General features: G+C 62.0%; 57 protein-coding genes and 1 pseudogene (1 of these 58 cut by a window edge). 29 read left to right on the forward strand and 29 right to left on the reverse strand.

The window, feature by feature from the left end:
* Together FH061_RS00005 and FH061_RS00010 are read right to left on the reverse strand one after the other, a co-directional pair.
* Positions 1-178: pseudogene (locus tag FH061_RS00005) on the reverse strand (branched-chain amino acid ABC transporter substrate-binding protein); the annotation flags it as partial.
* Between the two features lie 76 nt (positions 179-254).
* Positions 255-770 (reverse strand): hypothetical protein, encoded by a 516-nt coding sequence (locus FH061_RS00010; RefSeq protein ID WP_151631744.1) that lies wholly within the window; start codon positions 768-770, stop codon positions 255-257.
* Between the two features lie 274 nt (positions 771-1,044).
* Here FH061_RS00010 and FH061_RS00015 point away from each other — a divergent pair, with 274 nt between their 5' ends.
* From FH061_RS00015 to FH061_RS00030, 4 genes are all read left to right on the forward strand, one after another.
* Positions 1,045-1,902: a helix-turn-helix domain-containing protein gene (locus FH061_RS00015; protein ID WP_225984418.1), complete on the forward strand. Its 858-nt coding sequence runs from the start codon at positions 1,045-1,047 to the stop codon at positions 1,900-1,902.
* Positions 1,899-2,558 carry a lipoyl(octanoyl) transferase LipB gene (lipB, locus tag FH061_RS00020; RefSeq protein WP_151631746.1) on the forward strand — a complete coding sequence of 220 codons (660 nt, stop codon included), beginning with the start codon at positions 1,899-1,901 and terminating at the stop codon, positions 2,556-2,558. The genes FH061_RS00015 and lipB overlap by 4 nt, the downstream gene beginning before the upstream one ends.
* Positions 2,559-2,628: 70 nt before the next feature.
* Positions 2,629-3,609: a lipoyl synthase gene (gene lipA, locus FH061_RS00025; RefSeq protein ID WP_151631748.1), complete on the forward strand. Its 981-nt coding sequence runs from the start codon at positions 2,629-2,631 to the stop codon at positions 3,607-3,609.
* Positions 3,610-3,951: 342 nt separating this feature from the next.
* Complete coding sequence (locus tag FH061_RS00030; RefSeq protein WP_151631750.1) at positions 3,952-4,629, forward strand: phosphatase PAP2 family protein; 678 nt, start codon at positions 3,952-3,954, stop codon at positions 4,627-4,629.
* Positions 4,630-4,750: 121 nt separating this feature from the next.
* On the opposite strand, the gene FH061_RS00035 is transcribed toward FH061_RS00030, so the two are convergent.
* From FH061_RS00035 to FH061_RS00065, 7 genes are all read right to left on the reverse strand, one after another.
* Positions 4,751-5,278, reverse strand: coding sequence for a TlpA family protein disulfide reductase (locus tag FH061_RS00035; protein ID WP_151632888.1), 528 nt, complete (start codon positions 5,276-5,278; stop codon positions 4,751-4,753).
* A gap of 83 nt (positions 5,279-5,361) precedes the next feature.
* Positions 5,362-5,796: a DsrE family protein gene (locus FH061_RS00040; protein WP_151632890.1), complete on the reverse strand. Its 435-nt coding sequence runs from the start codon at positions 5,794-5,796 to the stop codon at positions 5,362-5,364.
* A 132-nt stretch (positions 5,797-5,928) separates the two neighbouring features.
* The gene (locus FH061_RS00045; protein ID WP_151631752.1) at positions 5,929-6,501 is read right to left on the reverse strand and encodes a LemA family protein; all 573 of its coding nucleotides are present in this window, start codon (positions 6,499-6,501) and stop codon (positions 5,929-5,931) included.
* 100 nt (positions 6,502-6,601) lie between these two features.
* The gene (locus FH061_RS00050) at positions 6,602-7,240 is read right to left on the reverse strand and encodes a BON domain-containing protein (RefSeq protein ID WP_151631754.1); all 639 of its coding nucleotides are present in this window, start codon (positions 7,238-7,240) and stop codon (positions 6,602-6,604) included.
* On the reverse strand, positions 7,233-7,829 hold the full coding sequence (locus FH061_RS00055; RefSeq protein WP_151631756.1) for a phosphoheptose isomerase: 597 nt from the start codon (positions 7,827-7,829) through the stop codon (positions 7,233-7,235). Before FH061_RS00055 ends, FH061_RS00050 begins: the two co-directional genes overlap by 8 nt.
* Positions 7,830-7,939: 110 nt before the next feature.
* On the reverse strand, positions 7,940-8,311 hold the full coding sequence (locus FH061_RS00060) for a YraN family protein (RefSeq protein ID WP_151631758.1): 372 nt from the start codon (positions 8,309-8,311) through the stop codon (positions 7,940-7,942).
* Positions 8,311-9,555: a penicillin-binding protein activator gene (locus FH061_RS00065; protein WP_192804827.1), complete on the reverse strand. Its 1,245-nt coding sequence runs from the start codon at positions 9,553-9,555 to the stop codon at positions 8,311-8,313. The genes FH061_RS00060 and FH061_RS00065 overlap by 1 nt, the downstream gene beginning before the upstream one ends.
* 10 nt (positions 9,556-9,565) lie before the next feature.
* On the opposite strand from FH061_RS00065, the gene rsmI reads away from it, so the two are divergent.
* Positions 9,566-10,474, forward strand: a complete 909-nt coding sequence (gene rsmI, locus FH061_RS00070; protein WP_404822392.1) for a 16S rRNA (cytidine(1402)-2'-O)-methyltransferase — start codon at positions 9,566-9,568, stop codon at positions 10,472-10,474.
* A gap of 39 nt (positions 10,475-10,513) precedes the next feature.
* Here rsmI and FH061_RS00075 read toward each other — a convergent pair whose 3' ends face one another.
* The 6 genes from FH061_RS00075 to FH061_RS00100 all read right to left on the reverse strand — a co-directional run bounded on the left by FH061_RS00075 (position 10,514) and on the right by FH061_RS00100 (position 18,379).
* Positions 10,514-11,677 carry a septal ring lytic transglycosylase RlpA family protein gene (locus FH061_RS00075; RefSeq protein ID WP_151631763.1) on the reverse strand — a complete coding sequence of 388 codons (1,164 nt, stop codon included), beginning with the start codon at positions 11,675-11,677 and terminating at the stop codon, positions 10,514-10,516.
* A gap of 395 nt (positions 11,678-12,072) precedes the next feature.
* A complete protein-coding gene (gene rodA, locus FH061_RS00080) occupies positions 12,073-13,197 on the reverse strand; it encodes a rod shape-determining protein RodA (RefSeq protein WP_225984419.1) in 1,125 nt (374 codons plus the stop codon).
* Entirely contained in the window at positions 13,197-15,203 is a 2,007-nt protein-coding gene (mrdA, locus tag FH061_RS00085) for a penicillin-binding protein 2 (RefSeq protein WP_151631765.1), read from the reverse strand. The genes rodA and mrdA overlap by 1 nt, the downstream gene beginning before the upstream one ends.
* A 157-nt stretch (positions 15,204-15,360) precedes the next feature.
* Positions 15,361-15,873 (reverse strand): rod shape-determining protein MreD, encoded by a 513-nt coding sequence (gene mreD / locus FH061_RS00090; RefSeq protein WP_151631767.1) that lies wholly within the window; start codon positions 15,871-15,873, stop codon positions 15,361-15,363.
* On the reverse strand, positions 15,870-17,237 hold the full coding sequence (gene mreC, locus FH061_RS31715; protein ID WP_151631769.1) for a rod shape-determining protein MreC: 1,368 nt from the start codon (positions 17,235-17,237) through the stop codon (positions 15,870-15,872). Before mreC ends, mreD begins: the two co-directional genes overlap by 4 nt.
* A gap of 98 nt (positions 17,238-17,335) precedes the next feature.
* On the reverse strand, positions 17,336-18,379 hold the full coding sequence (locus FH061_RS00100; protein ID WP_151631771.1) for a rod shape-determining protein: 1,044 nt from the start codon (positions 18,377-18,379) through the stop codon (positions 17,336-17,338).
* Between the two features lie 261 nt (positions 18,380-18,640).
* On the opposite strand from FH061_RS00100, the gene gatC reads away from it, so the two are divergent.
* The 4 genes from gatC to gatB all read left to right on the forward strand — a co-directional run bounded on the left by gatC (position 18,641) and on the right by gatB (position 22,507).
* On the forward strand, positions 18,641-18,943 hold the full coding sequence (gene gatC / locus FH061_RS00105; protein WP_151631773.1) for an Asp-tRNA(Asn)/Glu-tRNA(Gln) amidotransferase subunit GatC: 303 nt from the start codon (positions 18,641-18,643) through the stop codon (positions 18,941-18,943).
* A 48-nt stretch (positions 18,944-18,991) separates the two neighbouring features.
* Positions 18,992-20,452, forward strand: a complete 1,461-nt coding sequence (gatA, locus tag FH061_RS00110; protein ID WP_151631775.1) for an Asp-tRNA(Asn)/Glu-tRNA(Gln) amidotransferase subunit GatA — start codon at positions 18,992-18,994, stop codon at positions 20,450-20,452.
* A complete protein-coding gene (locus FH061_RS00115; protein WP_151631777.1) occupies positions 20,449-20,952 on the forward strand; it encodes a hypothetical protein in 504 nt (167 codons plus the stop codon). The genes gatA and FH061_RS00115 overlap by 4 nt, the downstream gene beginning before the upstream one ends.
* Positions 20,953-21,046: 94 nt before the next feature.
* On the forward strand, positions 21,047-22,507 hold the full coding sequence (gene gatB / locus FH061_RS00120) for an Asp-tRNA(Asn)/Glu-tRNA(Gln) amidotransferase subunit GatB (RefSeq protein ID WP_151631779.1): 1,461 nt from the start codon (positions 21,047-21,049) through the stop codon (positions 22,505-22,507).
* A 648-nt stretch (positions 22,508-23,155) separates the two neighbouring features.
* Here gatB and pyrE read toward each other — a convergent pair.
* Positions 23,156-23,821, reverse strand: a complete 666-nt coding sequence (pyrE, locus tag FH061_RS00130) for an orotate phosphoribosyltransferase (RefSeq protein WP_151631783.1) — start codon at positions 23,819-23,821, stop codon at positions 23,156-23,158.
* Between the two features lie 145 nt (positions 23,822-23,966).
* On the opposite strand from pyrE, the gene FH061_RS00135 reads away from it, so the two are divergent.
* Entirely contained in the window at positions 23,967-24,764 is a 798-nt protein-coding gene (locus FH061_RS00135) for an exodeoxyribonuclease III (protein ID WP_151631785.1), read from the forward strand.
* Between the two features lie 37 nt (positions 24,765-24,801).
* On the opposite strand, the gene FH061_RS00140 is transcribed toward FH061_RS00135, so the two are convergent.
* The 4 genes from FH061_RS00140 to metX are packed head-to-tail and all read right to left on the reverse strand — an operon-like array spanning position 24,802 to position 28,959.
* Complete coding sequence (locus FH061_RS00140) at positions 24,802-25,698, reverse strand: M48 family metallopeptidase (RefSeq protein WP_151631787.1); 897 nt, start codon at positions 25,696-25,698, stop codon at positions 24,802-24,804.
* Positions 25,695-27,209, reverse strand: coding sequence for an MFS transporter (locus FH061_RS00145; protein WP_151631789.1), 1,515 nt, complete (start codon positions 27,207-27,209; stop codon positions 25,695-25,697). Before FH061_RS00145 ends, FH061_RS00140 begins: the two co-directional genes overlap by 4 nt.
* Entirely contained in the window at positions 27,206-27,817 is a 612-nt protein-coding gene (metW, locus tag FH061_RS00150; RefSeq protein ID WP_151631791.1) for a methionine biosynthesis protein MetW, read from the reverse strand. Before metW ends, FH061_RS00145 begins: the two co-directional genes overlap by 4 nt.
* Positions 27,814-28,959, reverse strand: coding sequence for a homoserine O-succinyltransferase MetX (gene metX, locus FH061_RS00155; RefSeq protein ID WP_151631793.1), 1,146 nt, complete (start codon positions 28,957-28,959; stop codon positions 27,814-27,816). Before metX ends, metW begins: the two co-directional genes overlap by 4 nt.
* A 422-nt stretch (positions 28,960-29,381) precedes the next feature.
* Between metX and FH061_RS00160 the strand changes: the two genes are divergently transcribed.
* The 3 genes from FH061_RS00160 (at position 29,382) to FH061_RS00170 (ending at position 32,620) form a co-directional block, all read left to right on the forward strand.
* Positions 29,382-30,359, forward strand: coding sequence for a Bug family tripartite tricarboxylate transporter substrate binding protein (locus FH061_RS00160; protein ID WP_151631795.1), 978 nt, complete (start codon positions 29,382-29,384; stop codon positions 30,357-30,359).
* A gap of 240 nt (positions 30,360-30,599) precedes the next feature.
* Complete coding sequence (locus FH061_RS00165; protein ID WP_151631797.1) at positions 30,600-31,091, forward strand: tripartite tricarboxylate transporter TctB family protein; 492 nt, start codon at positions 30,600-30,602, stop codon at positions 31,089-31,091.
* Between the two features lie 2 nt (positions 31,092-31,093).
* Entirely contained in the window at positions 31,094-32,620 is a 1,527-nt protein-coding gene (locus FH061_RS00170; RefSeq protein ID WP_151631799.1) for a tripartite tricarboxylate transporter permease, read from the forward strand.
* An 800-nt stretch (positions 32,621-33,420) separates the two neighbouring features.
* Here the strand turns inward: FH061_RS00170 and ptsP are convergent.
* From ptsP to FH061_RS00210, 8 genes are all read right to left on the reverse strand, one after another.
* The gene (gene ptsP, locus FH061_RS00175; RefSeq protein WP_151631801.1) at positions 33,421-35,172 is read right to left on the reverse strand and encodes a phosphoenolpyruvate--protein phosphotransferase; all 1,752 of its coding nucleotides are present in this window, start codon (positions 35,170-35,172) and stop codon (positions 33,421-33,423) included.
* A 40-nt stretch (positions 35,173-35,212) separates the two neighbouring features.
* Positions 35,213-35,482, reverse strand: coding sequence for an HPr family phosphocarrier protein (locus FH061_RS00180; protein ID WP_151631802.1), 270 nt, complete (start codon positions 35,480-35,482; stop codon positions 35,213-35,215).
* 31 nt (positions 35,483-35,513) lie between these two features.
* Positions 35,514-35,921, reverse strand: coding sequence for a PTS sugar transporter subunit IIA (locus FH061_RS00185; RefSeq protein ID WP_151631803.1), 408 nt, complete (start codon positions 35,919-35,921; stop codon positions 35,514-35,516).
* A 106-nt stretch (positions 35,922-36,027) separates the two neighbouring features.
* Positions 36,028-36,963: a glutathione synthase gene (gshB, locus tag FH061_RS00190; RefSeq protein WP_151631804.1), complete on the reverse strand. Its 936-nt coding sequence runs from the start codon at positions 36,961-36,963 to the stop codon at positions 36,028-36,030.
* Positions 36,963-38,261, reverse strand: a complete 1,299-nt coding sequence (gene gshA, locus FH061_RS00195; protein ID WP_151631805.1) for a glutamate--cysteine ligase — start codon at positions 38,259-38,261, stop codon at positions 36,963-36,965. Before gshA ends, gshB begins: the two co-directional genes overlap by 1 nt.
* 495 nt (positions 38,262-38,756) lie before the next feature.
* On the reverse strand, positions 38,757-40,292 hold the full coding sequence (locus FH061_RS00200; protein WP_192804828.1) for an ammonium transporter: 1,536 nt from the start codon (positions 40,290-40,292) through the stop codon (positions 38,757-38,759).
* Between the two features lie 10 nt (positions 40,293-40,302).
* Positions 40,303-40,641: a P-II family nitrogen regulator gene (locus tag FH061_RS00205; protein WP_151631806.1), complete on the reverse strand. Its 339-nt coding sequence runs from the start codon at positions 40,639-40,641 to the stop codon at positions 40,303-40,305.
* Between the two features lie 18 nt (positions 40,642-40,659).
* Positions 40,660-41,409, reverse strand: coding sequence for a TorF family putative porin (locus FH061_RS00210; protein ID WP_151631807.1), 750 nt, complete (start codon positions 41,407-41,409; stop codon positions 40,660-40,662).
* Positions 41,410-41,649: 240 nt separating this feature from the next.
* Between FH061_RS00210 and FH061_RS00215 the strand changes: the two genes are divergently transcribed.
* Genes FH061_RS00215 through gloA2 form a run of 3 tightly spaced genes read left to right on the forward strand, consistent with a single transcriptional unit; the run spans position 41,650 to position 43,864 of the window.
* The gene (locus FH061_RS00215; RefSeq protein WP_151632896.1) at positions 41,650-41,895 is read left to right on the forward strand and encodes an accessory factor UbiK family protein; all 246 of its coding nucleotides are present in this window, start codon (positions 41,650-41,652) and stop codon (positions 41,893-41,895) included.
* A gap of 4 nt (positions 41,896-41,899) precedes the next feature.
* The gene (locus FH061_RS00220) at positions 41,900-43,423 is read left to right on the forward strand and encodes a YifB family Mg chelatase-like AAA ATPase (RefSeq protein ID WP_151631809.1); all 1,524 of its coding nucleotides are present in this window, start codon (positions 41,900-41,902) and stop codon (positions 43,421-43,423) included.
* 51 nt (positions 43,424-43,474) lie between these two features.
* Positions 43,475-43,864 carry an SMU1112c/YaeR family gloxylase I-like metalloprotein gene (gloA2, locus tag FH061_RS00225; protein ID WP_151631811.1) on the forward strand — a complete coding sequence of 130 codons (390 nt, stop codon included), beginning with the start codon at positions 43,475-43,477 and terminating at the stop codon, positions 43,862-43,864.
* Positions 43,865-43,882: 18 nt separating this feature from the next.
* Here gloA2 and FH061_RS00230 read toward each other — a convergent pair whose 3' ends face one another.
* The gene (locus FH061_RS00230) at positions 43,883-45,331 is read right to left on the reverse strand and encodes an aminotransferase-like domain-containing protein (protein ID WP_151631813.1); all 1,449 of its coding nucleotides are present in this window, start codon (positions 45,329-45,331) and stop codon (positions 43,883-43,885) included.
* Between the two features lie 178 nt (positions 45,332-45,509).
* On the opposite strand from FH061_RS00230, the gene FH061_RS00235 reads away from it, so the two are divergent.
* The 13 genes from FH061_RS00235 to FH061_RS00295 all read left to right on the forward strand — a co-directional run.
* Entirely contained in the window at positions 45,510-45,845 is a 336-nt protein-coding gene (locus FH061_RS00235) for a hypothetical protein (protein WP_151631815.1), read from the forward strand.
* Between the two features lie 96 nt (positions 45,846-45,941).
* The gene (locus tag FH061_RS00240; RefSeq protein WP_151631817.1) at positions 45,942-46,790 is read left to right on the forward strand and encodes an AraC family transcriptional regulator; all 849 of its coding nucleotides are present in this window, start codon (positions 45,942-45,944) and stop codon (positions 46,788-46,790) included.
* A gap of 32 nt (positions 46,791-46,822) precedes the next feature.
* The gene (locus FH061_RS00245; protein WP_151631819.1) at positions 46,823-47,794 is read left to right on the forward strand and encodes a DMT family transporter; all 972 of its coding nucleotides are present in this window, start codon (positions 46,823-46,825) and stop codon (positions 47,792-47,794) included.
* Between the two features lie 54 nt (positions 47,795-47,848).
* Entirely contained in the window at positions 47,849-48,367 is a 519-nt protein-coding gene (locus FH061_RS00250; protein WP_151631821.1) for a hypothetical protein, read from the forward strand.
* Between the two features lie 205 nt (positions 48,368-48,572).
* Entirely contained in the window at positions 48,573-48,917 is a 345-nt protein-coding gene (locus tag FH061_RS00255) for a DUF1840 domain-containing protein (protein WP_151631823.1), read from the forward strand.
* A 385-nt stretch (positions 48,918-49,302) separates the two neighbouring features.
* On the forward strand, positions 49,303-49,938 hold the full coding sequence (locus tag FH061_RS00260; RefSeq protein ID WP_151632898.1) for a LysE family translocator: 636 nt from the start codon (positions 49,303-49,305) through the stop codon (positions 49,936-49,938).
* Positions 49,939-50,047: 109 nt separating this feature from the next.
* The gene (gene rsmB, locus FH061_RS00265) at positions 50,048-51,370 is read left to right on the forward strand and encodes a 16S rRNA (cytosine(967)-C(5))-methyltransferase RsmB (RefSeq protein ID WP_225984420.1); all 1,323 of its coding nucleotides are present in this window, start codon (positions 50,048-50,050) and stop codon (positions 51,368-51,370) included.
* Between the two features lie 292 nt (positions 51,371-51,662).
* Complete coding sequence (locus FH061_RS00270) at positions 51,663-52,193, forward strand: DUF4390 domain-containing protein (RefSeq protein ID WP_151632902.1); 531 nt, start codon at positions 51,663-51,665, stop codon at positions 52,191-52,193.
* A gap of 2 nt (positions 52,194-52,195) precedes the next feature.
* The gene (locus tag FH061_RS00275) at positions 52,196-54,553 is read left to right on the forward strand and encodes a sensor histidine kinase (protein ID WP_151631825.1); all 2,358 of its coding nucleotides are present in this window, start codon (positions 52,196-52,198) and stop codon (positions 54,551-54,553) included.
* Positions 54,554-54,607: 54 nt separating this feature from the next.
* Positions 54,608-55,330, forward strand: coding sequence for a response regulator (locus FH061_RS00280; RefSeq protein ID WP_151631827.1), 723 nt, complete (start codon positions 54,608-54,610; stop codon positions 55,328-55,330).
* Between the two features lie 3 nt (positions 55,331-55,333).
* Positions 55,334-55,693, forward strand: a complete 360-nt coding sequence (locus FH061_RS00285) for a GTPase (protein ID WP_151631829.1) — start codon at positions 55,334-55,336, stop codon at positions 55,691-55,693.
* Positions 55,694-55,845: 152 nt separating this feature from the next.
* On the forward strand, positions 55,846-56,103 hold the full coding sequence (locus tag FH061_RS00290) for a BTH_I0359 family protein (RefSeq protein ID WP_151631831.1): 258 nt from the start codon (positions 55,846-55,848) through the stop codon (positions 56,101-56,103).
* A 253-nt stretch (positions 56,104-56,356) separates the two neighbouring features.
* A protein-coding gene (locus tag FH061_RS00295) for a LysR family transcriptional regulator (RefSeq protein ID WP_151631833.1) crosses the window boundary here: on the forward strand, positions 56,357-56,692 show its 5' portion. 567 nt of this gene lie beyond the right edge of the window; the window shows 336 of its 903 coding nt (coding positions 1-336); the start codon lies at positions 56,357-56,359; its stop codon lies off the right edge, out of view.

Consider the following 56,692-nt stretch of genomic DNA (forward strand, 5'->3'; position numbering starts at 1 on the left):
TGAGTTCATCGATGGCCATGCGGGCGCCGTATTCGTTGTCTTTACCCAGGTGTGCGATGGCGCCGGAGATCGGGCCGACGTGGCCGATCTTGACGACCTGTTCCTGTGCCGAAGCTGCGCCTGCGAAGGCGAAAGCGATTGCACCGGCCAACGGAATCATTTTTGTAGTGAACTGCATGGTGTTGCCTCCTAAGATTGAACAGGTAATGGTGCTGCAAAGCTCGTCAGGCCGATGAGCCGGCCGGCAGATGGTTCTATGTCAGCGCCACGTCAAACGAACTGCCCGTGAATGCGGGACGGGATGTGCGACGCGGGGCTGGAAACATGCCGGCTGCGCTGATTTTCAGCCGGTCAAGTGAAAACTGGCGCAAATGTTTGAACACGCTTTGATTTATCGCAATCATCGCCTGCATGACCAGCAGGTCGACATCGTTCGGCGTGCGGTCCGCGCCAGCCTTGCCGGGTGCCTTGCGTGTCTGCTGCTCGGCCAGCACGCAGCGGAACACGTCTTCCAGCGTGACCATGCTGGCATCGCAGGTCAGCATCCAGCGCTCGGGCGCGCGCGGATCCGGCATCAGCAGACTGGAACGGACCAGTCCCGCGCACAGCTTGGCGAGCTCGCGGGCCGGGCGGCCGGTTTCTTCTTCGAGCTGGGTGATGCTGACGGAACGGGGGGCGCTCGAAACGAGCTTGGCGAGAATCTCGGTGGTGGCGAAAAAGCGGTCGTGCAATGCGCCGTTGCCGAGAATGTAATCTTCTACGGTAGTCATGGTGTCTCCTTTTTGAGGTCAACCCGCCTCGCGCGCTGCCGGTTCGTGGCCGGTTGTGCATGATGCGGTTGCTTCGTCGGCATGCGTTGGTTGTTTTCCTGCTTTTTTAATTGCCTTCATGGTGAAAAGGCGCATGCAACTTGGATCGCAACTTTAGGGAGAAATTGTCCTAAATGCCATTTCGCTATTTGGCGCGACTTGATGCTGGTTGATGCTAATATAGCGTCAACCAGCGACACGTTGCTTATACACGGCTTTAGAAACAGGAAAATTCTTGGCACCCGGAAACACTTCCCCCTCCATCGTCAGGGCGGCGCACCCCGCGCAGCGGGAATTCTGCGAAAACCTGCGCATGCTGTGCAGCTACTATCGGTCGGTCGCCGACGTCTGCCGCAAGCTCAACCTCAATCGCGCCCAGTTCAACCGCTACCTGAACGGCACCAGCAAGCCTTCGAGCCATACGCTGGAGCGCATCTGCGACTTCTTCGGCGTGGAGCCGGCTGAAATCTATCTTCCGCGCGAGCACTTTCATCAGATCGTGCAGGTCCGCCCCAAGCAGCGCACCGAGCGCACGGTCTTCAGCGACCATATCGCGCTCCTGCAGCATCAGAGCACCGGCAAGTTCGACAAGTACCTCGGCTACTACTACGAGTACTACAAGTCGATGAGCGCGCCGGGCAAGGTGCTGCGCGGACTGGTGCATATCTTCCTGCATGACGGCGCGGTCTATCATGAGCGGCTGGAGCGCTTTCCGCAGCATGCCAATCTCGACCAGACCTACAAGTGCAAGTATGTCGGCGGCACCTTCTATCTCAACGACCGCATTTTCCTGATCGATTACGAGTCGCTGACCGGCAACGAGATCGCCCAGACCATCCTGTTCCCGACCTACAAGAACAAGGTGGCGCGCCTGTCGGGCCTGATGCTGGGCGTCGCCGCCAGCAGCCAGCGCTCGATCGCCTGCGCCCGGGTCGTGTTCGAATTCCTGGGCAAGTCCATCGACGTGCGCAAGGCCATGCGCCTGTGCGGCCTGTTCGATCCGCACCAGGGGGAGATCGATCCCACCATCCTCAAGGCGATCGACAATTCTCCCCACAAGGACCAGAACCACTTCTACACGATTCCCCTATGACCGCCACGCTGCCTTCCCTGCGCCGCCCGCACCTGGTCGAGCGCGGCATCGAATCCTACGAGACCACGTTCGCGGCCATGCGCGCCTTCACCGATGCCCGCCATGCCGATACGCCGGACCAATTGTGGCTGGTCGAGCATCCGCCGGTCTATACCCTCGGTCTCGGCGCCGATCCTTCGCATGTGCTGGACGCCCACGGCATTCCCGTGATCCAGACCGACCGCGGCGGCGAAGTCACCTTTCACGGTCCCGGCCAGGCGATTGTCTATTTGCTCATGGATTTGCGGCGCCGGCCCGGCGCCAGGCTGTTCGCCCGCGAGTTCGTCCAGAAAATCGAGCAGTCGGTCATCGAAACCCTGCAGGCGTATAATCTTTGCGGTGAACGCAAGCCCGGCGCGCCCGGCATCTACATGGCCGACGGGCCCTGGAAAGGCGCCAAGATTGCGGCGCTCGGCCTGAAGGTGCGCGGAAACGGCTGCACCTACCATGGCGTCTCGCTGAATGTATCGATGGACCTTGCTCCCTTTTCCTGGATCAATCCCTGCGGTTATGAAGGCCTGGCCACGGTGGACATGAAGGCCGCCGGAATCGAAGCGCCGCTGACCGAAGTCCGGTCCCGGCTCGCCGGCAAGCTGACCGAATTATTGACTGCCTGAACTCTTACTCTGTCGTCCCGGCGCCGACCGCGCCAGCTGACATACCACAACCGACAAAGCGACCCGCACGATGACTACCGAAAAAGAAGCCCTTGCCACCCCGGCCCCTGCTTACAATCCCAGCGAAAAGCAGAAGGGCGCTGGCAAGACGGCCCGCATTCCGATCAAGATCATTCCGGCAGAAAAGCTCGCCAAGCCGGACTGGATCCGGGTCAAGGCGGCATCGCCGACCACGCGCTTCTACGAAATCAAGGACATCCTGCGCGCCAACAAGCTGGTGACGGTGTGCGAGGAAGCCAGCTGCCCGAACATCGGCGAATGCTTCGGCAAGGGCACGGCGACTTTCATGATCATGGGCGACAAGTGCACCCGCCGCTGCCCGTTCTGCGATGTCGGCCATGGCCGCCCCGACCCGCTCGATCCGAACGAGCCGGAGAATCTTGCGAAGACGATTGCCCAGCTCAAGCTCAGCTATGTGGTGATCACGTCGGTCGACCGCGACGACCTGCGCGATGGCGGCGCCGGCCATTTCGCCGATTGCATCCGCCGCGTGCGCGAGCTGTCGCCGATCACCCGCATCGAAGTGCTGACACCCGACTTCCGCGGCCGCATGGACCGCGCGCTGGAAATCCTCAAGGCCGCGCCGCCGGATGTGATGAACCACAATCTGGAAACCGTGCCGCGCCTTTACAAGGAAGCCCGCCCCGGATCGGATTATGCATATTCCTTGAACTTGCTCAAGCGCTTCAAGGAACTGCATCCGGAAGTTCCCACCAAGTCCGGCATCATGGTCGGCCTCGGCGAGACCGACGAGGAAATCCTGCAAGTGATGCGCGACCTGCGCGCGCACAATGTCGACATGCTTACCATCGGCCAGTACCTGATGCCCTCGGGCGATCACTTGCCGGTTCGCCGCTATGTGCATCCCGACACTTTCAAGATGTTCGAAGAAGAAGCCTACAAGATGGGCTTCGTTCATGCCGCTGTCGGTGCGATGGTGCGCAGTTCCTACCATGCGGACCAGCAGGCGCATGGCGCCGGCGTGGTCTGACTCATTCCTCTTCCCATCTCTTTCGGCACGCCGGCGTTTCGCGAGGCGTGCCGATGTCTCCAAACCACCACGCATTCGCCGCTGCCTGTTGCTGCCTTGAGCAGAATTAATAAGTCCCTGAAGTGAATCGCAGAGAATTTCTTTACCATGCACGGAAGCGCCTCAGCGACCCGAGCATGGCGGCGCTTGCCCGAAGAAGCGTAGCGGCGCTTTCCGATGCGAATGGGAATGGGTATATACCTTTCAGGGAATGCACCAGCCTTCTCGCTCGGCGCCTCGCGTAACAACCCGGTTACAAATGATCATGAACTTCTCTTTGATGCATCTGCCCTATCGGTATCTATGATTGACTGGAATGAAATTACTCGATTTGGCGATGTCACCATCACCTCGTTCGCCGCACTGGCGATTTCGGCATGGCTGCTTGCTGAAAATGAAAACAAGCTAGCCTTGTGCTGGAGCTTGCTGTTCGCCATGGGCATGGCGGTCGTCATTGCCACCAAGATGGCTTTCATCGGCTGGGGCATTGGCATCCGTTCCATCGACTTCGCCGGCTTCAGCGGCCACGCCATGCGCGCGACCGCAGTGCTGCCGGTGCTCTTCTACCTCATGCTGGAAAAAGCGCCCCGGCCCCTGCGCGCATTCGGCGCGATCTTCGGTCTGGGCTTCGGCGCCGTCGTCGGTATCTCCCGCATTGCGGTGCATGCCCACTCCGCATCGGAAGTCATCGCCGGTTGTATGCTGGGCGCGGCCGTCAGCATCAGCTTCATCTGGGTCGCCGGCACGACGCTGCGAAAGCAGGTGTTCAATCCGGTGCGCGTGGTGCTCAGCGCGCTGGCTCTGCTGACCGCACCCTATGTGCATCCCGCTCCGACCCAGCAATGGCTGACCTCGCTGACGCTTTACTTCAGCGGACACGACGAACCCTTTCCGCGCAAGGAATGGCAGCAATTGAAGCCAAGGCTCAGCGCCGCGTCATCTTCGCCGGAAGACAATGCGGATGCTCAAGCGACTCATTGATGGGCTTTGTATCGGCGGCGGTACCAATCCGAAATCAAAGGGGCGAATCGGAGAGAAGAATGACCGACAATAAAAAAGCGCCGTCAGGCGCTTTTTTATTGTGCTTCATCTGTCCGGGAAATCAGGCAGCCAGCGCTTTTTCCAGTAACTGGTGCAGGGCGGCGAAATCCGGTTCGCCTACATAGCGCTTGATGATGTTGCCCTTCTTGTCGATCACGTAAGTCGTCGGCGTCAGCTTGACGTCATCAAACGATTTGGCCACGTCGCCCTTGCTGTCGAGCGCGACATGGAAAGGCAGGTTGCGCGTCTGCGCATAGTTGAGCACGTAGTTTGGCGGGTCATAACTCATGGCCACGGCCACGAAGTCCAGTCCCTTGCCCTTGTATTTTTCATAGGTCTGCACCATGTGCGGCATTTCCTTGACACAGGTCGTGCAGCTGGTTGCCCAGAAATTCACCATGACGACCTTGCCGCGCAGACTCTGCATGGTCAGTTGCTGACCATTGATGGCATTGAAGGTCACATCCGGTGCGGCCTTCGTGCTGGACAGGGAAAAATAACCGGTCACGGCAAGGGCCGCGATGATGACCGCTCCGAGGAGCTTGATCCAGGTGCGGTTGCGCGGCGGGGAAGAGGATGCGGCGTTCATGGCGGGCGTCGATTTTGCGTTGATAAACAAGGACATTATAGTCTCATGCCTTCCCGGCGGCTCCGTGCCTTGCGTTTGTTGTCTCAGGGACGGATATAGACGTAGCCTTCCTTGGCCTGCAATCGCGCCAGTTCCACCACGCCTGCCGTAACGATCTTGGCTTCGGGCAACAACTGCGACACCGGCACATCGTGGGCAGTGAGCGTATTGCCGCAGACGCGGAACTCCACGCCTTGCTCCGCCAGGGCCTTGACCTGTGCGTCGAACGGCTTGCCGCTGCGCTCCTTGGCGTTGGCCAGCAGGAAACGGATGCCGTCGCCGTTGGCAACGACAACGATCCGGGTGGCCGGCTCGGCACGCAGATGATTGCGGATGTTGCCCATCGCTCTGGCCGCCTGGTCGATGCCGTCGGCGAGGTGATAGACCACTTTCGTTTCTTCGGCGGCATGCGCGGGCATGGCGGCAAGCAGCAATGCCGGTGCCATGCCGGCAAGTATTTTGAGTACGTTTCGTCGCATCATGATCGGAGACTGTTGGGCAGGAATCGAATGGGTGCGAACGCGCTTATGCGCGCATGCACAGCGGAAGGCAGATGATAATCCCGTTAGCGAGAATGCGCCGGCAAGGCACGGCTGGCGATCGTCCAGGCATCAGACCTGGTTGCGCCGGACCTGGATCAGGCCCATCGGGGCAGCCGGTGTGAATGCAAAGATGATGGCGATCAGTACGCCGGGAAAGAGTTTGCGGACGGTGTTGTAATGCTGGGTACTGTCGTTATAGGCGTCACGCAGGAAGCCGATCTGCGTGTTCAGCGCCGCCATCTGATCGACCAGACTGGCGAGCGGCGCATTGACGGCGAGATTGCCCTTGCTTCTGCAGGCCGTGAACAGGCTGCCCAGTGCGATATCGAGTTCTCCCTCCGCCTTCGCCAGGTGAAGCACCGCATCCCGGCTGAAGGGCGACACGGCTGGGGCAGCAAGTGCTTCCTGTGCCTGGTTGCGTGCCTTGATCACGCTTTCCATCAAGTCCCTTTCCTCGTTGAGATAGGCGCGCGCAGTCTCGACAAGAACCGGGACATGCTCATGGCGTTGTTTCAAGGGGCTCCCGAGCCTGGTGAAGGCTTCCCGTACCTGCCGCTGCAGGACGAGCAGGCGCTTGTAGGCGCCGACAGCCCAGGAAAGGATGAGGAGCGCCAGCAGTACGCCGGCGATAATGCTTTCCATGTCAGTTCTCCGAATGAAAAAAGCCGCAAACCGGTGAGATTTGCGGCCCGCTGTGGAAACTGCGGCAACTGCCGGAAGTGCGCATTGCCCTGGTCAATGCCTACCTGCTTTGCGCGTCCGAAGTTTTCGTCAGCTGGCGGTAATCCTCTTCGGAGATGTATTCGAACACCTTCACCACCTTTTGCACGCCGCTGATGTTGCTGGCGACTTCGGCGGCGAGCTGGCCTTCGCGCTGCGTGACCCGGCCCATCAGGTAGACGATGCCGCGTTCGGTCACCACCTTGATGGAATTGGCATACAGGTCGCGCGTATCGACGAACGCAGCCTTGACCCTTCCGGTCAGCAGCGAATCGTTGGAGCGCGATGTGAAACTCGAGACGCCGGCGATTTCCAGATCGTTCACAACCGACTGTACGCCTTCGATGGCGCTGACTTCGCGCTCGACGGCAGCCTTCATGGCTTCATCGCGGACTTCGCCGGTCAGCAGCACCTTGCGGTTGAAGCTGGCGACATTGACATGCCCTGCATTGCCGACCAGGCTGGAGACGCGTCCCTCGCCCTTGAAGACGATGGCCTTGTCCTCGGTCTGCGCGCCGAAAGTCCGGCGGTCTGTCGCCGCCAGCGTGCCGACGACGGCGCTGCCGACGGCCATTTCTACACAGCCCTGCAAGCTGGCTGCCACGGTGCCGCACAATACGAGCGCGGCAAGCGGACGTGTGAAGCGCGTCCAGTTATTCATCCGGTTCCTCCCCAAATAAAGCGACGTCAATGCCGTCGCACAAACAATGAATGGTCAGCAAGTGCACTTCCTGGATGCGCGCGGTGCGGTCGTGCGGCACGCAGATGTGCACGTCGGCATCGGTGAGCAGCCGCCCGATGGCGCCGCCGCCCTTGCCGGTCAGGGCAATGACGCGCATGTCGCGTTCAAGCGCCGCTTCCACCGCCGCCAGCACATTGGCCGAATTGCCGGAAGTCGACAGCGCCAGCAGAATGTCGCCCGCCTGGCCGAAAGCCTGCACCTGCTTGCTGAAGATGTCATTAAAGCTATAGTCGTTGCCGACCGCGGTCATGATCGAGGTATCGGTGGTGAGCGCCAGCGCCGGCAGCGGCAGGCGTTCCCGCTCGAAGCGGCCGACCAGTTCGGCGGCGAAATGCTGGCAGTCCGCCGCCGATCCTCCATTCCCGCACGCAAGTATCTTGTTGCCGTTAGACAATGCGGAGAACATGAGTTCCACGGCTTCGGCAATGGGTTGCGAAAGCGCGGCGGCGGCGCGCTGCTTGAGTTCGGCACTTTCCTGGAAGTGCGCCTGGATGCGTTGGTTTGTCATGATGCAGGGGATTATAGTGCAGGCAGGAAGCGGAGTCCTGCCTGTGTTACCCATGGAAAGAATGGAAATGCCTGCTTCAACGCAAGGTGATGGGAAAGTGGAAACGCGGTTCAGGATTCGATGGCATTGCGAATCCAGTTCAAGCGTTCACCATCGATGGCAACTACATCGAACCGGCATGGCGGCACGGTACGCAATGACTGGAGATATACCTGTGCCGCAATGGTGAGCCGTGCCTGTTTCCGATGTCCTACGCTGGCCGCGGCGTCGCCGAAGCGGCCGGGCGCACGTTTCCTGACCTCCACGAACACGAGGACGGAATTGTCCTTCATGATGAGATCGATTTCCCCGCCCTTGCAACGGAAATTGCGCTGCAGCAGCGACAGGCCCTGCTGCTCGAGATAGGCCAGCGCGCGGGTCTCGCCTGCATCGCCTTCCAGCTGCTTGCTGGTGCGTGTTGCAACACGTTTGAACAGCGGCATCAGCGCTGCGCCTCCAGCGGAACGACGCTGCCGCTGCGATAGACGGCGCGCTCCGCGCTGCGCTGAAGCCGCGCCTGCTGCGACGAGACTTGCACCGTCAGCCGGCCGGTCACGCCATCCAGTTCGAATTCACTCTGTTGCGCGGCGACTTCCCGCGCGACGCGGTAGGCGTCGATACCCAGCGCATACAGCCGTTCCATATCCGCCGTGCGCGGCAAATCTGCTGCTGCGGTTGGCCTTGCATAGATCGCAACCGCGGGGTGTTCCGGATCGATCTGCCAAGGAATGTCCAGCAGTCGGATGCCATCCATGTCGCTCATGCGCTCCGCAGTATCGCGACCGGAAAACGGAACGGGGTTGAGCTGCGACGTGCCATACAGCGGCATCTGCGGGCCCATGACGGCGCGTACCTGGCGAGCCTGTTGCGCATCCAGTGCGGCGAAAATGAAGGCCGGCACATCGGCAAGTTCCTTTTTCAGCTGCAGCAGCGTTCTGCCGTTAACAAAGCCGTCACTCGATGCAAGTTCGACTGTCTGCAGCTCACTTTGCTGCTTCTGCTGTTTCTGCTGTTTCAGCCACTGCACTTCAAACGCCTTGACGGCGCGTCGCTGCCATGACGCTCCCGCATGCAGCAGCACCGCCTTCTTGCCGGCATTGTCGCGGCCGGCCCAGTCTGCGATCTGCCGCGCTTCGTCCTCGATGGCCAGTCCCATTACCAGCATCCGGGATGGCAAGGGAGCGGAGGCCTCGGGCTGGGTGTCCGGCGCTGTCAATGCGATTGTCGGCCTGCTGATGTTGCCGGACTGCGCCAGCGCCGCAACAGCGCTGCGCGACAACGGGCCCACCACGAGATCGGCCTGCCCGGCGACGATGCGGTAGCGTTCGACGACTTCCTGTGCGACATCGCCGCTGTCGACGAGTTGAATAGCGACGCCATCCGGTTCATGTTCGTGGGCCGCCTGCATGCCGGCGCGGACGGCATCCGCCGCCTGGCGAAAGATGTCGGAAGAGATGGGCAGGAAGAGTGCGATCTGCAAAGGTTTTGGTGCCGGGAGAGGTGGCGGATCGCGCGGGATGGACAAGTCGGTTTGCGCAATCTGCAGAGGAGCCGGCTGCCGATAAGGCGCATGCGCAGCATCGGCGACAGGAGAGAGAAGGTTGACGGTTGTGTTTGCGGACAGGGGAAGGCAAAATCCACCCAGCATCCATGCCAGCACGCCCGATCCTGCCCAACGGCTCAACATCTTTCCCCCCATGACATCTACCCTGCCAAATTCGCCGCCTTTTCCATCCATCATGCAGGAGGTGTCGCAGCAAGTTTATCCTTTGTCTACATTATATGTGGTCGCCACTCCCATCGGAAACACCGGCGACATCACCTTGCGCGCTCTCAATGTACTGTCGATCGCGGATGCCATTGCCTGTGAAGACACCCGCAATACCGCTCATCTGCTGGGGCGTTACGGCCTGTCCAAGGAACTGATCGCCGCACATGAGCACAATGAGCGGGAGGCGGCCGAGAAGCTGGTCTCCCGCCTCCAGGCGGGGCAGCGCATTGCGCTGGTCTCGGACGCGGGCACGCCCGCGGTCTCGGATCCCGGCGCGCGCATCGTGGATGCCGTGCGCGCGGCAGGATTGCGCGTGATGCCCTTGCCCGGCGCGTCGGCGGCCGTCACCGCGCTGTCGGCGGGCGGTTTGCTGCATGAGCGCTTTTACTTCGTCGGCTTCCTGCCTGCAAAGGCGAAGCAGCGTGAACAGTCGCTGCAGGAACTGCTGGGCGTCACCGCCACGCTGGTCTTCTATGAAGCGCCGCACCGGATTGCGGAAACCGCGGCAGCCCTCGCGAAGGTGCTCGGGCCGGATCGCCAGGTCGTGTTTGCGCGCGAACTGACAAAGCTGTTCGAGGAAATCCACCGCTGTCCGCTGCAGGATGCCAGCGCCTGGGTCACGGCGAATGCGAACCGGGAAAAGGGCGAATACGTATTGCTGGTCGAGGGCGCCGCCGGCGCTTCCTCGGCAGACGATGCCGAAACCGACCGCATCCTCTCCGTCCTGCTTGCCGAACTTCCCGTGAAGCAGGCGGCCGCACTGGCGGCGCAGATCAGCGGCAAGAAAAAGAATGCGCTGTACGAGCGCGCGCTGCAATTGAAGCAGGATGCCTGAAGCCGCCCGGTGTCCGGACATGCAGTTGCAAGGCGGCGGTCAGCGCTGCACGATCATGGCCTTGATGCCGGCGTCTTCCTGGACCTGGGCAGCCACCGCGGCGGCTTCCGATCTGCTGGCGAAAGGACCGCCATACAGACGATGGATATTGCCGCTGACAATGACTTCCATCGGCACTCCGGTGGCGGCCTGCGCCAATTTCATGCGCACCGCTTCGGCATTGGAGGCCTGCGAATAGGCGCCCAGCTGCAGGTAGTACCCGGTAGTGGCGTTTTTGGCGCCAGGCGCGGAGATGGTTTGCACCGCGCCATTGACTGCCATGCTTGCCGGGGCCGGTGCGGCAGTTGCCGGGACGTCGGGCAAGGTGAAGGTGGAAATGTTATTCGATACCAGCACGGGACGTGCCTCCGTTGCTGAAGTAGCCAAGGGAGCCACAGCTGCCGTGGTGGCCGCAGCGGTCACGACGGCACCGGACACGGCCATTGGAGATGCTTGCATTGCCGGTACGCTGCTTGCCTGCGGAACCGGATTATTCCTTGCGGAAGCCATCCGGATAATCTCTTCCGGCAGCAGGCGCTCCACTTCAAGCTCGCTGCTGCCGCTGCCCAGATAACCAAGTTTCAGCGCCGCCGTATACGAAAGATCGATGATGCGGTTGGAATGGAACGGGCCCCGGTCATTGACGCGCACGATCACCTGCCTGCCGTTCGAGACGTTGGTCACCCTGACATACGAGGGAATCGGCAGCGTCGGATGCGCCGCCGTCATCTTGTACATGTCGTACAGCTCGCCGGAGGAGGTTTTCTGCCCGTGAAACTTCTTGCCGTACCAGCTGCCGATACCGCGCTGCCTGAACGGCCTTTCGTCGGAGATGGGCACATAGGTCTTGCCGAAGACGACATAGGGACGCATGTTGCGCGGGTAGTAGGGCTCGATCTTCGGTTCGGCATCCGGCGTGTCGAGCAGGCCTTCCGGCGGCGAGTCGCCGGGACCGTCATCCTTGTAATAACCTCCCCTGCCCGAGCCGGCGGGCGGAAGAGCCGGCAATGGCGTGCCGCTGCGCGCGATGGACTGGGGTTTGGCCGGTGCGGCTTCCGCCGCCGGCTGGGTATTGATGGGTGTACTGCTGCAGGCGATCAGCAGCAGAGGCGGCAAGCAGGCCGCAATGGATTTGGCAATACGCTGGTAACGAGGATGCGGCATTCGCGGGTCCATCGCTTTCTCCCTGAGGCTTTTTATTGAAGGGATGCGACGACCGAAGCCAGCGGATGGAGCGCCGAGGTGTAACGTTGCGCTCGAACTGGCGTTGCGGAAGCGGAGGTCTGTCGCAAGAGCAGTTTCAGCGTGACTGACGAAACAATACCGGAACGGATTGCCTGCCTGACAAGACGCGCCGATGCGCTCCTGCAGGTTCAAGCACACCATCGGCATACAGTCATACTGGAACTGCGCTAGTGCAGTGACATATCTCTATGTCACTGCAAATCGGCAACAGTTTGCCTCGGCAATGGATTTGCTGCAAGGACGGAATATTTTTGTTGCTTTTGAAAGAAAAACCGGCCGTCAGGCGACCGGTTTTTCTTGTGCAGCTGCCGTCGTCAGCTTTGCACCAGCTTGCGATGGCGCTGGATGCTCATCAGGATGCCCATGCCGAGGCCCAGCGTCACGAACGCCGTTCCGCCATAGCTCATGAACGGCAAGGGTACGCCGACCACCGGCAGAATGCCGCTGACCATGCCCATGTTGACGAACGCATAGGTAAAGAAAATCATCGTGATCGCGCCTGCCATCAGGCGGCTGAACACCGTCGGCGCATTGGCGGCGATAAACAGTCCGCGCGCAATCAGCATCAGGTACAGCACCAGCAGCACGCAATTGCCGATCAGTCCGAACTCTTCGGAAAAGACGGCGAACAGGAAGTCGCTGGTACGCTCGGGAATGAATTCGAGGTGGGCTTGCGTACCGCTGCGCCAGCCCTTTCCGGTGATGCCGCCGGAACCGATCGCAATCATCGACTGAATAATGTGGAAGCCCTTGCCCAGCGGGTCCGTGGTGGGATCGATCAGAGTCATGACGCGCTGGCGCTGGTAATCGTGCATCATGGACCACACCACTGGCAGACTCGCCATGCCCGCGATCGCCAGACCGAAAATGACCTTCCACGACAGGCCGGCAAGAAAGATGACATAGAACCCGGCAGCCATCACCAGCGTCGCCGTCCCCAGGTCGGGCTGCTTCATGATCAATGCCGCCGGAATGGCAAGCAGGATTGCGGCGAGCAGGAACTCCTGCCAGCGCAGCGATCCTTCGCGCTTCTGGAAGAACCAGGCCAGCATGAGCGGCACGGCGATCTTCATGATTTCCGACGGCTGGATGACGACGCCGACATTGACCCAGCGGCGCGCGCCCTTCTTGACGATGCCGAACATCGCCACAGCAACCAGCAAGGCAATGCCGACCGTGTACAGCGGCACCGCGAAGCGCATCAGGATTTGTGGCGGTACGCAGGCGGCGATCCACATTACCACGAAGGCAACGATGGTATTGCGCAGGTGGTCTTCGAAACGGCCGGGCGCGTCCATGCCCGCCGAGAACATGGCGGTGCAGCTGACCGAGAGAATCAGGAACAGCGTGAGCGTCAGCGGCACATCGAAGACCATGATGTAGCGCTTGATGATGGGCCAGACCGCTGGCCGTTCGTTACTGAATTGCATGGTAGCCATTAGTGCGCGTGCTCCTTGGCTGTCGCCGAAACGGGAATGACTGCGGCCGGCGCGCCCTGGCGGACCGACTGTTCCGGCCTGGGCTGCGCGCGCGCGGGCTGGGCAGGGGCGTGGCCATCGTTGAGGACCGGCGCGGTCTTGTCCTGCGCCGGGTCGGGGCGCTTGCCCAGCAGATGATAGTCGAGCACGATGCGCGAGATCGGCGCAGCGGCCTGGGCACCGAAGCCGGCATTCTCGACAATCACGGCCAGCGCAATGGTCGGATTGTCGGCCGGCGCGAATGTCATGTACCAGGAATGGTCGCGGTGGTGCTCCGCCATTTTCTTCGCGTCGTACTTTTCATTTTTCTTGATGCCGATCGCCTGCGCCGTTCCGGTCTTGCCGGCCGATACATACTGCGCCCCGGCGAACACGCGCGCGGAGGTACCTTCGCGGGTCACGCCGACCAATGCCTTCTTCACGAAGTCGATGTTTTCCTGCTTCAGCTTGATCCGCGCGCTCTCGCCATTGATGACTGGCGCCTTTTCCTTGGTGATGCTGTTTTCGATGGTCTTGACCAGATGCGGCTTCATCACGATGCCGTTGTTGGCCAGCGTGGCCGTGGCGTGCGCCAGCTGCAGCGGGGTGAAGGCGTTGTAGCCCTGTCCGATGCCGATCGAGATGGTTTCACCGGCGTACCACTTCTGCTGTTCGGGACGCTTGTAGGCCGCCCTCTTCCATGCGGTCGAAGGCAGCGTGCCGGCTCGCTCGTTCTCCAGGTCGATACCCGTAAGACGGCCGAAACCGAAGGGCTTCATGAAGTCATGGATGGTATCGACGCCAAGATCGTTGGCCAGAGTGTAGTAGTAGGTATTGCATGACTGGACGATCGACTTGTACATGTCGACCACGCCATGGCCGTCCACCTTGTCGTCGCGGAACTTGTGATTGCCGAACCAGAAATAGCCGGGGTCGGAAATCGCGTTGGCCGGGGTGCGCTTGCCGGTTTCCAGCGCCGCCAGCGCCATGAAGGGCTTGTAGGTCGAGCCCGGCGGATAGGTGCCGATCAGCGGACGGTTCAGCAGGGGACGGTCGATCGAGGTGTTCAGCTCGTCCCAGCTCAGCTGGTCGATGCCGTCGACGAACAGGTTGGGATCGAAGGTGGGCTTGGAGACATAAGCCAGCACGTCGCCCGTTGCCGGCTCGATCGCCACCAGCGCGCCGCGGCGGTCGCCGAAGGCTTCCTCGACGATCTTCTGCAGCTCGATGTCGATGGACAGGACCAGGTTGCTGCCCGGCGTGGCCGGAGTGCGCGACAGCGTGCGCACCGCGCGTCCGCCGGCCGAGACTTCGACTTCCTCATAGCCGGTAACGCCATGCAGGACGTTTTCATACTTCTTTTCCACGCCTTCCTTGCCGATATAGTCGGTGCCCATGTAGTTGGCGGCATCTTCGGAGTCGGCAATCTTTTCCGCGTCGCGCCGGTTGATGCGGCCGATATAGCCGATCACATGCGAGGCGGTCTCGCCGAGCGGATACTGGCGGAACAGACGCGCCTGGATCTCGACGCCGGGAAAACGGTAGCGCTGGGCGGTGAAGCGGGCCACCTCTTCATCGGTCAGGCGTGTACGGATCGGCACGCTTTCGAAGTTCTTTGCTTCTTCCTGCAGCCGGCGAAAGCGGCGGCGGTCCTTGGGCTGGATGTCGACCAGGGTCGACAGGTTGCCGATCACGACATCGAGCGGTTCGATGAGCTTGGAAGGCGTGATTTCAAGGGTGTATGCGGAGAAGTTGCGCGCCAGGACCACGCCGTTGCGGTCGAGGATCAGTCCCCGGTTGGGCACCACGGGCACGACCGAGATGCGGTTGTCTTCGGCCTGCGCCTGATAGTGATTATGGCGAACGATCTGCAGCCAGACAAAGCGCGAGACCAGCAGGCCGAAACAGATCAGCACGAACACGCCGGCGACCGAGAGCCGCAGGCGAAAGAGGTGCACTTCACGTTCTGTGTTTTTGAATTCGGTCATGTTCCATCTTGTGCCAGCGCCGTCATGGCGCCGGCACCATCACACTTGCCAGTTCCACAGCATTGCAAGCAGCAATGATGCGGGGAGAAAGGCGCCCGCGAGAGCGCTGTTGCATTCAATGTTCGAGGCCGGCAGCCAGGGCGCGCATCTTCCAATCTCAGATCGGACGCGTATCGTCGCGGTCGATCGCCCGTCTCTGGGGTGCCAGCAGAATGGCTGAAACGACAGGCCACAATGCGGCGGCAACCAGGCTTTCGAGGAAGTACATCCATCCCGGAAACTTTCCACTGACCAGCATGCGCACCACAAGTTGCACCGCCTGCATAAATAAAAGCAGGGGGAGCACGTGGGCAGCCTGCGTTCCCATCCTGAACCACAGCACGCGCCGATGGATCATGATCGAAAAATAAGACAGCAAGGTGTAGGACAAGGCATTCTCGCCGAGCAGCGTGGCGTCATGCACATCCATCAGCAGTCCCATCATGAAGGCGATGCCGATACCGACCTTGCGCGGCTGATGGATGCTCCAGAACACCAGCACCAGCGCGACGAAATCCGGCACGCCGACCCAATGCCCCCATGGCAGCAGGTTCAGCAGGAAGGCCAGCGCGATGCTGGCGGCGATAAACAGCGGATTGGCCGGCAACAGGATGTAATGCGGACTGTTCATGGCGTGGCCTTCTGCGCCGGGGCGTCAGTATTGGTCTGTGTATTGGTTTGGGTGTTGGTCGCGGGAGCCGTCCTGTTCGGCGCGGCGGACGAAGGCGCAGGCGCTGCGGCCGTCGCAGCCGGCGTCGTGGCAGCCGGGGTTCCGGCCCGAGCTGCCGGGCTTGCCGCAGCGTTTGCCGGCGCTGCCGGCTTGTTGGCTGGCGTGGCCGGCGAGACCGTACCGGCAGGTGCGGCCTGGTTCGGTGCGGGCCTGTTCGCAGGTGCCGGGACGGCGTTGCTTGCAGGCTTGGCGGGAGCGGTTGTGCTCTGCGGCGCCGGTGCAGCTGCAGCACCCGCTGCGGGCGGCTTTGCCCCCGGCGCGGCAGCGGCAGTTGGCGCTGCCGGCGCTCCTGCCGGAGTTGCAACTGCGGCTGCGGGTTTGGGCGCGTCTTTCGCAGCGTCCGCCGGCGGCTGTTCCTTGCCGGCGTCGCCATGACGCTTGCCGGCCTTGCCCTTCTCTTTTGGATTGTCCGGCTCCGGGCGCGGCGGCAGGTTCTGCTCCGTCAGCAGCACCAGCAGCTGGCGATTGCGGTCGACGCCTGCGATCGGCAGGCAGACAATGCGGGCGAAGGCATCGGACGACTTGCTCTCGACCTGCTCCACTTTCGCCACCGCAAGGCCGGCCGGGTAAATGCCATCGATGCCGGAGGTGACCAGCACGTCGCCATTCTTGATATCGGCATTGACCGGCATGAAGCGCAGGTCCAGCGAACCGGAATGGCCCTGGCCGTAGACGACGCTGCGCAAGCCGGTGCGAACCACCTGCACCGGGATGGCCTGCTCCTTGTCGGTCAGCAGCGTGACTTCCGAAGTGAACGGAAACACCCGGGTCACTTGTCCGACCACGCCGATATCGTCGATGACCGGCTGCCCGGGGCGGACGCCGTTGCGGCTGCCGCGGTCGAGAATGATCTTGCGGGTGAAGGCGTCGCGCGCATCGTAGAGAATTTCACCCATCACCGACTTGACCGGCAGCCGCTCGTTCGCATCGAGCAGCTTGCGCAGCTGCGTATTCTCGGCCTGCAGCTGCTGCACCTGCTGCAGCGTCTGGGCATTGGCGACCTGTTCCTGCTTGAGCGAGCTGTTTTCGCGCTGCACCGATGCCAGCGTCGAGAAATAGTCGCCGACCATGTAGATCGCGTCACGCGGCAGCAGCGCCACGACCTGCAGCGGGTAGAGGCCGGTGCCGACGAGCTGGCGAATCGTGCCCATGGCGCGCAGGCGCGCATCGGCAATCAGCAGGACCAGGGCAATCAGGGAGAAGAACACCACTTTGACGCGCGCGGAGGCGCCTTGCTTGAAGAGTGGCGGTGGACTGTATTCCATCAGGGGCTAACTATATTCCGGGGAAATGACAAGAAACGTCTGTCCGCCGGCGTGTCCTGCGCAGCGTTGAAGGCCAGGCAGGACACGCAGGTAAAGCATTACTCGTAGGAGAAGATCGAGCCGAGCTTGTCCATGCGCTCGAGCGCCATGCCGGAACCACGCACCACGCAGGTCAGCGGATCTTCGGCGACGATCACGGGCAGGCCGGTCTCTTCCATCAGCAGGCGGTCGAGATCGCGCAGCAGCGCGCCGCCGCCGGTCAGCATCATGCCCTTCTCGGCGATGTCGGCGCCGAGTTCCGGCGGCGTCTGCTCGAGCGCGTTCTTGACGGCGGAGACGATGTTGTTGAGCGGGTCGGTCAGCGCTTCGAGGATCTCGTTGCTCGAAATGGTGAAGGAACGCGGAATGCCTTCGGACAGGTTGCGGCCCTTGACTTCCATTTCCTTGATCTCGGAGCCCGGGAAGGCGGAGCCGATTTCCTTCTTGATCAGTTCGGCGGTCTGTTCGCCGATCAGCATGCCGTAGTTGCGGCGGATGTAGTTGACGATGGCTTCATCGAACTTGTCGCCGCCGACGCGCACCGAACCCTTGTACACCATGCCGCCCAGCGAAATGATGCCCACCTCGGTGGTGCCGCCGCCGATGTCGACCACCATCGAACCGGTCGCATCCGATACCGGCAGGCCGGCGCCGATCGCCGCCGCCATCGGCTCCTCGATCAGGTAGACCTGGGATGCGCCAGCGCCGAGCGCGGATTCGCGGATCGCGCGGCGCTCGACCTGGGTGGAACCGCAGGGAACGCAGATGATGATGCGCGGGGAAGGCTTGAACAGTTTGGAGTCGTGGACCATGCGGATGAACTGCTTGAGCATCTGCTCGGTCACGGTGAAGTCTGCGATGACGCCGTCCTTCATGGGACGGATGGCTTCGATATTGCCCGGCACCTTGCCCAGCATCTGCTTGGCTTCCTTGCCCACCGCCTGAATGGTCTTCTTGCCATTGGGGCCGCCCTGCTGGCGGATCGCCACGACCGAAGGCTCGTCCAGCACGATGCCCATGTTGCGTACGTAGATCAGTGTATTGGCAGTGCCCAGATCGATCGCCAGGTCGTTAGAAAAATAACTGCGTAAAAATCCAAACATGTATTGTCCTGAAGCGCAACGGTGGCGCGATGGTCATTGTGGTAAAAACCCCTTTCGGCATGAGGGCGAAGCCTGCCCGCCACCGAGGTATTAACCCGTCATTCTACCTTATAATTTAACCGAAATTAGTTGCGGGAAACTTCAAAAAGCGGGCGTGATACACGCATTTACCAAGGCTTTTGACAAGTTTTTGCCACAACAAAAACACATTTTGTTTTCCTGAAAATATTGCCCGACAACGGCGTGTTCCTACTGTCAATCATGTCACTCGACCTCAATGATGTTAAGCGCCTGGCACGCCTTGCGCAGCTCGACCTGGAAGAAACCCAGGCCGGCAAAACCCTCGACAAGCTCAACGGCATCTTCTCGCTTGTCGAGCAGATGCGCGCCGTCGACACCAGCGGCGTCGAACCGCTCAATCATCCGATCGCAGCCCATCAGAACAATGTAGCCCTGCGCCTGCGCGAAGACGAAGTCTCTGAGCCCAATCGCCGCGACGATTACCAGCAAGTTGCTCCGGCAACACAGGACGGCCTCTATCTCGTGCCGAAAGTCATCGAATAACCCTTGCCGGATCTCCCGCCGGTTCACATCGAACCGGCCAGCCCAACTATGCATACCAAGACTCTCAAAGAACTCTCAGCGCTGCTGCAGGCAAAACAGGTTTCCGCTACCGAACTGGCGAAGCTGTTCCTCGACCGCATCGGGCAGAGCGACCTCAATGCGTTCATCCATGTCGATGACAACCTGACACTTCAGCAGGCCGCGGAAGCCGATGCGCGCATTGCCAAAAATGACACGACGCCGCTGACCGGCATTCCCATCGCGCACAAGGACATTTTCGTCACGCGCGGCTGGCGTTCCACTGCCGGCTCGAAGATGCTCTCAAATTATGTCAGCCCCTTCGATGCAACTGTCGTCGAACAGTTCCGTGCGGCAGGTATGGTCACGCTCGGCAAGCTCAACTGTGATGAGTTCGCCATGGGTTCATCCAATGAGAACAGCCACTTCGGTGCGGTCAAGAACCCGTGGGACAAGAATGCGATCCCTGGCGGCTCTTCCGGCGGATCGGCGGCGGCGATCGCTGCGCGCCTGGCTCCGGCCGCCACCGCCACCGATACCGGCGGTTCGATCCGCCAGCCGGCGTCGCTGTGCGGCGTCACCGGCATCAAGCCGACCTACGGCCGCGTCTCGCGCTTCGGCATGATCGCTTTTGCATCATCGCTCGACCAGGGCGGCCCGATGGCCCAGACCGCGGAAGACTGCGGCCTGCTGCTCAATGCCATGGCCGGCTTCGACCCGCGCGACTCCACCAGCCTGGAGCGCCCGCGGGAAGACTTCAACCGTGACCTGAACAACAAGCTGCAAGGCCTGCGGATCGGCATCCCGCGTGAATATTTCGGCAAGGGCCTGGCGCCCGATGTCGAACAGGCAGTGCGCGCGGCCCTGTCCGAATACGAAAAGCTGGGGGCGACGCTGGTCGACATCTCGCTGCCCAAGACCGAGCTCTCGATTCCGGTGTATTACGTGATCGCGCCGGCGGAAGCCTCGTCCAACCTGAGCCGCTTCGACGGCGTGCGCTACGGCCATCGCGCCAAGGAATACAAGGATCTCGGCGACATGTACCGCAAGTCGCGCGCGGAAGGCTTCGGCGAGGAAGTCAAGCGCCGTATCCTGGTGGGCGCCTATGTGCTGTCCCATGGTTATTACGATGCTTATTATTTGCAGGCGCAAAAGATCCGCCGCCTGATCGCGCAGGATTTCCAGAACGCCTTCGGCCAATGCGACGTGATCATGGGGCCGGTATCGCCCACGGTGGCGTGGGACCTCGGCGACAAGGCCGATGACCCGGTGGCGAATTATCTGGCCGACATCTTCACGCTGTCGACCAGTCTCGCGGGCCTGCCCGGCATGTCGATTCCCTGCGGCTTCGGCCAGGGCGACAAGAATGGCAAGCGCCCGGTCGGCCTGCAGATCATCGGCAACTATTTTCAGGAAGCGAAGCTGCTCAATGTCGCCCATCAGTACCAGCAGGCGACCGACTGGCATCAGCGCGCACCGGCGGGGGTATGATGATCTCGCCGCGCGCCGCCGCACTGGCATTGCTGATGACTGGCCTGTCCGCCGGCACGACAGCCGCATCGGCCCAGCAGCTCGACACGCGCTTTTCCTGCAGCGCGGCGCGCAGCGAGATGAATGAAAAGACCATCTATGCCGACAGCGGCGAGTTCAGGCTCAGCGGCGATGCAATCGAGGCATTCCGCTGGGAGTCGTCGCTGTTTCGCAGCACCCATGGTTTCGATTGCAGCATCGACATGGACGACGGCCTGCAGGCCGAGGTACGCGACGAAACATCGCGCGTGACCTGGCGCGTCAGCCTGAAGAATGCGGCGGAGGCGCGCTTCCAGCGCGGCTACGATTTCGGCCGCAGGCTCAACTGCACGATACGGCTGGAACGCGAAGGCGATTCGCTCAACATCCGGCCGACCTGTCCGGCGCTGTGCGGATCGCGGCCCAATTTCACCGAGCTGTCGGTCAACCTGAAAACCGGAACCTGCCGGTATGACGAATAAACACGGATGACATGAATGCCCTGCCGCACCTGCGCGCCTTGACGGCAAGCGAATGCGCCAGGCACCGGTCACCAGCAAACAAGAGGACAACACCATGCAATGGGAAGTCGTAATCGGTCTTGAGACCCACGCCCAGCTCTCGACCCAATCCAAAATCTTCAGCGGCGCGTCGACGCGCTTCGGCGCCGAACCCAACACCCAGGCTTCGCCCGTGGACCTGGCCCTGCCCGGCGTGCTGCCGGTGATGAACAGGGGCGCGGTGGAACGCGCGATCCAGTTCGGCCTGGCGATCGGCGCCAAGGTCGCGCCGCAGTCGATCTTCGCGCGCAAGAACTACTTCTATCCGGATCTGCCCAAGGGTTATCAGATCAGCCAGTATGAAATCCCCGTGGTCCAGGGCGGCACGATTTCCTTCGTGCTGGAAAAGGACGGCAAGGCCGAAATGCGCACCGTGCAACTGACGCGTGCCCACCTGGAAGAGGATGCGGGCAAGTCGCTGCATGAAGACTACCAGGGCATGTCCGGCATCGACCTGAACCGCGCCGGCACGCCGCTGCTGGAAATCGTGACAGAACCCGACATGCGCAGCGCCGCCGAGGCGGTGGCCTATGCCAAGGCCTTGCATTCGCTGGTGGTCTGGCTCGGCATCTGCGACGGCAACATGCAGGAAGGCTCGTTCCGCTGCGACGCCAACGTCTCGGTGCGTCCGGTCGGCCAGAAGGAATACGGCACCCGCTGCGAAATCAAGAACCTGAACTCCTTCCGCTTCCTGGAAGAAGCCATCAACTTTGAAGTGCGCCGCCAGATCGAGCTGATCGAGGATGGCGGCAAGGTGGTGCAGGAGACCCGCCTGTACGACCCGGACCGCAAGGAAACGCGCTCGATGCGCAGCAAGGAAGACGCGCAGGATTACCGCTACTTCCCCGATCCCGACCTGCCGCCGCTGGTGATTGCGCAGGACTGGATCGAGCGCGTGCGGGCCACCATGCCCGAACTGCCGGGTGCGATGCGCGAGCGTTTCATCAATGACTATGGCCTGCCGGAATACGACGCGGCGGTGCTGACGCAGTCGAAGGCGATGGCATCCTATTTTGAAGCGGTCGTGGCCAAGGCCGGCAAGGAGCAGGCCAAGCCGGCGGCGAACTGGCTGATGGGCGACGTGTCGTCGACGCTCAACCGCGAAGGCGTGGATATCGCCGAATCGCCGGTCAATGCCGAACAGCTTGCCCTGCTGCTGCAGCGCATCGCGGACGGCACGATCTCCAACAAGATCGCCAAGGAAGTGTTTGCCGGCATGTGGGAAGCGAAGTCCGGTAATGCCGCGCTGGCCGACGAGATCATCGAGTCGAAGGGACTGAAGCAGATTTCCGACAGCGGTGCGCTGGAGAAGATCGTGGATGAGGTGCTGGCGGCGAATGCGAAGTCGGTTGAAGAGTACCGCTCCGGCAAGGAGAAGGCGTTCAATGCGATTATTGGTCAGGCGATGAAGGCGACCAAGGGGAAGGCGAATCCGGCGCAGTTGACGGAGTTGTTGAAGAAGAAGTTGGCGGAGTGAGGTTTGCCAGGCGGCTTCCCATCTTTCTCCGGTGACCCGGTGGGGTAGTCGCGTTGTGGATGCTTGCCGGGTCTGGCCCCGGCGGGCCACTTACTTTTCTTGCCTCGCCAAGAAAAGTAAGCAAAAGAAGGCGACCCCGGTGCGCAGCCCCTGCGGGGTTCCCGAAGAAAGCGCACAAGGGGTGAAAAGCTTTTACCCCATCCCCACCCTAACCCTCCCCTTGAAGGGGAGGGAATCGTGGTCGTGAGTTATGCCTCTATCATTTGGACGGTAGGACAATCCCGAAGTTTGGACCCATAGTCTTCGCCTGTTAAGCGCACTACCGTTCCCTCCCCTTCAAGGGGAGGGTTAGGGTGGGGATGGGTTGAGGTTTTCAACCCCTTGTGCGCAGCCGAAAAAGAAGCGGGTGGCGCGGAAAAGGAGCGAAGCTTGTCTGAGCCGCAGGCGAGTTTGCTTCGCTTCCCGCGCCACCCGTTTCTTTTTCGGGAACCCCGCAGGGGCTGCGTACCGGGGCCGCCTTTCTTTGCTTACTTTCTTTGGCGGAGCAAAGAAAGTAAGTGGCCCGCCGGGGCCAGTCCCGGCAAGCCTCAACGGAGAAGCCGCCGCACCGGGTCACCGAAGAGAAAACAAAAAAGACAGCCCAAAAAATCAGACAACCCCATACCGCTCACGATAAGCAGCAACCGCATCTTTGTACTTGGCCAGTTCCCCACCCTCGCCCGCAGCAGAAATATACTCCAGCAAGTCATTCAGATTCCCGATCGACACCACCGGCATCCCGTAAGCCTTCGTCACCTCCTGCACAGCCGAATTCTCGGACAACGCCCCATCCTTGCCCGAGCGCTCCATCCGGTCCAGCGCAATCAGCACCGCGCAGGGCGTCGCACCGGCGGCGCGAATCATGTCCACCGATTCCCGCACCGAAGTGCCCGCCGAGATTACGTCATCGATGATCACAACCTTGCCCTGCAGCTTGGCGCCGACGATGGTGCCGCCCTCGCCATGGTCCTTGGCTTCCTTGCGGTTGTAGGCGAAAGGCACGTTGCGGCCCTTGTTCGCCAGCGCGACCGAGGTGGCCGCCGCCAGCGTGATGCCCTTGTAGGCAGGCCCGAACAGCATGTCGAATTCGACGCCGGAATCGATCAGCGTCTGCGCATAGAAATCGGCCAGCTTGCCTAGCGTCGCGCCTTCATTGAACAATCCGGCATTGAAGAAGTAAGGCGAGTTGCGGCCGGCCTTGGTGACGAAATCACCGAAACGCAAAACGCCGGTCGAGACGGAAAAGGCAATGAATTCCTGGCGCAGTGTGCTCAAGATAAACCTCGAAAAATGAAAGAAATGACAAGCCCGGCGGCTACCCATACCAGGTTCGCGCGGCCGGAAAACCTGACATTCTAAGGCCTTATCATTCCCCTTCCGGATAAGTTATTCTAGCGGCCTCATCGTCACGCAAAGAATCATGCTCAAGATCATTTCCGCCAATCTCAACGGCATCCGCTCCGCCAGCAAAAAGGGCTTCTTCGACTGGATGGACAGGCAGTCGGCCGACTTCGTCTGCGTCCAGGAACTGAAGGCGCAGGCCGCCGACATGACGCCCGATTTCCTGCGCCCCCACAATTTCCACGGCCACTTCCATTATGCGGAGAAGAAAGGCTATTCCGGCGTCGGCGTGTATTCGCGCTATGAACCGGATGCGGTGACCATCGGCTTCGGCTGCCATGAATTCGATGCCGAGGGCCGCTACGTGCAATGCGATTTCGGCAAGCTCAGCGTGATCTCGGTGTACTGCCCTTCGGGTTCATCGAGCGAAGAACGGCAGCTGGCCAAGTTCCGCTTCATGGAGGTGTTCCTGCCGCATCTGCAGAAGCTGCGCCAGTGCGGCCAGGAAGTGGTGATCTGCGGCGACTGGAATATCGCACACAAGGAAATCGATCTGAAGAACTGGAAATCCAACCAGAAGAACAGCGGCTTTTTGCCGGAAGAGCGCGCCTGGATGAGTCGCGTGCTGGGCGAGACCGGCTGGGTTGACGTCTACCGCGCGCTGCATCCGGAAACCACCGGCGAAGCCTATACCTGGTGGAGCAACCGCGGACAGGCCTGGGCCAACAATGTGGGTTGGCGCATCGACTACCATGTGTCGACCCCCGGCATCGCCGCCAAGGCCAGCGCGGCCAGCATCTACAAGGACGAGCGCTTTTCCGACCATGCGCCGCTGACCGTCGCGTACAACGGCGCCTCCGCGTTCCTGACTGCCTGAGCCCGGCCGGCATGCGGCCGGCCCGTGCAGCGCCGGTTCAGCGGATCGGCGCGATGCCTTTCACATTCGTCTCGTACGGCGGCAGCGATGTCGGCTGCACACCCTTGGCCTTGGCATACAGCGGCATGACCGACGGCAGGTGCCGCTCCATTTCGGCGATGCGGCTCTTGCCCGCCGGGTGGGTGGAAAACCATTGCGGCGTATTGCTCTGGCTGACCATGCCCATCTTGCGCCACAGCGCGACGCCGGCGCGCGGATCGTAGCCGGCGCGGGCAACGATATCGAGACCGACCAGATCGGCTTCGGTTTCATCATCGCGGGAAAACTTCAGCATCGTCAGATTGGCAAGGCCGCCGGTGGCGGCGCCGGCCAGATTGGGATCGATGCCGAGGAAGGCCGACAGGCCGAGACCGGCGATCTTCGCGCCGGCGCTCGCCAGGCCCGACTTGGCGGCCCGCTCGCGCCCGTGCTCGCGCAGGGCATGCGCGATTTCATGGCCCATCACGATGGCCGCTTCGTCATCGGTGAGCTTGAGGTTGGTGATGATGCCGTGGAAAAAAGCAATCTTCCCGCCGGGCATGCAGAAGGCATTGATTTCCTTCGAGCCGATCAGGTTGACTTCCCATTTCCACTTGGCGGCGCGTTCATTCCAGCGGACCGCATGCGGAATCAGGTCCTTGGCGATCTTGCGCAGCCGCTGCAGCTCGGGGTGATCATCCGGCGCCAGCGCGCGCTGCTGGCTGGCCTGCTGCTTGATGCCGTTGTACTGCTGCACCGCTGCCGCTTCCAGCTCTTCCTCCGAGACAAGATTGCGCAGGGACGACATCTTGTCGACCTTCACGCCGTCCGGACTGACTTCATCCTTGGCGAAGACCGGCGGCGCAAAGGAAATCAGGGCCGCAAGAGCGAAACTCAGGGGTGCAGACAGGTTCATGGCGGAGACTCCTCGGAAGACTTCAGCACTGACTTGATCCATGGCAGCAGGGCATAGGCCGGGAAGGCGAGCACGAAGGTCAGCGCGAAGTAGGCAGCGTATCCCATTTCCTGCGCACCGATGCCGCCAGCCCATCCTGCGATGGAACGGGAAAAGGCAAAGATGGAAGATAGGATCGCATATTCCGTCGTTGCGCGGGATTTGTCGACGATCGCCATCAGGAAGGCAAGGAATGCCGCGGTGCCGAGGCCGCCGGTAAACGACTCGATCGCGCTGGCGCTGTACATCAGCACCTGGTGCGCGGTCGCGATGTCGGCGCCCTGGGCAGCGCGCGGGATGAAGTAGGCGGCGGCGACATAGCCGATATTGGACAGGGCCTGCCACAGGCCGAGCACCCACAGCGCCTTGAAGATGCCGGCGCGGTCGGTGTACCAGCCGCCGATGATGCCGCCGGCGATCGACAGGCCGAGGCCGAGGTTGACCGAGACCAGGCCGATCTGCGTGTTGGTGAAGCCGCTGTCGACCCAGAACGGCTTGATCATGAAGCCGATCGAGGAGTCCGCCAGCTTGAAGATCAAGATGAAACCGATCAGCAGCAGCGCATGCGGCTTGTTGAGCAGGGAGACGATCGCGCCGAACATCGGCCCTTTGGCCGAGGCCGCCGACAGCTGCTCCGACTGGCCGCGAATGCCCTTGGTAAACAGGATGCCCGACAACAGGATCAGGCCGACCGGCGCGCCGCCCTTGAACCACCATGCGCTCTTGTAGGGCTTGAGCCATTCGGCATCCAGCACGCCCAGCACCGGCCACAGGAGGCCGCCGATGAACAGCAGCAGCGCAACGATCAGCATCGGCTGCTGTGCCAGCGCCGACATCTCGCTGCTCAGGCTGGCGGGCGCGTCGCGCGCCGGGCGCGGCGGCTCCTTCGGCGCGAACAGGCTGAACGCGGCGATGATGAAGAACAGCACCGACGCCAGGCCGTAGGTTGAAGTCCAGCCGGCCACATCGGAGAACCACAGCAGGATGCCGGCGGCCAGCATGCCGACCCGGTAGAAACCGATACGGAAGCCGTTGGCCAGACCGAGCTCGCGCTTGTCGAGCTGTTCGATGGTGTAGCCGTCGATGGCGATGTCATTGGTGGCCGACAGCGCGGTGAAGGCGCCGATGGCGAACCAGACCCAGGGGCCGAATCCCGCTTCCCTGGCGCAGATGATCATCACGATCCCCATGCCGACATCGGCGGCCGCCATCCAGTAGCGGTGGCGTCGGGTGAAGTCGATCAGCGGCGCCCACAGGAACTTGAGCGTCCATGACAGGCCGAGCAGGCTGAGCAGTCCGATTTTCGAGAGCTCGATCCCCTGTTGCCGGAAATACACCGGGAATAGATCGAAGAACAAGCCGAGCGGGAAGCCTTCTGAAAAATACATCAGGCTGATCCAGAACAGCTTGGAACGAAGAAGCTTGGGAGGTGCGGCTGCGGGGGCGGCAGCCTGGCTTGCGGGAACGCTCATGCGGGAGATTTCTTACGTAAACGGAACACGGCAAGGCTACCACGCCAGTTCGGAAGAAACGTCACGGGCTTGCCGTCGTGCAACGCTATGCACTCGAGCACTTCGAGCCCCACTTGGTTGGCAAGTTCCTGAAAATCGTAAATAGTTGCGCAGCGGACATTCGGCGTGTCATACCATTCATACGGCAGCGATTTCGACACCGGCATCCGGCCGCCGACCAGCGCCATCCGGTGTGGCCAATATGCAAAGTTGGGAAATGACACGATGGCTTCCCGTCCCACCCGGGCAATGTCGCGCAGCACGCCTTCCACGTTCTTCATCATCTGCAGCGCCGACAGGCATAGCACCGTGTCGAAGGCATTATCGGCAAACATGGCCAGGCCGCTTTCCAGGTCCTGCTGGATGACGGCCACGCCGCGCTCGATGCACAGCGGTATCTTGGCATCGTCGATCTCGACGCCGTAGCCGATGCAGTGCTTGTCGGTCTGCAGGTACTGCAGCATCACGCCGTCGCCGCAACCCAGGTCCAGCACGTGCGAAGCCGGATTGACCCAGTGTGCGATAAAGGCAAGGTCCGCGCGCAGCACGCTCAGTTCATGGAAATTCATGCCGGCCTCCCTTCGATGTCCTGCCATACCCTGTCGTAATAGGCACGTACGGTATTCATGTAGCGCCCGTCCTCCAGCAGGAAGGCGTCGTGGCCGTGCGGCGCGGCGATTTCCGCATAGGAGACCTTGCGCTTGTTCTTGACCAGCGCCTGCACGATCTCCCGGCTGCGCTCCGGCGAGAAGCGCCAGTCGGTGGTGAAGGACACCACCAGGAATTGCGCCTGCGTCGGCTCCAGCGCCTTGGCGAGATCGTCGCCGCAATCCCTGGCCGGGTCGAAGTAATCGAGCGCCTTGGTGATCAGCAGATAGGTGTTGGCATCGAAATATTCGGAAAACTTGTCGCCCTGGTAGCGCAGGTAGGATTCGATCTCGAAATCGATGCCGAAACCGAACTGGTAGCCGCCGTTGCGCAGGTCGCGGCCGAATTTCTGGGCCATGCTGTCGTCGGACAGGTAGGTAATGTGGCCGACCATGCGCGCCACCCGCAGGCCGCGCTTGGGCACCACGCCGTGCGCATAGAAGTCGCCGCCGTGGAAATCGGGATCGGTCAGGATGGCCTGGCGGGCGACGTCGTTGAAGGCGATGTTCTGCGCCGACAGCTTCGGCGTGGAGGCGATCACGATGCAGTGGCGCAGCCGCTCCGGAAAGATCATGCTCCAGGAAAAGGCCTGCATGCCGCCGAGCGAGCCGCCCATCACCGCGGCGAACTGGCGGATGCCGAGCGCATCGGCAAGCCGCGCCTGGGCTCGCACCCAATCCTCGACGGTCACTACCGGGAAGTCGGCGCCGTAGGGCTTGCCGGTGGCCGGATTAGTGTGCATCGGGCCGGTCGAGCCGAAACAGGAGCCGAGGTTGTTGACGCCGATGACGAAGAAGCGGTCGGTGTCGAGCGGCTTGCCGGGACCGACCATGTTGTCCCACCAGCCGACGCTCTTGCTGCCGTCCGCGTTTTCATAGATGCCGGCGACATGATGCGAGGCATTGAGCGCATGACAGACCAGCACCGCGTTCGAGCGGTCGGCATTGAGCTTGCCGTAGGTCTCGTAGACCAGCGTGTAGCCGGACAGCGAGGCGCCGCCGGACAGCGGCAGCGGCTCGGCGAAATGCATCGATTGCGGCGTAACGATTCCAACAGATGACATAGGGTTCCAGAAGAAAGCCGCGGGACTCCGCCCGCGGCAAGTGAATTCCTGTGCCTCACCATCCTGCGCACCAAAACAAAAAGCCCGAGAAGCGGACAGCTTTCGGGCTATTGGGGCGCATAGTGGGGCACGCTTTAGCCGTATTTATTACGCGCCCGCAAGCTGATTATCAAATCGGCGCCTTGCATAAGAATAACTAAGTCGGCCAAGCCCGTCAAACCGTTATCGGCAAGGCTGGCGCCGCGCCGGGCGGTTTTGGCCGGACGCGGCGGCAAACCGTGGATTGTTCGGGATATAAGCAGAAAACCGGGAATCGAAAGCTAACTGCAAGCCAAGGTCGTTTAAAGTAGAAAAAGGTGCACAAACCCGGGCACTTGGCCATCTAACCACCGGGGTTACCAATCCGAACAAGGAGATCAAACATGAAAGCAGGAAAGCATTCCCTCAGCCGCTGGCTGCTCACTTCCGTGACCGCGCTCGGCTTCATCGCCAGCGCCCCGGCCCTGGCAATCGATACCGTCAAGGTGCTGGTGCCGGCCAATCCGGGCGGCGGCTGGGATCAGACCGGCCGTGCCTTGCAGGCGGCGATCCAGCAGGCTGGTGACGTCAAGAAAGTCCAGGTGGACAACAAGGGCGGCGCCGCCGGCACCATCGGCCTGGCGCAGTTCGTCAATTCGGCCAAGGGCGACGGCGGCGCGCTGCTGATCGGCGGCAGCGTGATGGTGGGCGGCATCGCCCTCAACAAGTCGCCGGTCAACCTGTCGCAGGTAACACCCATCGCGCGCCTGACAGGCGAGTATGACGTGCTGGTGGTTCCCGCCAGCTCGCCCATCAAGTCGGTCAAGGATCTGGTCGCGCAGTTCAAGGCCAACCCGGGCAGCGTTTCCTGGGGCGGCGGCTCCGCCGGCGGCACCGACCACATCATCGTGGCGATGATCGCGCAGGCAACCGGCGTCGACGTCAGCAAGATCAACTACATTCCGTTCGCCGGCGGCGGCGAGGCGCAGGCAGCCATCATGGGCGGCCACGTGACTGTCGGCCTGTCCGGCTACAACGAGTTCGCCGGCCAGATCGAGGCCAAGAAGCTGCGCCCGATCGCCGTGACTTCCGGCAAGCGCCTGCCCGGCATCGAAGTGCCGACCCTCAAGGAGGAAGGCGTCGATGTCGAGCTGTCGAACTGGCGCGCGGTATTCGCGGCTCCCGGCATCAACGACCAGCAGAAGAAAGAGCTGATGGCGGTCGTCGACAAGGCCGTGCGCAGCAAGAGCTGGCAGGATGCGCTGGCCAAGAACGGCTGGAGCGATGCCTACCTGCCCGGCGATGCGTTCAAGACTTATCTCGACAGCGAGATTACCAAGACCGAAAAAATCATCAGCAACCTCGGCCTGGCGAAGAAGTAAGCCGTTGAGGACCGGTGCCCCGCAGGGGCTGCCGGTCCGCTAGTGTGCCGGCTACTGACCACAGTCGCCACCATCGTCCATCCCATCCTTCGATAACCCGCTCTCCCTTCCCGGGAGGGCGGGCAATCGCATGCGCGACGATATTCCCGACGCCGTCAGATCAGACCGCATGCCGATAACGCTTGCCGTTGCGGCGACCTTGGGCTAAACCAAAGATATCCTTCACTTCTAGGTGACAACATGACATCTCGTTCTCCTATCGTTTTCGGAGAGCTGCTGGTCTCGCTCGGCCTGATCGGCCTGGGGATCTTCACGCTGGTCGGAACGCAAGACATTTCCGGCGGCGGCGGCTATTCCCAGATCGGGCCGCGCGCCTTTCCCAACATGATCGGCGCCGGGCTGCTGATTCTCGGCGGCATCCTGATCTGGCAGGCGGTTTCCGGCGGCTGGCGCAACGTGCCGGAGGACGAAGCGCATCACACCCCCGACTGGCTGGCGTTCGGCATCCTGTCGGCGGCGGTGCTGCTGCACATGGCCGCCATTGCCTGGGCCGGCTTCATCCTGGCCTCGACCTTCCTGTTCATCCTGATCGCGCGCGGCTTCGGCAGCCGCAAGCTGGTGCGCGACATCGTGGTCGGCCTGATCCTGTCGACCGGCGCCTATTTCATCTTCACCCGCGGCCTCGGCCTCAATCTGCCGGCCGGTCTCCTCGGCTTCCTGGGAGGCGCATAAGCATGGACATCCTCAACTCCCTGTTATCCGGTTTCGCGGTGGCGATGACCCTGCAGAACCTGCTGCTCGGCTTCATCGGCGTCACCCTTGGCACCCTGGTCGGCGTGCTGCCCGGCGTGGGCCCGGCACTGACCGTGGCCCTGCTGCTGCCGGCCACCGGCAGCTTCGACCCGACCGGCGCGCTGATCATGTTCGCCGGCATCTATTACGGCGCGATGTACGGCGGTTCGACCACCTCCATCCTGCTCAATACGCCGGGTGAATCGGCCACCATCGTCACCGCGCTGGAAGGCAACATGATGGCCAAGCGCGGACGCGCCGGTCCGGCGCTGTCGACCTCGGCGATCGGTTCCTTCGTCGCCGGCACCATCTCGGTGGTGCTGCTGACCGCGGTGGCCCCGCTGGTGGTCAATGTGGCGCTCAAGTTCGGTCCGACCGAATACTTCTCGGTGATGGTGCTGGCCTTCGTCACGGTCTCCACCCTGCTGGGATCTTCGATGGCGCGCGGCCTCGCCAGCCTGTTCTTCGGCCTGTGGATCGGCCTGATCGGCATCGACGGCCAGACCGGCCAGGCACGCTTCACCATGGGCATTCCCGAACTGCTCGACGGCATCGATGTCGTGGTGGCGGCGGTCGGCCTGTTCGCGGTCGGCGAGACCCTCTACCTGGCAACCTACCTGAACAAGACGGAAGACAAGCTGGAGCAGGTCAAGGGTTCCATCTGGATGTCCAAGGCGGACTGGGCCCGCTCCTGGAAGCCCTGGATTCGCGGCAGCTTCCTTGGCTTTCCGATCGGCGCGATGCCTGCCGGCGGCGCCGAGATCCCGACCTTCCTGTCGTATGCGATCGAGAAGAAGCTGAGCAAGCATCCCGAGGAATTCGGCAAGGGCGCGATCGAAGGCGTGGCCGGTCCGGAAGCGGCCAACAACGCCGCCAGCACCGGCACGCTGGCGATGCTGCTGACCATCGGCCTGCCGACGTCGGCCACCGCCGCCATCGTGCTGGCCGCCTTCCAGCAATACGGCCTGCAGCCGGGCCCGCTGCTGTTCGAGACCCAGCCGCTGCTGGTCTGGGGCCTGATCGCATCGATGTATATCGGCAATATCCTGCTGCTGGTGCTGAACCTGCCGCTGGTCGGCCTGTGGATCAAGCTGCTGTCGATTCCGCGTCCGCTGCTCTACGGCGGCATCCTGATCTTCGCCACGCTCGGTGCCTACGGCCTGCGCAATTCCTGGTTCGACCTGCTGCTGCTCTACATCATCGGCCTGATCGGCTTCCTGATGCGCCGCTACGATATTCCGGTGGCGCCGACCATCGTCGGCATGATCCTCGGCCCGATAGCGGAGCAGCAGCTGCGCCGCGCGTTGTCGATCAGCCAGGGCGACCCGTCGATCTTCTTCACCCATCCGATTTCGGCCAGCGTGCTGGGGCTGACCGCGGTGCTGCTGATCGCACCGGCGGTGTGGAAGCGCGTGAACGCGAAGAAGCGCGGCGCCGCCTCCGGGGGCGAAGCCTCGGTATCGACCTGACGCCTGCAGACATCGTCAGGAACTTCCATGAACAAGAGGGCCGCAAGGCCCTCTTTTCATTTGTGCCGCAACGTCATCGGCTGGACGGCGCCTGTCCGGGGCCACAGGCAACCACGTGGCCGTGCAAGCCGATGGAACCGTTTGCGCCTGATGCCACTCACCATAGGAATTTGACGGAATTGTTGTGTGCGGGGCGCAAGTCCCGCGGAAAGTGAAGGAGAAAGACGGTCTGGACGGGAGTTCGATTCTCCCCATCTCCACCAAATGGCGACGGTACGGCAGCTTGAAGCGATTGCCGTCGCCATCTGACGGGGGTGACCTGGTTTCGACAGGCGGTACGAGTAACCGGATCTACAGCACGTCAGGCGTCTGACGTTAATAGCGCAAAACCAATAAACGCTAACACGTTTATGTCGAAGGTAACGGACGTCGGCCACAACTATGCCGGCTTTGCTGCCAACGACAGCCGCTTCCAGTTGGTCGCCAACGCGTAATTGACTGAAGCCGAGTATCCGGCCCCTTCGCGAGAAGGCTTGGGAACAGAAAGGCCGGACCGACACAAGCGTAAATTCATCGTTTGCATTGTGAGCCGGGCGGGAAGTGGGGAATGCGGTGATTCTCCGTAGCCGGCGACCGTAGAGGGGGCTCCCTGTATCACTGAGAGCCATATTTTTACCAGGAAAAATGCGCGGGCACGAAGGCCGCCTCTATTCGCCTGTATCGCCTTGCCTTGCCGAGCGCGTCTCATGGAACGCGCGAAAAGACGCGATCTCATGACATGGAATGGCTGGAGATCGGTATCAGATGCCGCGCAGCTGCTCCACCGCCGCGGCGATCGCCGCGGGCTCCATCGCCTTCAGAATCTTCTTCATGTGCGGCGCGATTTCATTGAGGTCGCTGTTGAGGATTTCCTGCTTCACCGCCAACAGCTGGGTGGGATGCATCGAGAACTCGCGCAGGCCCATGCCGAGCAGCAGGCGCGTGAGCTTGGTGTCGCCCGCCATTTCGCCGCATACCGACACCGGCACGCCGGCCTTGGATGCGGTGGCGATGGTACTGGCCAGCAGGTAGATCACCGCCGGGTGCAGCGGATTGTAGAGATGCGCCACCTCGTGATCGGCGCGGTCGATCGCCAGCGTGTACTGGATCAGGTCGTTGGTGCCGATCGACAGGAAATCCATGCGCTTGACGAACAGCGGCAGCGTCAGTGCCGCCGCCGGGATTTCGATCATCGCGCCTACCTGGATCAGCGGGTCGAACTTCTTGCCGGCGTCGCGCAGCTGCGCCTTGGCCTGCTCGACCATGGCCAGCGACTGGTCGATCTCGAAGGCGTGCGCCAGCATCGGAATGAGCAGCTTGATCGGACCATAGGCCGATGCGCGCAGGATGGCGCGCAGCTGGGCCAGGAACATCTGCGGCTCGGCCAGGCAGAAGCGGATGGCGCGCAGGCCGAGCGCGGGATTGAGCGCGGTGTGCTCGACCGTGTCGAGCGGCTTGTCGGCGCCGATGTCAAGCGTGCGGATCGTGACCGGCCTGCCCTTCATTGCCGTCACCGCCTGGCGGTAGGACTCGAACTGCTCATCCTCGGAAGGCAGCTTGTGGGCATGGCCGGTGCGGCCCATGAACAGGAATTCGGAGCGGAACAGGCCCACACCCATGGCGCCGGCTTCCAGCGCCGGCGGGCAGTCTTCCGGCAGCTCGATATTGGCCAGCAGGGTGATGGCCGTGCCGTCCTTGGTGACGGCCGGGGTTTTCCTGAGCTTGCTGAGCTTCTTGCGGTCGCGCAGCAGGCGCGTCTGGCGTTCGCGGTACTGCTCCAGCACATTCGGCGCCGGGTCGACAATCACCACGCCGGCATCGCCGTCGATCACCACCCAGTCGTCCTGCTGGATCAGCGCCGAGGCGTTGTACATGCCGACGGCTGCCGGAATGTCGAGGCTGCGGGCGACGATCGCGGTATGCGAATTCTGGCCGCCGAGATCGGTGACGAAGCCGCCGAAGGCGCGGTCCTTGAACTGCAGCATGTCGGCCGGCGAGATGTCGTGGGCGACGACGATCATGCGGCCGGCGGATTCCTCGCCGTCGGCTTGCGGCGGCAAGGGCGTGGCGGTGCCGGTGAGCACTTTCAGCACGCGCTCGCCGACCTGCTGGATGTCGCTCTTGCGCTCGCGCAGGTAAGCATCCTCGATCTCGTCGAACTGCGCCGACAATTCATCGATCTGCGTCACCAGCGCCCATTCGGCGTTGTAATGGCGGGAGCGGATGATGTCGAGCGGCACCTCGGCGATCATCGGATCCGAGAGGATCAGCGCATGCACGTCGATGAAGGCCCCGAGTTCGGCCGGAGAATCCTTGGGCAGTTCGTTCCAGATGGTCTGCAGTTCGCGATGCACGGTGGCGATGGCTTTCTGCAGGCGCTGCACTTCCGCCTCGACCTGTTCTTCCGAGACCAGGTAGTGCTTGACCTCGAGTGCCGCCGGCGCAAGCAGATGGGCGCGGCCGATTGCGATGCCGCGTGATACAGGAATGCCATGGAGCGTGAAGGAAGCCATCGATGTGCCTGTGCCTGATCGTGAACGGGATGAACCGAGCCTATTCGCCTTCGCCGAACCTGTTCTGGATCAGCTCGACCAGCGCATCGAATGCTTCCTTCTCGTCCGCGCCGTCGGTTTCGAGCGTGACCTTGGCGCCCTTGCCGGCGGCCAGCATCATCACGCCCATGATGGACTTGGCATTGACCCGCCTGGCATTGCGGCTGATCCAGATTTCGCTCTTGTACTTTGCCGCGAGCTGGGTGAGCTTGGCCGACGCGCGCGCATGCAAACCAAGCTTGTTGACGATTTCGATTTCCTGTTGAATCATGTCTCGTGGTCTTTTTCTTGTGTCAGCGTATTCAGTTGGGAGAAAGGCGAACGCGGTTGTCGACCCGCACGGCGCCGCTCTGCCCGCCCGCGAGCGCCATTTCGACAACAACGTCAATCGTATCATTGCGATAGGTCAGCGCCCGCAGCAGCATGGGCAGACTGATGCCGGCGATCACTTCCACATGGCCGGGGCTGCACAGCCGCAGGGTGCAGTTGGACGGCGTGCCGCCCATGACATCGGTGATGACCAGCACGCCGGAGCCGTCGTCGAGCCGGATGATCGCTTCCTGGGCCGCGCGGTTGACTTCACCGGTATCCTGGTCGGCCCGCACATCGATGGCCTCCATGCGGTCAGGCCGCGCACGGAATACATGAGTGGCCGCCTCGATGAAGGCATTGCCCAGCGGCGCGTGCGTTAAAAGGAGAATCCCTATCATGATGGTTCTTTGAGAAGACCGGCCGCGGACATCGCGCGGGCACATGCCGCACTGCCTCCGGCGGTACCGGTCCTTGCAGTTACCGGTGCCTGGGCACCTGTCATTGTCATTGTCTTTCCAGCGCGTCGATGAACATGCCGGCCACATTGAATCCGGTCTGCTGTGCGATTTCCTGGAAGCAGGTCGGGCTGGTGACGTTGATCTCGGTCATGCAGTCGCCGATGATATCCAATCCTACCAGCATCAGGCCGCGTTCAAACAGGATAGGCGCAAGCGTCTCGCCGATTTCCCGGTCGCGCTCGGAGATCGGCTGGGCCACGCCGAGGCCGCCGGCGGCGAGATTGCCGCGCACTTCGCCGCCCTGGGGAATGCGCGCCAGGCAATAGGGCACGACCTGTCCGCCGATCAGCAGCACCCGCTTGTCGCCCTTGACGATGTCGGGAATGTAGCGCTGCGCCATGATGGAATGGGCGCCGTTGGATGTCAGCGTCTCGATGATGGAACCGAGGTTCATGCCGTCTTCCCTGACCCGGAAGATGCCGGTGCCGCCCATGCCGTCGAGCGGCTTGAGGATCACGTCCTTGTGCTGCGCATGGAAGGCCTTCAGCCGCGCGGCATCGCTGGTGACCAGCGTGGGCGAGGTGAATTGCGGGAACTGGGCGATCGACAGCTTTTCATTGTGGCTGCGGATCGCTTCCGGCCGGTTGAACACCCGTGCGCCCTGCCTCTCCGCGATCTCGAGCAGATAGGTGAGGTAGACGTATTCCATGTTGAACGGCGGATCCTTGCGCACCAGCACCGCGTCGAACATGTCCAGCGACACCGGGGCCGCCGGATCGGCGCGATACCATTCCTCGGCATCGCCGGTCATGGAGATGCGCGCCACGCTGGCCGTCACGCGGTCGCCCTCGAAGGCCATGTCCTTCTGCTGGAAGGCATAGACTTCATGGCCGCGCCTTGCGGCCTCGGCCATCATGGCGAAGGTGGTGTCCTTGTAGATCTTGAAGTGATCCAGCGGGTCGGCGAGGAAAGCGAATTTCATCAGTAGACTTCCGGGTTGGGATCGGTCTTTTCCAGCTCAATGGACGCGGCCAGCAGGGCCATGCGCGCGACCACGCCGTACATGTAGAAGCGGTTCGGCGGCGCGGTGCCGGGCTTGGCCTGCAGGTCGGGCAGCGCATGCTGCTGGGCGAAGGCCAGCGGCACGAAATGCGCGCCCGGCGAATTGAGGTTTTCGTCGACGCCGCGCTCGGCATGCACCCGGTAGAAGCCGCCCACCACATAGCGGTCGATCATGTAGACCACCGGTTCGGCCACCGCGTCGTTGATGTGCTCGAAGGTATGCACGCCTTCCTGGATGATGACGTCGGACACCTCCAGGCCTTCCTTGACCACCGACATCTTGTTGCGCTGCTTGCGGTTGAGGTCGCGCACTTCGCTCGCGTCCCTGACCGTCATGATGCCCATGCCGTAGGTGCCGGCGTCGGCCTTGACGATCACGAAAGGCGTTTCCTTGATGCCGTATTCCTTGTACTTCTTGCGGATCTTGGTCAGCAGCATGTCGACGTTGGTCGCCAGACATTCTTCGCCGGTGCGCTCCTGGAAGTTGATCTCGCCGCAGCGGGCGAAATACGGATTGAGCATCCAGCCGTCGACGTCGATCAGCTTGGCGAACTTCTTGACCACCTCGTCATAGGCGGCGAAGTGGTTGGTCTTGCGGCGCACCGCCCAGCCGGCATGCAGCGGCGGCAGCAGGGTTTGCTCATGCAGGCCTTCGAGCACCGAAGGGATGCCCGACGACAGGTCGTTGTTGAGCAGCACGGTGCAGGGGTCGAAATTCTTCAGGCCGAGGCGGCGGCCGTTGGCGGAGCGCTCCAGCGGCTCCAGCGTCAGCGTGCTGCCGTCGGGCAGGTCGATGTTGGTCGGTTCCTTGACGTCGTCGGACAGCGAGCCGAGCCGCACATTGAGACCGGTCTGGCGGAAGATCTGGATCAGGCGGGCGACGTTCTGCAGATAGAAGGTGTTGCGGGTATGGCGCTCGGGAATCAGCAGCAGATTCTTCGCGTCGGGGCAATATTTCTCGATGGCGGCCATGGCGGCCTGCACGGCCAGCGGCAGCATTTCCGGCGACAGGTTGTTGAAACCGCCCGGAAACAGGTTGGTGTCGACCGGCGCCAGCTTGAAACCGGCATTGCGCAAGTCCACCGAACAATAGAACGGCGGGGTATGTTCCTGCCACTCGAGACGGAACCAGCGTTCGATGGCCGGGGTCGCGGCCAGGATTTTCTTTTCAAGATCGAGTAGCGGACCATTCAGGGCCGTGACGAGGTGCGGAACCATATAAACCTTCCAAATATGAGGTGCTCTATTAAACCGGCCGGCCGTTGGCCTTGATGCCAGGCCCCAGGCCCTTCTCCCATTTGCCTGCGGCTCGCCCGGTAACGGGAAGCGGCAGATCGCGGCATGCCAGGTTTTCAAGAGAAAATCCGAGACGTTTGTCAGGCTACCGCTCGCACACCCGAGATCGGGGCGACACGGCGCTTTTCAACTCGCCGTCGCGGATTTGCCATGTCGGAACGATGTTGATTCTAATGGTAATCCTCGAACTGCGTGGACGGCTTGCGGCGGAAGTGCCAATAACATCACGGTTTGTGTGGGTACACCGGCAGGATGCACGGCGGTCTGCCGCACGATTGTTGCGTAAATGGCAAATACCGGCACAGACAGGCTGCCGCAGTTTCTGTACAGGCCGTGAAATCGGAAAGAAAAGACGCCTCCGGGGAGGCGTCTTGATCCCGCAGGGAAGCGGGAGAATGGAACCGCGCTGCCGAATGCTTACATGTGGTAAGCGGATTCGCCGTGGCTGGAGATATCGAGGCCTTCGCGCTCTTCTTCCTCCGGCACGCGCAGGCCGACGATCAGATCCACCAGCTTGAAGGCGATGAAGGCAACAACGCCGGACCAGAGTGCCGTCACCAGAACGCCTTCGAACTGAATCCAGACCTGGCCCGCGATCGAGTAGTCTTCGGCGACCTTGTTGGCAACATAGTCATAGATGCCGGTACCGCCCAGCGACGGTGCTGCGAACACGCCGGTGAGCAGCGCACCGAGGATGCCGCCGACGCCGTGCACGCCGAACACGTCGAGCGAGTCATCGGCGCCGAGCATGCGCTTGAGGCCGTTGACGCCCCAGAGGCAGACGATACCCGCCAGCAGGCCGATGACCAGTGCGCCCATCGGACCGACGAAACCGGCGCCGGGCGTGACTGCAACCAGGCCCGCGACGGCACCGGAAGCGGCGCCGAGCATCGACGGCTTGCCCTTGCCCATCCATTCGCCGAAGGACCAGGACAGCGTCGCGGCGGAAGTTGCCAGGATGGTGTTGACCAGGGCCAGGCCGGCGGCGGCGGTGGATTCATACGCCGACCCCGCATTGAAGCCGAACCAGCCCACCCACAGCAGCGATGCGCCGATCATGGTCATGGTCAGGGAGTGCGGCGCCATCGATTCCTTGCCGTAGCCGACACGCTTGCCGATGACATAGGCACCCACCAGGCCGGCGACCGCGGCATTGATGTGAACCACGGTGCCGCCGGCGAAGTCGAGCGCGCCCTTCTGGAACAGCCAGCCCGCGGTGGCAGTCGCGGCTTCGGCTGCGGCGGCATCGGTGTAGGCATCCGGGCCGGCCCAGAACCAGACCATGTGCGCGATCGGCAGATAGGAGAAGGTGAACCACAGCACGATGAACAGCAGCACGGCGGAAAACTTGATGCGCTCCGCGAATGCGCCGACGATCAGGCCGCAGGTGATGGCCGCGAAGGTTGCCTGGAAGGCCACGAACACGTACTCGGGAATGACCACGCCCTTGCTGAAGGTGGCGGCCATCGATTCGAGGTTGATCCCCTTCAGGAACAGCCGGTCGAAGGAACCGATGAAGCTTCCGCCGGTGGTGAAGGCAAGCGAATAACCGTAGATCGCCCACAATACCGTGATCAGCGAGAAGATCATGAACACCTGCATCAGGATCGACAGCATGTTCTTCGAGCGGACCAGGCCGCCGTAGAACAGGGCCAGGCCCGGGATGGTCATCAGGATCACCAGCACGGTGGCCGTCATCATCCAGGCAGTATCACCCTTGTTGGGGACCGGTGCCGCGGCAGGTGCTGCCGAGGGCGCGGCGGGTGCTGCTGCTGCAGCGGCCGCGGGTGCGGTGGCGGCCGGAGCTTCGGCGGCCGGCGCCGCGGCCTGCGCCACGACGGTGGCGGTCGCCTCGGGTTTTGCGGCTTCATCCGCAGCCAGCGCCGGCTGCGCGAAACCGACCGCGAACAGCAGCGTGCTGGTCGCGAGGAAGCTTGCAAGTAATTTCTTCATTGAAATCTCCTTAGAGGGCGTCTTTGCCGGTTTCGCCCGTGCGGATACGGACGACTTGTTGCAGGTCGTAGACGAAGATCTTGCCGTCGCCGATCTTTCCGGTACGCGCGGCACTCTCGATGGCTTCGATGGCGCGCTCGACGATGGCATCGTCGACGGCCGCTTCGATCTTGGTCTTGGGCAGGAAATCCACCACGTATTCCGCGCCGCGATACAGCTCGGTGTGGCCCTTCTGGCGGCCGAAGCCCTTGACCTCGGTCACGGTGATGCCCTGCACGCCGATCGCGGAGAGCGACTCGCGCACCTCATCCAGCTTGAAAGGTTTGATGATCGCAGTGATCAGTTTCATGATGAACCTCGACGGGGTTTAGAAAGTCTTGGAAAGCGACACGACGACCGTGCTCTTGCTCACGTCTTTCGAACGGGTGCCGCTGGCGTTCGAATAGGTGTACGAACCGGATTCCGCATTCGAGCCGACATACGCCAGGCCCAGCGTGGCGAAGCCGAAATCGCGGGAAACGCCGATCTTGTAATCGGTATAGTCGAAGGCGCCGTAGTTCTTGAACTTCTGGCGGCCGACGTGCAGGCCCAGCGTGGTCTTCTCGGCGATTTCGAAGTTGGCGTTCAGGTCGAGGTAATAGGAACCGTCGGCATTGGTGAAGCCGAAGTAGTCATCGCTGATCGCATGGCTGTACTTGGCGGAGAACCATTTGTAGGTCGCGCCGACATAGAGCTCCAGCGCATCGGGCTTGACGCCGGCGATGGATGCGCCCGGGTAGTAGTACTTCAGCAGGCCGACATCGGCGGTCAGATCGGGCATGACTTCAAACTTGTAGCCGCCGTACAGGTCCATCTCAAGGCTGGCGCCGTCGGGATACTGGTTGCCGCTGACGTTGGAGTTCCAGTTACCCACATAGAAGCCGCTGCTGTGCGCGTAATCGAAGCCGCCCTGGATGGTCGGCCTGCGGTAAGTCTGGGAAATGCCACGGAAACGATAGTCGCTTGCCAGGGTGACGTTGCCGGTAAAGGTATGCTCCGGGGCGGCGGCTGCTTGCTGTGCCGAGGCGGAAGTTGCGAATGCAGCGAAAACGGCGGCAGCAAGAATCATTTTTTTCATTGCGGTTTCCCTTTTTTGTATGAGTTGGACAGACACTGGTATTGCATATTTCCAACTACTTAGCAGGACTCATGCCACCGTTTTCATGCCACAATTGCGTTATCTTTTTTTACATTTCCCGCATGCCTGGCCGTGGAATGCACCGCATTTGGAGCCTCGCACCATTTGAGACGCACCAGACTGAAGCGCCCCGGCCCTCTCGCACCAGACGGGTGCGGTTTCTTAGAACAAGGATTGATGATGGACAAGAACAACTTCTTTAACGATCTGCAGAGCAAGATCAATCAGGTCATCGAAAACTCGCCGATGAAGGATGTCGAGAAAAACGTGAAGGCCATGATGACCCAGGGTTTCTCGAAGCTCGACCTGGTCACCCGCGAGGAATTCGAGATCCAGGCGCAGGTGCTCGCCAGAACGCGGGCCAAGCTCGAAGCGCTCGAAGCGCGCGTTGCCGAACTGGAAATCCTGCTGAAGACGCCGAAATAGACCGATGACGCTTGCAGTTCTGAAAAGCCGGGCGCTGGCAGGCATGCACGCGCCCGAAGTCACGGTGGAAGTGCATCTCGCCAACGGGCTTCCGAGCTTCACCATCGTCGGCCTTCCGGAAACCGAAGTGAAGGAATCCAAGGACCGGGTACGGGCGGCATTGCAGAATGCCCGTTTCGAGTTTCCCGCCCGCCGCATCACGGTCAATCTCGCTCCCGCCGACCTGCCGAAAGAATCCGGCCGCTTCGATCTGCCAATCGCCCTCGGTATTCTTGCCGCTTCCGAACAGATGCCGGCCGATGAACTCGGCGATTATGAATTCGCCGGCGAACTGTCATTGTCCGGCGAGCTGCGCCCCATCCGCGGCGCACTTGCCATGACTTTCGCGATGCACCGTGCCGAACATGCATCGGGAAAGCGGCGCGCATTCATCCTGCCGCGCGCCAATGCCGACGAAGCGGCGCTGGTGAGCGATGCGGTCATCCACCCGGCCGACTCCCTGCTGCAGGTCTGCGCCCACTTCGCCGCAAGGGACAGCGAAGCCAGGCTTGGCCGCCATCGTGCAAAAGCCACCGAGGCGCGGCCGGTCTATCCCGACTTTTCCGATGTCAAGGGCCAGGCGCAAGCCAAGCGGGCGCTGGAGGTTGCGGCGGCCGGGGGACACAGCGTGCTGATGGTGGGGCCGCCGGGAACCGGCAAGTCGATGCTGGCGCAGCGCTTCGCCGGCATCCTGCCGCCGATGACGGACGACGAGGCGCTGGAATCGGCCGCGGTGCAATCGCTGACCAGCGGCTTTTCCATCTCCCGCTGGAAGGCGCGTCCCTTCCGCTCGCCGCATCACACCGCTTCCGGCGTGGCACTGGTGGGAGGCGGCGGCACGCCGCGCCCGGGAGAGATTTCGCTGGCGCACCGCGGCGTGCTGTTCCTCGATGAACTGCCCGAGTTCGACCGCAAGGTACTCGAAGTGCTGAGGGAGCCGCTGGAGTCCGGGCACATCACGATTTCCCGCGCGGCCCGGCAATCGGATTTTCCTGCCCGCTTCCAGCTGATCGCGGCGATGAATCCCTGCCCTTGCGGCTATCTCGGCCATGCCGCCAACCGCTGCCGCTGCACGCCCGACATGGTGGCGCGCTACCAGGACAAGATCTCCGGTCCGCTGCTCGACCGCATCGACCTGCAGATCCAGGTCGGCGCATTGCCGCACGAGGAGTTGCTGAAGAAGGCCGAAGGCGAAAGCTCGCAATCGATCGCCGAACGCGTGCAGCGCGCCAGCGAACGGCAGCTGCGGCGCCAGGGGAAGTACAACCAGGCGCTCACCACGTCGGAGATCGACGAGTACTGCAGGCCGAATGCGGAAGGAGAGCAATTGCTGCGCACCGCAATGACCAGGCTGAACTGGTCGGCGCGCGCCTATCACCGGGTGCTGAAGGTGGCGCGCACCATTGCCGACATGGCCGGCGCCGATACCATTGCGCAGCCTCATGTGGCCGAAGCGATCCAGTATCGTCGCGCGCTGCGCGAGCAATGACACCGGCGCTTCCGCGTCGCTGCTCAGGATCGGGAACCTCTTGAGTCCACCATGCTTAATCGAATTCACCATGCGGCAGTGATCTGCTCGAATTACGAAACGTCCAGGCGCTTTTATACGGAGACGCTGGGATTGCGCGTCGTCGCGGAGAATTACCGGGCCGAGCGGGCGTCTTATAAACTGGACCTGGCCTTGCCCGACGGTTCCCGGATTGAACTCTTTTCCTTTCCTCATGCGCCTGAACGCCCTTCCTATCCCGAAGCATGCGGCTTAAGGCATTTGGCCTTTGCCGTCGAGGACATTGACGCCTGCAAGCGCCATCTCGAGCAGTGCGGCATCGAGGTTGAGCCGGTTCGCGTCGATGAATACACGAAAAGAAGATTCACGTTTTTTGCCGATCCTGATGGCTTGCCGCTTGAGCTCTACGAGGTGGATTCGTAATCTCAGGCCGGGCGAAGGCTACGCCGCTTCGCGCAGCAAGCCTGTAACGATCTGTCCCAGGCTGCGCACGGCGTTGTCGACCTCCGGCGTATGCCGCGCGCCGCAGCTCAGGCGTACGAAGGCGTCGAAGCGGCCGGAGTTGGAAAACATCGCACCGGGCGCGATCAGAATGCCCTGGCGCAGCGCCGCGTCGAATACGTGCGTTGACGGCAGCCTGCCCGGCAGCTCAAGCCACAGCGTGATGCCGCCCTGCGGCACGGTAAGCCGCGTTCCTGCCGGGAAGCTGGCCGCGATGGTTTCGGCGATCCGTTCGCGCTGCGGCCGCAATGCGGCGCGCAGCCGCCGCAGGTGACGGTCGTAGTCGGGCGAGTCCAGGAATTCCGCCGCCGCAATCTGCGACCATTCCTCGTTGTCGCGGGTCTGCGCATACTTGAGCATCGCCACCCGCGCCTGCCACTTGCCCGCCACCATCCAGCCCAGGCGCATGCCGGGCGCGAGAATCTTGTGCAGCGACGCGCAATGAATCACATTGCCGCTGCGGTCCCAGGCCTTGAGCGCCTGCAGCGGCGCATCGCCGTCGGCAAGCGCGGTATACGTGTCATCCTCGATGAGTGGAATGCCATGCTGTTCGCACAGCTGCACCAGCCGCTGCTTGTCGGCGTCCGACATGATGCTGCCCAGCGGATTCTGCAGGTGCGGAACGACAACCACCGCCTTGATGTTGCCATACGCCTGAATTGCCATTTCCAACGCATCGACCGAAATGCCGCGCGTAGCGCTGGTCGGAATTTCCAGCGCACGCAATCCGAGGCTTTCCAGTATCTGCAGCAGCCCATAGAAGGTCGGGGATTCGACCGCGACCGTATCGCCGGGCTGGGTAACGGCGCGCAGCGCAAGATTCAAGGCTTCGATGCAGCCGTGGGTGATGGTGATCTCTTCCGCCGACAGCACCATGCCGCCGCCCAGTGCCCGCTTGGCGAGCGCGGCGCGGAAATAGGCATTGCCGCCCGGCGGCGTTGCGCGCACCAGCATTTCGGGATGGCGCCGCACCGCGCGGATCGCGGCATTCTTCAGTGACTCGGCCGGATAGAATTCCGGCGCCGCGCGCGCGCCGGAAAAATTGATGCGGACGGGATGGCTGCGTCCGCGCGCGATGAAGTCCGACACCCGCGCATGGATGCCGACATACTGCGCAGGGTCAGGCGGCTTCAGGATGCTGGGTTCCTCCAGCGGCAGGATGGCGGCGCGGCACGGCTGGCGCACGAAGTAGCCGGAGCGCGGCCTTGCCTCTATCCATCCTTCATTTTCCAGCACGCGGCAGGCCTGCAGCGCCGTCGACAGACTGACTTGATGCAGGCGCATCATCGCGCGCACCGAGGGCATGCGCTCGCCGCGCGGCAGCGTGCCCGCCTTGATGGCAGCGAGGTAATGATCCGCCATCTGGCGATAAAGAGGTTGGGCGTCCATGTCGCATGATGACCTGCCGGCCATGGCCTGAACAGATATAGATTTCGACAAATCGAACAATAACAGATGCCCGTCCATTGCTCTGTTGCGATACGCTCCGGCAGCGCCTGTGCCTGTTGCGCTCATGATCCGGCTCGTACGATGGAGTCAATCCAACAGCGAGCAAAGGACTGGAATCATGGAGCGCATCGCCGATCGTTTTTTCCTGCACCGCGGACAGAGCCTGCAACTGCCTGCCGGTCAGGCTTCCGCCATCATCATTGTGAGCGGCAGGCTGTCAATGATGGGGGCCCCGCAATGGCTGGGAGAAGGCATCGTGACATCGGTCATTGCACTGGAAGGGCAGGCTCATCCGGTCGAGCCTGGTGGCTGGATCCGCCTGACCGCGCTGACGCCGGCGGAGATCATCGCTGTTCCGCGCACGCGCCGCATGCCGACTTGGCATGGCCTGCAGGAACGACTGCGTCCTGTCGTGGATGTCTGGCGCCGACGTCTCCCAGGCCGTGGCGCCTGATTGACGGCACGGCTGCGGACAAAGCATTATCATCACGTGATATCGTGCTGCATTCGCATTGCATCCATGCAATGCGAATGCAGCAAGGACATCGCCATGTTTCAGCATCCTTCCGAATTCGTTACCTTCAAGGCAAGCCCGCACCTGCCCGGCGTCGAGCTCTATTCCGCGCGCCTGGTCGATCATGCATTCGCGCCGCATGTGCATGACGGTTATTCCATCGGCGCCATCGAAGCCGGCGTCGAACGATTCCGCTACCAGGGGACCGAGCATCTGGCGCCGGCCGGCACGCTGGTGCTGCTCAATCCGGATGAGATGCACACCGGCGAGGCCGAGATCGATGCCGGCTGGACTTATCAGATGCTCTACATCGAACCGGACACGCTGCGCAGCATGGCCGGCAGCGAAGCTTTCTTCCCCGACGCCGCCGTGCATGACCCGGTGCTGGCAGGCGCTTATCAGCGAATCTTCAGGCAGATGTGGACGGCATCCGACGATCTGGCCTTCCTTTCCGGCTTCACGCAACTGGTCGATGCCATCGTCGCCCGCTACGGCCGCAACGCGCGTGACATGCGGCAGGTATCGGCGCGCGGACAGCAACGCATGGCCTCGATGCAGCGCGTGCTCGACTGCATCGAGGACCGTCTGGACGAAACGCTCAGCATCGACACCCTGGCGGCGGAGGCCGGACTGTCGGTGTTCCATTTCGTGCGCAGCTTCTCGGCGGCATTTCACGTCACCCCGCACCAGTATGTGCAGGCGCGCCGCGCTGCCCGCGCCAAACATTTGCTGGCACGGCGCGTGACGCCATCGGAAGCGGCGGCAGCGGCCGGGCTCACCGACCAGAGCCATCTGAACCGCTGGTTCAAGCGCGCCTACGGCGTCACGCCCGCGCAATATCAACAGCAAATCGGTACAAGACCGCAGGGCCCGGCGCGCCGATAATCGGTGACTCCTGCCATCCTTTCCTTCGTATCATGTTCATCGGTTTACTCTGCGCGCTCGGCGCCGGCCTGATGTGGGGCCTGGTCTTCGTTGCGCCGCTGATGCTGGGCGACTATCCCGGCCTGATCCTCTCCTTCGGACGCTATCTTGGTTTCGGCCTGATCGCGCTCGTGCCCGCCTACTTCGACCGGGGACGCATCATGGCGCTGACCCGGGCCGACTGGATCGCGGCGCTCAAGCTTTCCCTGGTCGGCAACATCCTTTATTACGCCGCGCTGGCGACCGCGATCCAGCTTGCCGATGCGCCGCTGCCGGCGATGCTGATCGGCACGCTGCCGGTGATCATTTCGATCTTCTCCAACTGGGCGCCCGGCCATCCTTCGGAAGCGGTGGCATGGCGCCGCCTTGCGCCTTCGCTGGTCATCATCTTTGCCGGACTCATGCTGGTCAATGCGAGCGAACTCGCGCACCTCGACGGTAGCCGTTCGACGGCCAGCTATGCGCTGGGCTGCCTGATCGCGCTGATCGCCCTGGCCGCATGGACCTGGTATCCGATCATGAATGCGCGCCACATGAAACAACACCCTCAACTCCGTTCGTCGACATGGTCGACCGTGCAGGGACTGGCCACCTTGCCGCTCGCAGTGGCCGGTTTGATCGGCTATGGCATCTTCGATGCCGTGCAGGCCCAGGATTACGACTTTCCGCTCGGGCCGCGTCCCCTGCCCTTCATCGGCCTCATGCTGACGCTCGGCTTATGCGCCTCCTGGCTCGGCACCATGTTGTGGAACAAGGCCAGCCAGCGCCTGCCGACTTCACTGGCCGGCCAGCTGATCGTGTTCGAAACCCTGTCGGCCCTGCTGTACGCCTTCATCTGGCGCGGTGCGGCGCCGAATGCCGCGGTGCTGACCGGGATTGCCCTGCTCTGCATCGGGGTCATGCTCGGCATGCGCGCTTTCCAGCAGGCACGCAATGAAGCGGCTTCCGGGGCGGTTACGGGATAGGAACAGGCATAGGCGTAGCGGAAGCTTCAAGGCCGACCTGTTACCATGTCGGCCATGGCCTTCATTTCCCTTTCCCTCCTGCGGAAGACGCTCTTCCTTGCAAGCCTGGCATGGCTGCAGGCTTGCACGCCAACCTACAACTGGCGCGAGACGCGCGGACCGGATGCATCCTATGCGGTGCTGATGCCGGCCAAGCCGTCCTCGCATTCCCGCCCCGTCGATCTCGACGGCCTGAAGGTCACCATGACCATGACCGCTGCCGAAGTCGACGGCGTCACCTTCGCCGTCGGCACCGCGGAAGTGCCCGAAGCGGCACAGGCGGGGCCGGCGCTGGTGGCCATGAAAACCGCCATGGTGCGCAATCTCGGCGGCACGATAAAGCAGGAACGGCAACTCGCCGCACCCGCTGCTCCGGGAACGTCGGAAATCGAGGTGACGGGCCAGGGCCGCTTGATGTTGGCGCGCTTTGCCTTCCGGGATCGCCGGGTCTACCAGGCGGTCGTGGTCGGCAAGGAAAAAGAGGTATCGCGCGAAGCGGCCGATACCTTCCTTACCTCGTTCAAGCCCGGCTGATCGCCAAAGCAATGCGCATTTCCCGGCATGGTCGATGCACCGCGAAAACACGTGAAATGAACTGGGCAAGATGCCGGCAGTCTGATTTGGCAGATAGCAAAAGTAAAAACCCATGCTATGTTTTAATCATGGGAACCGCTTCGGTATCTTGCAGGCATGTCGAAACAGTGCCGGACCGGTTCCAAGAACGGACTATGGAGGTTCCATGCTGGTGAAATTCAAATCAAAGGCCGCCGCCGAAGTGCTGATGTACGAAGAGCATGCGAAGCGCATACTTGATTTGCTCCACAAGGATGTCAAGCGCGGCGTCATCACCGCCGAAGAAACGCCGCAGGCTGTCGCCAAGCTGGAGGCCGAAATCGCGGAAAGCCGCCTGCATCCGATGACGGAGGAAGTGCAGCGCGATGTTGCCGCGCATCACAATGAAAAGGGGGACGACAACGAGCATGAGCCTGTCGAGTTTGTCACCTTTGCGACACGGGCTTATCCCTTGCTCGAGATGCTGCGCGCAGCCAAGCATGAGAAGCAGGACGTCATGTGGGGCGTATAGATCGGCCGCAAGGGGTGGCCGTACGGGGGCGGCTGTAACGAAGGCGCCGCACCGCGGCAGCATGCCGCCTGCATGACAGGCTATAGCGGCCGCCTCATGCCCGATGCATCGGGGAGGCAGGCCTGCGAACATGGGCAGCCGGTCCGGGCCGCGGCCTGCTGCAGGCTTGCTACCGCCTGATGCGCTCGATGCGATGGTCCCTTACTTCCAGCCATGCGGCCGCAGTCGCCATGCCGGAGCGCACCGCCGCCCGGAGCATGAAGCCCATCCATCCCGCTGAACCCGTCTTTCCTGTAGCGGCGGCCATTGCGGCTACAATTCGTCTTTGGGCGAAGCAAACGCCTTATTTATCTGACATCTAGCGAGGCGCATCCGCATCATGGACCTGTTCGGCATCTACAACTTCAGCCTGTTTATCATGGCCGTGCTCCTGCTCAATGCGACACCCGGCCCTGACACCGCCTACATCATAGGACGCAGCATTGCACAGGGACGTACCGCCGGCATCCTGTCGGCGCTCGGGATTTCCGCCGGCTGCTGCGTCCATGCGCTGGCGTCGGCCATCGGCCTGAGCGCGGTGATCGCCGCCTCGGCCACCGCCTTTACCGTGATCAAGCTGGCCGGCGGCGCTTATCTCGTCTATCTCGGCCTGCGCATGATTTTCAGCAAATCCGCCGCCGCAACGGCCGGCGGCGCGCCGGTGGAAAACACCCGCTCATTGCGCACCATCTTCTGGCAAGCCATGCTGACGAATGTCCTCAACCCCAAGGTCGTGCTGTTTTTCCTGGCATTCATTCCGCAATTCGTGCATGCCGAATCCAGCCAGAAAACCATGGGATTCCTGCTGCTGGGGATCGTATTTACCCTGATCAGTACCGTATGGAACAGCGGCACCGCTTTCCTGGCCGGCACGCTGGCGCGCCGCGCCGGGCGCAATCCGCGCTTCAAGCTGTGGCTGGAACGCACCGTCGGCACCGCCTTCGTCGGCCTCGGCGTCAAACTGGCACTGACACGCCAGTAACATCCCCCGGCAGCCATGACGTGCCTTTGACGTTAATGAGGCAGGCCCTGGAATGCTGCGAAATTGATAAAAGCAAGCACCTTTAAACAACGCGCAGCATCTTGCGCCATTGCCCCTACAGTCCGTGTCGAAATCCATTCTTAAAAATGATTCCCTGGCCTTCAGCCTTCTGGGCGCCGCTCGCGCAGTGGCCAAGGTCAAGGCAGGAACCGCCCTGCCGCAGGCACTCGCCGCCATCTCCGGACAGCTCAATCCACCGCTGCAGGCGAGGGGCGCGATGCAGGATATCGCCTACCGCACGATGCGTCGCCTGGGCCAGGCCGAAGCATTGCTCGCCATCCTGGCTAGCAAGCCGCCCTCCCCCGCTGAATTGCACGGCCTGCTCTGCTGCTCCCTGGCCCTGATGCTGTATTCCGATGACGATGCGCCGTACGAAGACTTTACCGTGGTCGACCAGGCCGTCACCGCCGCCAGCGCCGACCCCGCCATTGCCCATGCGAAGGGCATGGTGAACGCGGTGCTGCGCCGTTTCCTGCGCGAGCGCGCCGTCCTGCTGCAACAGATCGGCAGCCAGCCCGCCGCGAAATGGAATTATCCGAACTGGTGGATCGATACGGTACGGCAAGCCCATCCTTCCCAATGGGAAGCCATTCTCGGCGCAGGCAACAGCGCGCCGCCGCTGACGCTGCGGGTCAATCGCCGCAAGACCGGCCGGGACGCTTACCTGCAGCTGCTTGCCGCGCAAGGCATGGCCGCGAGCGCGCTCGGACCTTTCGCGGTTCGGCTGGAGCGTCCCGTGCCGGTGTCGCAGATTCCCGGCTTCGCGGAGGGCATGGTATCGGTGCAGGATGCGGCCGCCCAGCTCGCTGCGCCGTTGCTGGATGTGCAGGACGGCATGCGCGTGCTTGACGCCTGCGCGGCGCCGGGAGGCAAGACCGGACACTTGCTGGAACAGGCCGACATCGACCTGCTCGCGCTCGACAGCGACGCCCTGCGCCTCAAGCGTATCGACGACAACCTGCAGCGCCTGCAGCTCAAGGCAATGCTGCGGCAAGGCGATGCCGCCGGCAGCCAATGGTGGGATGGCAAGCCATTCGACCGCATATTGGCCGATGTTCCCTGCACCGCCTCAGGCATCGTACGCCGCCACCCCGACATCCGCTGGCTGCGCCGCAAGGGCGACGCCTTGCAGCTGGCGACGCTGTCGGCGCGCATCCTGGACAATCTGTGGCGCATGCTGCGCCCCGACGGCAAGCTGCTGTTCGTGACCTGCTCGCTGTGGCCGCAGGAGTCGGAAATGCAGGCCGCGGCCTTTGCCAAGAGAAATGGCGCGTTGCGGCTGGAGGCGCCGGGACAGCTGCTCCCTGTTGCGCGGGAAGAGCAGGATCACGACGGCTTGTTCTATGCGCTATTCCAAAAGGGTGGCCTCTGATAGTATCTTTGACAAGAAATGGTCTTCGCTGGAAGGATGCATGAATACAAACAATTGCAGCTTTGGCAGCCTTGGCAGCCTTGGCGGAACAGTTCAGGCGATCCGGGAACAGGCAGGCACGGTATCCGGTAAGGGATGCCGCCGACGCGGCAGTCTTCCGGCCGTCGTTGCTACAATGCCGGACCGGTCCTGATTGTGGCTGGCATGCATTTTCCTTTCCATTTCTGACTGCGGCACGATTCGAGTGACTCATCGCTTCTTCCGATTCCTGGCCGGCTGGTTCATCGCCACAATGCTGCTGTCGCCGTTTGCATTGTCTTCCGCACATGCGGCCGAAGGCGTCGACATCACCCGCGCCAGCCTCGAAAGCACCGAAGATGGCTACCGGCTGTCGCTGGGGTTTTCCTTCGAGCTGACCCGCAGCCTGGAGGATGCGGTGACCCGCGGCATTCCGCTGTATTTCACGACCGATGTCCAGCTCACGCGGCCGCGGTGGTACTGGTTTGATGAAAAAACCATCAATGCCTCCCAGACCATCCGCATCTCCTACAATGTACTGACGCACCAGTACCATGCCTCAATCAGCGGGCTGCTGCAGCAAAGCTTCAACACGCTCGATGATGCGCTGTCGCTGGTACGGCGACCCAGCCGCTGGATCATCGCCGAGAGGGGAGCGCTCAAACCAGGCGAGGTCTACCATGTCGCGGTCCGCATGGGTCTGGATGTGGCGCGCCTGCCCAAGCCGTTTCAGGTGCATGCGCTCAACAGTTCCGACTGGCGGTTTTCGTCCGACTGGCATCAGTTCACTTTCAAGGCTGAATAAGCGTGCAGCGTTTCCTTCGATATTTCCTGGTAGTCGGCGGCGCCATCGTCAGCATCCTGCTGTTCCTGCTCGCGTCCGCCTCCGAAAATTCGGCATTCTTCGATCGCCACTATCCGGAGCTGCTGGTACTCAACGGCGTCATCGCCGTGTCGCTGCTGGCTCTGGTGGCGCTGCTGCTGCTGCGTCTGTACAAGGGATACAAGCGGCGCGAATTCGGCTCCCGCCTCATGGCCCGCCTGGTGCTGCTGTTTGCGGTCATCGGCATCCTGCCCGGCGCGGTGATCTATACGGTGTCGGTGCAGTTCGTGTCGCGTTCCATCGAATCCTGGTTCGACGTGCGGGTGGAATCGGCGCTGGAAGCCGGCCTGACGCTGGGCCGCACCGCCCTCGATGCCTCGCTCACCGACCTGCATGCCAAGGCGCGCAGCATGGCGCTGGAACTGTCCGAGATGACGGAAGCAACCCAGGTGACCCAATTGTCGAGACTGCGTGACCAAAGTCAAACGCAGGAAGCAACCATCGTCACCTCCAGCGGTCAAATCGTCGCGACTGTCGGCGGACGTCTCGGCGTCCTCATTCCGGACCTGCCCACTGCCGCGATGCTGCGCCAGGCGCGCATGACACGGGGCTATACCGCCATTGAAGGCGGTCCCGAGCTACACGAATCCACGGTCAAGGAAAATCAAAGCGGCAATGCACAACAACAGGACGCAACATCGAATGCTGCCAGCGCTGCCGGCGATCTGCGCTTACGCGTGGTAGTCGCCCTGCCTTCCGCCGGCGACGGCCTGAGCCTGCAGTCGGAATCGCGCTACCTGCAATTGCTGCAACCCGCGCCTTCGCACCTGGCAACCAATGCCGAAGCCCTGCGCGCGGCCTACAGCGAATACCAGGAGCGCTCGCTTGCCCGAACCGGCCTGCGCAAGATTTATATCGTCACGCTGACACTCACCCTGCTTCTCGCCATCTTCGGCGCTATCGCGGCAGCCTTCCTTATCGCCGGCGACCTTGCCCAGCCCTTGCTGGTTCTGGCCGAAGGCACCAAGGCGGTTGCCGAAGGCAATCTGTCGCCGCGTCCCATCGTGGCCACCTCCGATGAACTCGGGACCCTGACGCAATCGTTCAATACGATGACGCGCCAGCTGTCGGAAGCGCGCGCATCGGTCGAGCGCAATCGCGCGGCGCTGGAGAACGCGAAGGCCTACCTGGAGTCGGTACTGGCCAACATGTCGGCGGGCGTGATGGTGCTCGACGGACAATTCAGGCTCGTCACCTGCAACGAGTCGGTCGAACGCATCCTGCACCAGGATTTCAATGCGCATATCGGCAAGCCGCTGTCGGCGATAGATGGTCTCGAACCCATGGCCAATGCGATTACCAAGGCATTCTCGGAGCGGCGCGCCCAGTTGGCGGGGGCCGCCGAACATGACGGCGAACTGCATTGGCAAAAACAGATCGAAGTGCCGCGCCGCACCGGCACCTCGGAAGCGGACAACGACATCACGCTGCTGGCACGCGGCTCCTACCTGCCGATTACCGGCGGCAAGGGTTATATCGTCGTCTTTGACGACATCTCGGAAGTGATCTCCGCACAGCGCTCGATTGCCTGGGGTGAGGTCGCGCGCCGCCTGGCGCATGAAATCAAGAATCCGCTGACGCCGATCCAGCTTTCGGCCGAGCGCCTGCAGATGAAACTCGAGTCCAAGCTTGCCGAAACCGATGCCGCGATGCTGACGAGAAGCACCGCCACCATCGTCAACCAGGTTTCGGCCATGAAACGCATGGTCGACGACTTCCGGGATTATGCCAAGACGCCGCCGGCCGTGCTGTCGCCGCTCAACCTGAATGCACTGGTCGAGGAAATTCTGCATCTTTACATGAATGGCGATGAACGCGATGTGATCCACGCTTCGCTGGCGTCCGACTTGCCGAACGTCATGGGCGACGAGACCCAGTTGCGCCAGATCATTCACAACCTGCTGCAGAATGCGCAGGATGCCATCGCCGATCGCGGACCAACGTCCGAGCCCGCGCGCATCGAAGTCGTCACCGAAACCGTTCACTATGAAGGGTCGGATGGCGGCTCGCAAATGGCGGTACGCATATCGGTTACCGATAACGGCCCCGGTTTTTCCGCGAAGATCATTTCGCGCGCTTTCGAACCGTACGTAACCTCCAAGGCACGCGGCACCGGACTCGGCCTGGCGATGGTGAAGAAGATCGTCGATGAACACGGCGGAAAAATTGACATCAAAAACCGAACAAGCGGAAATGGTGCAAAAGTGTCAATTTTGCTGTTAAAGTTAGCCCCGAGTTCAGACGGTGTTATTGCAAGCTTGCAGGCTGGAACGGCAGCATGAGTCGCCATGCGGGCCACAATACTCGGCGACAATGTAAGTAGATAAGGTAAGCATATGGCAAATATTCTGGTGGTCGATGATGAAATGGGCATCCGGGAATTGCTCTCGGAAATCCTTGGCGACGAAGGTCATGTCGTCACTACGGCAGAAAACGCGCAGCAGGCGCGCGAAGCACGGGCGCAGGCAACCCCGGATCTGGTCCTGCTCGATATCTGGATGCCTGATACGGACGGCGTGACTTTGCTCAAGGAATGGCAGCGTGACGGCATGCTGACCATGCCCGTCATCATGATGTCGGGGCACGCCACAATTGATACTGCCGTTGAGGCAACGCGGATAGGCGCTCTGAATTTTCTTGAGAAGCCCATCGCTTTGCAAAAATTACTGAAAGCGGTACAACAAGGGCTGACACGCACCCCGGAAACCATCCGGCCCGCCGCACCGGTCTACCAGCCGCGGCCGGTATTGGCGCCGACGGAAGAAGTTGCGGTAGTGACACCCTATGCGCAAGCCATGTCCGCAGGCGTCGCCACCGCCGCGCCCCTGGCCCAGCCTGCGCCGCCGGTGGAAACACCGCTATTCGGCGTCTCGTTCGACATGCCGCTGCGCGAAGCCCGCGACGCATTCGAGCGCGCCTACTTCGAGCACCATCTGGTTCGCGAAGGCGGCAGCATGACCCGTGTTGCAGAAAAGACAGGCCTGGAACGTACCCATCTTTACCGCAAGCTCAAGCAGCTGGGTGTCGAACCGAGCAAGGCGGCAAGAAAAGGACAATAAAGGGTGATTGCCACTACCCTTGTCACCGGATCGACACCCGCCCGGCGTGAAGCCGCCATCGCGCAGGCACTCGACAACTCGTCCGATGTTGCGGTCATTCTTGAAGGGCTTCCGGACGGCTTGCAGCCGCTCGAAGACCTCCGCCACCTATCCGGTCTGCAGGTCGCCCGGATCGCGCCGGGCTGCCTTTGCTGCACCGGCAACCTCACCATGCGTGTCACCCTCAATCGCATGCTGCGTCGCCACCCTGGCCGGCTATATATCGGACTGTCGACCGCCGATCACCTCGCCCGGATCCGCGAGTTCCTGGAGCAGCCGCCTTATTCGTCGCTCATGGTGTTGACCCACGACATGACTGCATGAAAATCTTACCTGCACCAGCACCGCGAAATTTACCGATCTCACGTCTGGCGCAAACTCCTTGATGGGATGGCTTGAAAAGAAGTGGGGTGGCCCCATTTTTGCATCGTAGGGTACTGGGTCACCAGAATAATTCCCCTAACAAGGAGCGCAACATGAACTTAATCTACAACAGCGAGCAGTATAGCGTCGTGGAGTTTGGTGCTGACGACGGCCGGGAGGCCTTGCGCTTTGGCGGATATGAGATTATGGACAAATCCGGCAAACGCGAGATCTTCATCGGCGGAACGCTGGCAAGATCATTCCGCGAAGAAGTGGAAAACCTTATTGCAACCGAACCGAGCGTTGAAGAAATCGACGACTTCCTCGGTAAATACGATGAACTGATGCGTCAACCTGTGACCCTGCATTAAGCAGGACGATGGCATGCCATGAAATGCTCGCATTCATGGCATGCCATTGACATCACGGATGCCAAGGCCATTGTCATGGATAGGCATCATCACCTGTCGTTGATCCGATCTCTACCCTGTGCCTGAATGCTGCCGTATGGCATGATGACGGCATTGCAAACGACACCCTTCCAGATCAAGACCTGCCCTACCGCACATTCTGCGGTGCGGCTTTCTGTTGCCTGATCGATGGGGCGTCATTTTTGAGTCGGGAATGGATCAGCTCAGCGAATTGAAGGCATTCTGTCGCGTGGTGGAAGCCGGCAGCTTCTCGGCTGCGGCAGCGGCGGTCAATGTGTCGCATACGGTGGTGTCGAGACAAGTACGGCAACTGGAAAACCGGCTGGGCGTGCAGCTGCTCAACCGCACCACGCGCAAGCTTGCATTGACCGAACCAGGACGCAGCTATTATGAGCGCGCGCGCCGCATCCTGGACGATCTGCAGGATGCCGACCTGGCCATGGCGCAGCACCATTCCACGCCCGCCGGGCGACTGCGGATCAACGCACCCATGGCATTCGGCACACTCGATCTCGCCCTGTGGCTGCCG

The sequence above is a fragment of the Noviherbaspirillum aerium genome (assembly GCF_008929045.1).
Lineage (GTDB): Bacteria > Pseudomonadota > Gammaproteobacteria > Burkholderiales > Burkholderiaceae_D > Noviherbaspirillum > Noviherbaspirillum aerium.

Coding starts and splice junctions, on each gene's coding strand:
- FH061_RS00010 (WP_151631744.1), bottom strand. CDS start 770: ATGACTACCGTAGAAGATTACATTCTCGGCAACGGCGCATTGCACGAC.
- lipB (WP_151631746.1), top strand. CDS start 1,899: ATGACCGCCACGCTGCCTTCCCTGCGCCGCCCGCACCTGGTCGAGCGC.
- lipA (WP_151631748.1), top strand. CDS start 2,629: ATGACTACCGAAAAAGAAGCCCTTGCCACCCCGGCCCCTGCTTACAAT.
- FH061_RS00030 (WP_151631750.1), top strand. CDS start 3,952: ATGATTGACTGGAATGAAATTACTCGATTTGGCGATGTCACCATCACC.
- FH061_RS00035 (WP_151632888.1), bottom strand. CDS start 5,278: ATGAACGCCGCATCCTCTTCCCCGCCGCGCAACCGCACCTGGATCAAG.
- FH061_RS00040 (WP_151632890.1), bottom strand. CDS start 5,796: ATGCGACGAAACGTACTCAAAATACTTGCCGGCATGGCACCGGCATTG.
- FH061_RS00045 (WP_151631752.1), bottom strand. CDS start 6,501: ATGGAAAGCATTATCGCCGGCGTACTGCTGGCGCTCCTCATCCTTTCC.
- FH061_RS00050 (WP_151631754.1), bottom strand. CDS start 7,240: ATGAATAACTGGACGCGCTTCACACGTCCGCTTGCCGCGCTCGTATTG.
- FH061_RS00055 (WP_151631756.1), bottom strand. CDS start 7,829: ATGACAAACCAACGCATCCAGGCGCACTTCCAGGAAAGTGCCGAACTC.
- FH061_RS00060 (WP_151631758.1), bottom strand. CDS start 8,311: ATGCCGCTGTTCAAACGTGTTGCAACACGCACCAGCAAGCAGCTGGAA.
- FH061_RS00065 (WP_192804827.1), bottom strand. CDS start 9,555: ATGTTGAGCCGTTGGGCAGGATCGGGCGTGCTGGCATGGATGCTGGGT.
- rsmI (WP_404822392.1), top strand. CDS start 9,566: ATGACATCTACCCTGCCAAATTCGCCGCCTTTTCCATCCATCATGCAG.
- FH061_RS00075 (WP_151631763.1), bottom strand. CDS start 11,677: ATGCCGCATCCTCGTTACCAGCGTATTGCCAAATCCATTGCGGCCTGC.
- rodA (WP_225984419.1), bottom strand. CDS start 13,197: ATGGCTACCATGCAATTCAGTAACGAACGGCCAGCGGTCTGGCCCATC.
- mrdA (WP_151631765.1), bottom strand. CDS start 15,203: ATGACCGAATTCAAAAACACAGAACGTGAAGTGCACCTCTTTCGCCTG.
- mreD (WP_151631767.1), bottom strand. CDS start 15,873: ATGAACAGTCCGCATTACATCCTGTTGCCGGCCAATCCGCTGTTTATC.
- mreC (WP_151631769.1), bottom strand. CDS start 17,237: ATGGAATACAGTCCACCGCCACTCTTCAAGCAAGGCGCCTCCGCGCGC.
- FH061_RS00100 (WP_151631771.1), bottom strand. CDS start 18,379: ATGTTTGGATTTTTACGCAGTTATTTTTCTAACGACCTGGCGATCGAT.
- gatC (WP_151631773.1), top strand. CDS start 18,641: ATGTCACTCGACCTCAATGATGTTAAGCGCCTGGCACGCCTTGCGCAG.
- gatA (WP_151631775.1), top strand. CDS start 18,992: ATGCATACCAAGACTCTCAAAGAACTCTCAGCGCTGCTGCAGGCAAAA.
- FH061_RS00115 (WP_151631777.1), top strand. CDS start 20,449: ATGATGATCTCGCCGCGCGCCGCCGCACTGGCATTGCTGATGACTGGC.
- gatB (WP_151631779.1), top strand. CDS start 21,047: ATGCAATGGGAAGTCGTAATCGGTCTTGAGACCCACGCCCAGCTCTCG.
- FH061_RS00135 (WP_151631785.1), top strand. CDS start 23,967: ATGCTCAAGATCATTTCCGCCAATCTCAACGGCATCCGCTCCGCCAGC.
- FH061_RS00140 (WP_151631787.1), bottom strand. CDS start 25,698: ATGAACCTGTCTGCACCCCTGAGTTTCGCTCTTGCGGCCCTGATTTCC.
- FH061_RS00145 (WP_151631789.1), bottom strand. CDS start 27,209: ATGAGCGTTCCCGCAAGCCAGGCTGCCGCCCCCGCAGCCGCACCTCCC.
- metW (WP_151631791.1), bottom strand. CDS start 27,817: ATGAATTTCCATGAACTGAGCGTGCTGCGCGCGGACCTTGCCTTTATC.
- metX (WP_151631793.1), bottom strand. CDS start 28,959: ATGTCATCTGTTGGAATCGTTACGCCGCAATCGATGCATTTCGCCGAG.
- FH061_RS00160 (WP_151631795.1), top strand. CDS start 29,382: ATGAAAGCAGGAAAGCATTCCCTCAGCCGCTGGCTGCTCACTTCCGTG.
- FH061_RS00165 (WP_151631797.1), top strand. CDS start 30,600: ATGACATCTCGTTCTCCTATCGTTTTCGGAGAGCTGCTGGTCTCGCTC.
- FH061_RS00170 (WP_151631799.1), top strand. CDS start 31,094: ATGGACATCCTCAACTCCCTGTTATCCGGTTTCGCGGTGGCGATGACC.
- ptsP (WP_151631801.1), bottom strand. CDS start 35,172: ATGGCTTCCTTCACGCTCCATGGCATTCCTGTATCACGCGGCATCGCA.
- FH061_RS00180 (WP_151631802.1), bottom strand. CDS start 35,482: ATGATTCAACAGGAAATCGAAATCGTCAACAAGCTTGGTTTGCATGCG.
- FH061_RS00185 (WP_151631803.1), bottom strand. CDS start 35,921: ATGATAGGGATTCTCCTTTTAACGCACGCGCCGCTGGGCAATGCCTTC.
- gshB (WP_151631804.1), bottom strand. CDS start 36,963: ATGAAATTCGCTTTCCTCGCCGACCCGCTGGATCACTTCAAGATCTAC.
- gshA (WP_151631805.1), bottom strand. CDS start 38,261: ATGGTTCCGCACCTCGTCACGGCCCTGAATGGTCCGCTACTCGATCTT.
- FH061_RS00200 (WP_192804828.1), bottom strand. CDS start 40,292: ATGAAGAAATTACTTGCAAGCTTCCTCGCGACCAGCACGCTGCTGTTC.
- FH061_RS00205 (WP_151631806.1), bottom strand. CDS start 40,641: ATGAAACTGATCACTGCGATCATCAAACCTTTCAAGCTGGATGAGGTG.
- FH061_RS00210 (WP_151631807.1), bottom strand. CDS start 41,409: ATGAAAAAAATGATTCTTGCTGCCGCCGTTTTCGCTGCATTCGCAACT.
- FH061_RS00215 (WP_151632896.1), top strand. CDS start 41,650: ATGGACAAGAACAACTTCTTTAACGATCTGCAGAGCAAGATCAATCAG.
- FH061_RS00220 (WP_151631809.1), top strand. CDS start 41,900: ATGACGCTTGCAGTTCTGAAAAGCCGGGCGCTGGCAGGCATGCACGCG.
- gloA2 (WP_151631811.1), top strand. CDS start 43,475: ATGCTTAATCGAATTCACCATGCGGCAGTGATCTGCTCGAATTACGAA.
- FH061_RS00230 (WP_151631813.1), bottom strand. CDS start 45,331: ATGGACGCCCAACCTCTTTATCGCCAGATGGCGGATCATTACCTCGCT.
- FH061_RS00235 (WP_151631815.1), top strand. CDS start 45,510: ATGGAGCGCATCGCCGATCGTTTTTTCCTGCACCGCGGACAGAGCCTG.
- FH061_RS00240 (WP_151631817.1), top strand. CDS start 45,942: ATGTTTCAGCATCCTTCCGAATTCGTTACCTTCAAGGCAAGCCCGCAC.
- FH061_RS00245 (WP_151631819.1), top strand. CDS start 46,823: ATGTTCATCGGTTTACTCTGCGCGCTCGGCGCCGGCCTGATGTGGGGC.
- FH061_RS00250 (WP_151631821.1), top strand. CDS start 47,849: ATGGCCTTCATTTCCCTTTCCCTCCTGCGGAAGACGCTCTTCCTTGCA.
- FH061_RS00255 (WP_151631823.1), top strand. CDS start 48,573: ATGCTGGTGAAATTCAAATCAAAGGCCGCCGCCGAAGTGCTGATGTAC.
- FH061_RS00270 (WP_151632902.1), top strand. CDS start 51,663: ATGCTGCTGTCGCCGTTTGCATTGTCTTCCGCACATGCGGCCGAAGGC.
- FH061_RS00280 (WP_151631827.1), top strand. CDS start 54,608: ATGGCAAATATTCTGGTGGTCGATGATGAAATGGGCATCCGGGAATTG.
- FH061_RS00290 (WP_151631831.1), top strand. CDS start 55,846: ATGAACTTAATCTACAACAGCGAGCAGTATAGCGTCGTGGAGTTTGGT.